This is a genomic window from Acidobacteriota bacterium, from assembly GCA_039683095.1.
GTDB lineage: Bacteria > Acidobacteriota > Aminicenantia > Aminicenantales > Saccharicenantaceae > RBG-16-66-30.
In genome coordinates, this window is sequence record JBDKSB010000001.1 from 382,672 (window position 1) to 440,050 (window position 57,379).

At 69.1% G+C, this 57,379-nt stretch carries 46 protein-coding genes (1 of these 46 cut by a window edge); 35 read left to right on the top strand and 11 right to left on the bottom strand.

Features of this window, described 5'->3' with window-relative positions:
- Positions 1 to 83: 83 nt before the first annotated feature.
- The 12 genes from ABFD52_01735 (at position 84) to ABFD52_01790 (ending at position 12,263) form a co-directional block, all read left to right on the top strand.
- Positions 84 to 1,478, top strand: a complete 1,395-nt coding sequence (locus ABFD52_01735) for an amino acid permease (GenBank protein MEN6559480.1) — start codon at positions 84 to 86, stop codon at positions 1,476 to 1,478.
- A gap of 125 nt (positions 1,479 to 1,603) precedes the next feature.
- Complete coding sequence (locus ABFD52_01740; protein MEN6559481.1) at positions 1,604 to 2,083, top strand: 4Fe-4S dicluster domain-containing protein; 480 nt, start codon at positions 1,604 to 1,606, stop codon at positions 2,081 to 2,083.
- A 1-nt stretch (position 2,084) separates the two neighbouring features.
- On the top strand, positions 2,085 to 3,887 hold the full coding sequence (locus tag ABFD52_01745; GenBank protein ID MEN6559482.1) for an aldehyde ferredoxin oxidoreductase family protein: 1,803 nt from the start codon (positions 2,085 to 2,087) through the stop codon (positions 3,885 to 3,887).
- Between the two features lie 14 nt (positions 3,888 to 3,901).
- On the top strand, positions 3,902 to 6,901 hold the full coding sequence (locus ABFD52_01750; GenBank protein MEN6559483.1) for a proton-conducting transporter membrane subunit: 3,000 nt from the start codon (positions 3,902 to 3,904) through the stop codon (positions 6,899 to 6,901).
- Between the two features lie 29 nt (positions 6,902 to 6,930).
- Positions 6,931 to 7,422 carry an NADH-quinone oxidoreductase subunit B gene (locus tag ABFD52_01755; protein ID MEN6559484.1) on the top strand — a complete coding sequence of 164 codons (492 nt, stop codon included), beginning with the start codon at positions 6,931 to 6,933 and terminating at the stop codon, positions 7,420 to 7,422.
- A complete protein-coding gene (locus tag ABFD52_01760; protein ID MEN6559485.1) occupies positions 7,419 to 8,342 on the top strand; it encodes a complex I subunit 1 family protein in 924 nt (307 codons plus the stop codon). The genes ABFD52_01755 and ABFD52_01760 overlap by 4 nt, the downstream gene beginning before the upstream one ends.
- Positions 8,339 to 8,884 carry a 4Fe-4S dicluster domain-containing protein gene (locus ABFD52_01765; protein ID MEN6559486.1) on the top strand — a complete coding sequence of 182 codons (546 nt, stop codon included), beginning with the start codon at positions 8,339 to 8,341 and terminating at the stop codon, positions 8,882 to 8,884. The genes ABFD52_01760 and ABFD52_01765 overlap by 4 nt, the downstream gene beginning before the upstream one ends.
- Positions 8,885 to 8,892: 8 nt before the next feature.
- Positions 8,893 to 9,327 carry an NADH-quinone oxidoreductase subunit C gene (locus ABFD52_01770; protein ID MEN6559487.1) on the top strand — a complete coding sequence of 145 codons (435 nt, stop codon included), beginning with the start codon at positions 8,893 to 8,895 and terminating at the stop codon, positions 9,325 to 9,327.
- The gene (locus ABFD52_01775) at positions 9,324 to 10,400 is read left to right on the top strand and encodes a nickel-dependent hydrogenase large subunit (protein MEN6559488.1); all 1,077 of its coding nucleotides are present in this window, start codon (positions 9,324 to 9,326) and stop codon (positions 10,398 to 10,400) included. Before ABFD52_01770 ends, ABFD52_01775 begins: the two co-directional genes overlap by 4 nt.
- A 13-nt stretch (positions 10,401 to 10,413) precedes the next feature.
- Positions 10,414 to 11,151, top strand: a complete 738-nt coding sequence (locus tag ABFD52_01780) for a HesA/MoeB/ThiF family protein (protein ID MEN6559489.1) — start codon at positions 10,414 to 10,416, stop codon at positions 11,149 to 11,151.
- Positions 11,148 to 11,423 carry a ubiquitin-like small modifier protein 1 gene (locus ABFD52_01785; GenBank protein ID MEN6559490.1) on the top strand — a complete coding sequence of 92 codons (276 nt, stop codon included), beginning with the start codon at positions 11,148 to 11,150 and terminating at the stop codon, positions 11,421 to 11,423. Before ABFD52_01780 ends, ABFD52_01785 begins: the two co-directional genes overlap by 4 nt.
- A gap of 15 nt (positions 11,424 to 11,438) precedes the next feature.
- Positions 11,439 to 12,263: a pyruvate, water dikinase regulatory protein gene (locus ABFD52_01790; GenBank protein MEN6559491.1), complete on the top strand. Its 825-nt coding sequence runs from the start codon at positions 11,439 to 11,441 to the stop codon at positions 12,261 to 12,263.
- 7 nt (positions 12,264 to 12,270) lie between these two features.
- Here ABFD52_01790 and ABFD52_01795 read toward each other — a convergent pair whose 3' ends face one another.
- Both ABFD52_01795 and ABFD52_01800 read right to left on the bottom strand, forming a co-directional pair.
- Positions 12,271 to 13,458: a hypothetical protein gene (locus ABFD52_01795; GenBank protein ID MEN6559492.1), complete on the bottom strand. Its 1,188-nt coding sequence runs from the start codon at positions 13,456 to 13,458 to the stop codon at positions 12,271 to 12,273.
- A 12-nt stretch (positions 13,459 to 13,470) separates the two neighbouring features.
- Positions 13,471 to 14,199, bottom strand: a complete 729-nt coding sequence (locus tag ABFD52_01800; GenBank protein MEN6559493.1) for a polyprenol monophosphomannose synthase — start codon at positions 14,197 to 14,199, stop codon at positions 13,471 to 13,473.
- A gap of 163 nt (positions 14,200 to 14,362) precedes the next feature.
- Between ABFD52_01800 and ABFD52_01805 the strand changes: the two genes are divergently transcribed.
- The 7 genes from ABFD52_01805 (at position 14,363) to ABFD52_01835 (ending at position 20,585) form a co-directional block, all read left to right on the top strand.
- Positions 14,363 to 15,703, top strand: a complete 1,341-nt coding sequence (locus ABFD52_01805) for a PAS domain-containing protein (GenBank protein ID MEN6559494.1) — start codon at positions 14,363 to 14,365, stop codon at positions 15,701 to 15,703.
- Between the two features lie 174 nt (positions 15,704 to 15,877).
- On the top strand, positions 15,878 to 16,219 hold the full coding sequence (locus ABFD52_01810; GenBank protein ID MEN6559495.1) for a helix-turn-helix transcriptional regulator: 342 nt from the start codon (positions 15,878 to 15,880) through the stop codon (positions 16,217 to 16,219).
- Entirely contained in the window at positions 16,216 to 16,719 is a 504-nt protein-coding gene (locus tag ABFD52_01815; GenBank protein ID MEN6559496.1) for a hypothetical protein, read from the top strand. The genes ABFD52_01810 and ABFD52_01815 overlap by 4 nt, the downstream gene beginning before the upstream one ends.
- The gene (locus tag ABFD52_01820) at positions 16,706 to 17,098 is read left to right on the top strand and encodes a hypothetical protein (GenBank protein ID MEN6559497.1); all 393 of its coding nucleotides are present in this window, start codon (positions 16,706 to 16,708) and stop codon (positions 17,096 to 17,098) included. Before ABFD52_01815 ends, ABFD52_01820 begins: the two co-directional genes overlap by 14 nt.
- A gap of 46 nt (positions 17,099 to 17,144) precedes the next feature.
- The gene (locus ABFD52_01825) at positions 17,145 to 18,836 is read left to right on the top strand and encodes a phosphatidylglycerol lysyltransferase domain-containing protein (protein ID MEN6559498.1); all 1,692 of its coding nucleotides are present in this window, start codon (positions 17,145 to 17,147) and stop codon (positions 18,834 to 18,836) included.
- Positions 18,829 to 19,836, top strand: coding sequence for a lysylphosphatidylglycerol synthase transmembrane domain-containing protein (locus tag ABFD52_01830; GenBank protein MEN6559499.1), 1,008 nt, complete (start codon positions 18,829 to 18,831; stop codon positions 19,834 to 19,836). Before ABFD52_01825 ends, ABFD52_01830 begins: the two co-directional genes overlap by 8 nt.
- Complete coding sequence (locus ABFD52_01835; GenBank protein MEN6559500.1) at positions 19,833 to 20,585, top strand: AcvB/VirJ family lysyl-phosphatidylglycerol hydrolase; 753 nt, start codon at positions 19,833 to 19,835, stop codon at positions 20,583 to 20,585. The genes ABFD52_01830 and ABFD52_01835 overlap by 4 nt, the downstream gene beginning before the upstream one ends.
- Before the next feature lie 7 nt (positions 20,586 to 20,592).
- Here the strand turns inward: ABFD52_01835 and ABFD52_01840 are convergent, their stop codons facing one another.
- Entirely contained in the window at positions 20,593 to 22,584 is a 1,992-nt protein-coding gene (locus ABFD52_01840; protein MEN6559501.1) for a sulfatase-like hydrolase/transferase, read from the bottom strand.
- Positions 22,585 to 22,690: 106 nt separating this feature from the next.
- Between ABFD52_01840 and menC the strand changes: the two genes are divergently transcribed.
- Positions 22,691 to 23,839 (top strand): o-succinylbenzoate synthase, encoded by a 1,149-nt coding sequence (gene menC, locus ABFD52_01845; protein MEN6559502.1) that lies wholly within the window; start codon positions 22,691 to 22,693, stop codon positions 23,837 to 23,839.
- Positions 23,840 to 23,842: 3 nt separating this feature from the next.
- On the opposite strand, the gene ABFD52_01850 is transcribed toward menC, so the two are convergent.
- Both ABFD52_01850 and ABFD52_01855 read right to left on the bottom strand, forming a co-directional pair.
- The gene (locus ABFD52_01850) at positions 23,843 to 25,189 is read right to left on the bottom strand and encodes an inositol-3-phosphate synthase (protein ID MEN6559503.1); all 1,347 of its coding nucleotides are present in this window, start codon (positions 25,187 to 25,189) and stop codon (positions 23,843 to 23,845) included.
- An 18-nt stretch (positions 25,190 to 25,207) separates the two neighbouring features.
- Entirely contained in the window at positions 25,208 to 25,903 is a 696-nt protein-coding gene (locus tag ABFD52_01855) for a CDP-alcohol phosphatidyltransferase family protein (GenBank protein MEN6559504.1), read from the bottom strand.
- A gap of 116 nt (positions 25,904 to 26,019) precedes the next feature.
- Here ABFD52_01855 and ABFD52_01860 point away from each other — a divergent pair, with 116 nt between their 5' ends.
- The 6 genes from ABFD52_01860 (at position 26,020) to ABFD52_01885 (ending at position 35,030) form a co-directional block, all read left to right on the top strand.
- Positions 26,020 to 27,828 carry a lysylphosphatidylglycerol synthase domain-containing protein gene (locus tag ABFD52_01860; GenBank protein MEN6559505.1) on the top strand — a complete coding sequence of 603 codons (1,809 nt, stop codon included), beginning with the start codon at positions 26,020 to 26,022 and terminating at the stop codon, positions 27,826 to 27,828.
- A gap of 86 nt (positions 27,829 to 27,914) precedes the next feature.
- Positions 27,915 to 29,165, top strand: coding sequence for a hypothetical protein (locus ABFD52_01865; protein MEN6559506.1), 1,251 nt, complete (start codon positions 27,915 to 27,917; stop codon positions 29,163 to 29,165).
- 102 nt (positions 29,166 to 29,267) lie between these two features.
- Complete coding sequence (locus ABFD52_01870) at positions 29,268 to 31,382, top strand: M20/M25/M40 family metallo-hydrolase (GenBank protein ID MEN6559507.1); 2,115 nt, start codon at positions 29,268 to 29,270, stop codon at positions 31,380 to 31,382.
- A 17-nt stretch (positions 31,383 to 31,399) separates the two neighbouring features.
- Positions 31,400 to 33,046 carry a M20/M25/M40 family metallo-hydrolase gene (locus ABFD52_01875; protein MEN6559508.1) on the top strand — a complete coding sequence of 549 codons (1,647 nt, stop codon included), beginning with the start codon at positions 31,400 to 31,402 and terminating at the stop codon, positions 33,044 to 33,046.
- A gap of 5 nt (positions 33,047 to 33,051) precedes the next feature.
- Positions 33,052 to 33,942: a nitroreductase family protein gene (locus tag ABFD52_01880; protein ID MEN6559509.1), complete on the top strand. Its 891-nt coding sequence runs from the start codon at positions 33,052 to 33,054 to the stop codon at positions 33,940 to 33,942.
- Positions 33,939 to 35,030, top strand: a complete 1,092-nt coding sequence (locus ABFD52_01885) for an oxidoreductase (protein ID MEN6559510.1) — start codon at positions 33,939 to 33,941, stop codon at positions 35,028 to 35,030. Before ABFD52_01880 ends, ABFD52_01885 begins: the two co-directional genes overlap by 4 nt.
- A gap of 19 nt (positions 35,031 to 35,049) precedes the next feature.
- On the opposite strand, the gene ABFD52_01890 is transcribed toward ABFD52_01885, so the two are convergent.
- Entirely contained in the window at positions 35,050 to 35,523 is a 474-nt protein-coding gene (locus ABFD52_01890; GenBank protein ID MEN6559511.1) for a TspO/MBR family protein, read from the bottom strand.
- A gap of 190 nt (positions 35,524 to 35,713) precedes the next feature.
- Between ABFD52_01890 and ABFD52_01895 the strand changes: the two genes are divergently transcribed.
- The 4 genes from ABFD52_01895 (at position 35,714) to ABFD52_01910 (ending at position 39,608) form a co-directional block, all read left to right on the top strand.
- Positions 35,714 to 36,685, top strand: a complete 972-nt coding sequence (locus tag ABFD52_01895) for an ATP-binding cassette domain-containing protein (protein MEN6559512.1) — start codon at positions 35,714 to 35,716, stop codon at positions 36,683 to 36,685.
- On the top strand, positions 36,682 to 37,449 hold the full coding sequence (locus ABFD52_01900; GenBank protein MEN6559513.1) for an ABC transporter permease: 768 nt from the start codon (positions 36,682 to 36,684) through the stop codon (positions 37,447 to 37,449). Before ABFD52_01895 ends, ABFD52_01900 begins: the two co-directional genes overlap by 4 nt.
- 81 nt (positions 37,450 to 37,530) lie before the next feature.
- Positions 37,531 to 37,884: a DUF3795 domain-containing protein gene (locus ABFD52_01905; GenBank protein MEN6559514.1), complete on the top strand. Its 354-nt coding sequence runs from the start codon at positions 37,531 to 37,533 to the stop codon at positions 37,882 to 37,884.
- A 98-nt stretch (positions 37,885 to 37,982) separates the two neighbouring features.
- The gene (locus ABFD52_01910) at positions 37,983 to 39,608 is read left to right on the top strand and encodes a serine hydrolase (GenBank protein MEN6559515.1); all 1,626 of its coding nucleotides are present in this window, start codon (positions 37,983 to 37,985) and stop codon (positions 39,606 to 39,608) included.
- Positions 39,609 to 39,651: 43 nt separating this feature from the next.
- On the opposite strand, the gene ABFD52_01915 is transcribed toward ABFD52_01910, so the two are convergent.
- Positions 39,652 to 40,311: a porin family protein gene (locus ABFD52_01915; GenBank protein MEN6559516.1), complete on the bottom strand. Its 660-nt coding sequence runs from the start codon at positions 40,309 to 40,311 to the stop codon at positions 39,652 to 39,654.
- 209 nt (positions 40,312 to 40,520) lie between these two features.
- On the opposite strand from ABFD52_01915, the gene ABFD52_01920 reads away from it, so the two are divergent.
- Positions 40,521 to 43,334 carry an SUMF1/EgtB/PvdO family nonheme iron enzyme gene (locus ABFD52_01920; GenBank protein ID MEN6559517.1) on the top strand — a complete coding sequence of 938 codons (2,814 nt, stop codon included), beginning with the start codon at positions 40,521 to 40,523 and terminating at the stop codon, positions 43,332 to 43,334.
- Here the strand turns inward: ABFD52_01920 and ABFD52_01925 are convergent.
- Positions 43,318 to 48,228 (bottom strand): excinuclease ABC subunit UvrA, encoded by a 4,911-nt coding sequence (locus ABFD52_01925; protein MEN6559518.1) that lies wholly within the window; start codon positions 48,226 to 48,228, stop codon positions 43,318 to 43,320. The two genes, ABFD52_01920 and ABFD52_01925, sit on opposite strands and share 17 nt — an antisense overlap.
- A 47-nt stretch (positions 48,229 to 48,275) precedes the next feature.
- Positions 48,276 to 49,124 (bottom strand): NlpC/P60 family protein, encoded by an 849-nt coding sequence (locus ABFD52_01930; GenBank protein ID MEN6559519.1) that lies wholly within the window; start codon positions 49,122 to 49,124, stop codon positions 48,276 to 48,278.
- A 152-nt stretch (positions 49,125 to 49,276) separates the two neighbouring features.
- On the opposite strand from ABFD52_01930, the gene ABFD52_01935 reads away from it, so the two are divergent.
- The gene (locus ABFD52_01935) at positions 49,277 to 50,419 is read left to right on the top strand and encodes a 6-bladed beta-propeller (protein MEN6559520.1); all 1,143 of its coding nucleotides are present in this window, start codon (positions 49,277 to 49,279) and stop codon (positions 50,417 to 50,419) included.
- Between the two features lie 80 nt (positions 50,420 to 50,499).
- On the opposite strand, the gene ABFD52_01940 is transcribed toward ABFD52_01935, so the two are convergent.
- Positions 50,500 to 52,545, bottom strand: a complete 2,046-nt coding sequence (locus tag ABFD52_01940; GenBank protein MEN6559521.1) for a S9 family peptidase — start codon at positions 52,543 to 52,545, stop codon at positions 50,500 to 50,502.
- Positions 52,546 to 52,955: 410 nt separating this feature from the next.
- Here ABFD52_01940 and ABFD52_01945 point away from each other — a divergent pair, with 410 nt between their 5' ends.
- From ABFD52_01945 to ABFD52_01955, 3 genes are read left to right on the top strand one after another with little or no spacing between them, the layout of a single operon-like run.
- Positions 52,956 to 53,885, top strand: coding sequence for an ABC transporter ATP-binding protein (locus tag ABFD52_01945; protein ID MEN6559522.1), 930 nt, complete (start codon positions 52,956 to 52,958; stop codon positions 53,883 to 53,885).
- Between the two features lie 8 nt (positions 53,886 to 53,893).
- Complete coding sequence (locus tag ABFD52_01950; protein MEN6559523.1) at positions 53,894 to 55,138, top strand: ABC transporter permease; 1,245 nt, start codon at positions 53,894 to 53,896, stop codon at positions 55,136 to 55,138.
- 2 nt (positions 55,139 to 55,140) lie between these two features.
- A complete protein-coding gene (locus ABFD52_01955; protein MEN6559524.1) occupies positions 55,141 to 56,274 on the top strand; it encodes an ABC transporter permease in 1,134 nt (377 codons plus the stop codon).
- Here the strand turns inward: ABFD52_01955 and ABFD52_01960 are convergent.
- Positions 56,264 to 57,379 carry the 3' portion of an ATP-binding protein gene (locus tag ABFD52_01960; GenBank protein MEN6559525.1) on the bottom strand. Its footprint extends 291 nt past the window's final position, so 1,116 of the gene's 1,407 nt are visible here — the last part of the coding sequence; its start codon lies off the right edge, out of view — the gene reads right to left on this strand; the stop codon is at positions 56,264 to 56,266. The genes ABFD52_01955 and ABFD52_01960 overlap by 11 nt on opposite strands.

Here is a 57,379-nt window from a genome sequence, read left to right on the forward strand (position 1 = left end):
CGCGGCGACGGAGATCTTCTTGGCCATTCGGGCTTCCCGCCGCCGGGGTTGCCTTAAGCGGCATGCCCGGATAAGATAGCCGCATGGCCAACCCCGAAACCTCGGCGTCCGACATCTCCCCTCAACCCGGCGATCATGCTCCCGTGTCGTTGCGCCGCGCCCTCGGCGTCGGCAGCGTCACCGCCATCGTCGTCGGCACCATGATCGGCTCGGGCATCTTCATCGTCCCGGCCACCGTGGCCGCCGAGGTCAAGTCGCCGGTCCTCATGCTGGCCGTCTGGATCGTCGGCGGCCTCATGAGCGTCTTCGGCGCCCTGTCGCTGGCCGAGCTGGCCTCGGCCTTCCCGGAGACCGGCGGCATCTATATCTATCTGCGCGAGGCCTACGGCCCGCCCGCCGGGTTCCTGTTCGGCTGGGCGCTCCTGCTGATCATCGACTCGGGCACCATCGCCACGCTGTCGCTGGCCTTCGCCACGAAGTACCTGCCGCACTTCATCCCCCTCGGCCCGGCCGGCCAAAAGGGAGCGGCCGTCCTGTTCATCCTGGCGCTCATCGGCATCAATTATATCGGGGTCCGGCAGGGCGCCTTCGTCCAGAACCTGCTGACCGTCCTCAAGTTCGCCGCCCTGGCCGGGATCGTGGCCTGCATCTTCCTTTTCGCCCGCGGCGATTGGGCCAACCTCACCCGGCCGTCCGCGTCCGCCCTCGGAGGGGACCTGGTCGGGCCCTTCGGGCTGGCCCTCGTGGCCGCGCTCTGGGCCTACAAGGGCTTCGAGGTGTCCACGTCCAACGCCGGCGAAACCAAGAACCCGTCCCGGACCATCCCCATCGGCCTCCTCGCCGGCTGCGGCCTGGTCACGCTCCTCTATATCCTGGCCAACGTCGCCTATCTCTACGCGGTGCCGGCGGCCGAGATGGCCGGGTCGGACCGGATCGCGGCCGCGGCCATGAAGGCCGCCGTCGGCCCGGCCGGGGCGTCCGTCGTCGCCTTCATCATCCTGTTCTCGATCATGGGGGCGGCCAACGGCCACATCATGACGGGCCCGCGCGTCTACTATGCCATGGCCAAGGACGGGCTCTTCTTCAAGAAGATGGCCGGGATCCACCCCAGGTTCCGGACGCCCCACAACGCCCTGCTGGCCGTCGGGGCCTGGAGCATCATCCTCAGCCTGATCCCCGGAGGCACCTTCGAGCAGCTCCTGAAGTACGCGGTCTTCGGCGCCTGGATCTTCCTCGGGCTGGCCGCGTTCGGCGTCATCGTCCTGCGGAAGAAGCGGCCGGACCTGCCCCGGCCGTACAAGACCCTGGGCTACCCGGTGACGCCGATCCTGTTCGTCCTGTCGGCGCTGTTCGTGATCGTCAACACGCTCATCCAGAGCTTCTGGAACGCGTTCGCCGGCCTGGCCCTCATTGCCCTCGGCATCCCGGCCTACCTTTACTGGAGCAGGAAGAGGAGCCGGACACCTGCCGGTCCTTGACACCCGGACCCCCCGCGCCTAATATGAGATTGACCGGGGGGTGAGGCGGTTCGACGCGTCCTGGCCGATTCCTTTTAGCGAATGACGGGGGTCGTCCCTCCGGTCGACGAAAGGAGGGGGCCGCCATGGCAAAAGTCCTGATGATCCATGCCGACAAGTGCACCGGCTGCCGGAATTGCGAGCTCTCCTGTTCGGCCTACCATGAAGGCCGGTTCCGGCCGCGCCTGTCGAGGGTCCATGCCTACGCCTGGGAGCGGGAAGGCCTGTCCGTTCCGATGATGTGCCAGCACTGCGATGACGCGCCGTGCATCGCCGTCTGCCCGACCGGCGCGATGCGCCGCAACAAGGCCGCGAACTCGGTCGATTGGAACAAGGACGCTTGCATCCGCTGCCGCATGTGCACCATCGCCTGCCCGTTCGGCAACGCCGTCTACGATTCCGAAAGCAACGCCATCGTCAAGTGCGACCTCTGCGCGGGCGACCCGGAATGCGTCAAGTTCTGCCCCAGCGAGGCCCTGACGTTCCTCGAGGGGACCATCGCCGTCCGGGCCCGGAAAAAAGCCTATGCCGCGAAGTTCAAGGAAGCCTTCAAGGAGGTGAGCTGACATGTTCGGCTGGACCGGGACCATCCTGAGGGTTGATCTGAGCAACGGGAAGATCGTCAAAGAAGCCCTGGATCCGGACCTCGCGAAGACGTACATCGGGGCGCGGGGCCTCGGGGCCAGGATCATCTCGAACGAGGTCGATCCGGCCGCCGACGCGCTGGGCCCGGCCAACAAGCTCATCTTCGCCGCCGGGCCCCTGACCGGCACGTACGCCCCGTCCTGCGGCCGCTACGACGTCGTCGCGAAGGGGCCGCTCAACGGGACGATCGCCGGCTCCAATTCCGGCGGCGCGTTCGGCCCCGAGTTGAAATACGCCGGCTACGACCTGGTCATTATCGAGGGGAAGGCGGCCAGGCCCTCCTACCTCTGGATCGACGACGCCAAGGTCGAGATCCGGGGCGCGGAGCACCTCTGGGGGAAGATCGTTCCCGACGTGACCGACGCGCTCCGGGCCGAGACCGACGAAGAGGCCAAGGTCGCCTGCATCGGTCCGGCCGGGGAGAACCAGGTCCTGTTCGCCTGCGTCATGAACGAGATGCACCGGGCGGCCGGGCGGACCGGCGTGGGCGCCGTGATGGGATCTAAGAACCTCAAGGCCGTCGTCGTTTCGGGCAGCGGCTCGGTCGCCGCGGCCGAGCCGGAGGCCTTCAAGCAGGCGGTGATGAAGGCCCGCAAGAAGATCCAGGACCATCCCGTCGGGGGGAAGGGCCTCAAGGCCTACGGCACGGAAGTCCTGGTCAACATCCTCAACGGCGTCGGCTGCCTGCCCACGCGGAACTTCCGCGAGGGGTTCTTCCCGACGGCCGACAAGGTCGGCGGGGAAACGCTGTCCGCGAACAATCTCGTCCGGCCCAAGGGCTGCTTCTCCTGCATCATCAGCTGCGGCCGGGTCACCCGCGTCACCGATCCGAAGTACGAGGGCTACGGGGAGGGCCCCGAGTACGAGACGGGCTGGTCGTTCGGGCCCGCCTGCGGCATCGACAACCTGGACGCCATCATCAAGGCCAACTTTCTCTGCAACGAGCTGGGCCTCGACACGATCACGATGGGCTCGACCATCGCCTGCGCCATGGACCTCTTCGAGCACGGCCTCCTGACCCCGAAGGACACGGGCGGCCTGAGCCTCCGGTTCGGGGACGCGGACGCCATCGTGGAGCTGACGAAGAAAACGGCCTTTAAGGAGGGGCTGGGGGCGAAGCTGGCCCTGGGCTCTTACCGCTTCGCCGAGAGCTTCGGCCACCCCGAATACTCGATGACCTGCAAGAAGCAGGAGATGCCGGCCTACGACCCGAGGGGCGTCATGGGGATCGGCCTGCACTACGCGACGGGCAACCGCGGCGGCGACCATGTCCGGGGATACACGATCGCCGTCGAGGTCCTGGGCAATCCGGTGAAGATGGACCAGTACGAGACGAAGGGCAAGGCCGAGCTGGTCAAGACCTTCCAGAACCTGACCGCCGCCCTCGATTCCTCCGGGGCCTGCCTCTTCTCGACCTTCGGCATCGGCGCCGACGAGCTGGCCGAGATGCTGAGCACCGCGACGGGCGTCCCGTACTCGACCGCCGAGTTCATGAAGGCCGGCGAGAGGATCTGGAACATGGAGCGCCTGTGGAACCTCAAGTCCGGCCTGTCGGCCAAGGACGACAGGCTCCCGGAACGGCTCCTCAAGGATCCCATCCCGGCAGGGCCCTCCAAGGGCAGGGTCAACCTGCTCGGCAGGATGCTCCCGGAATATTACGAGATCCGGGGCTGGGATAAGAACGGCGTGCCGACGGCGGCGAAGCTCAAGGAGCTGGGTCTTTAGCTTCCGCGGACGCCATGACCCTGCCGCCGTCGTTCCTGCTCGCCCCCGTGGGCGTCCTGCTGGCGGGGGTCCTCGTCATCGCCCTGTGCGGCCGCGTCCTCGGCGCAAAGGGCAAGGGCTGGGTCGCGTTCGGGTTCGGGACGGCCGCCCTGGCCTGCGTCCTTCTCCTGTTCCTGACGACGTCCCGGGGCGGGGTCCTGGACCTCAGGCTCGCGCCGTGGGACGGCCCGATCGTCCTGGCCTATCACGTGGACGGCCTGAGCCAGCTCTTCGCCCTGATGGCCGCCGGCATCGGCGCCGCCGTCCTCCTCTTTTCAGTGGGCTACATGGCCCGCGACCGCGCGGCCTCCCGGTTCTACATGCTCATGCTCGCGTTCATAGCCGGCCTCGTCCACCTGGTCTACGCGGCCGACCTGTTCCTGATGTACCTGAGCTGGGAGATCATCGGCCTCTGTTCGTTCCTGCTCGTCGGGTTCTGGTACCAGGATCGCGAGGCGGCCCGGGGGGCGCGGAAGGTCCTGGTGATGACCCACATCGCCGGATACGGCTTCCTGGCGGCTGTCCTCGTCATCCATGTCCGCGCCGGAACGACGCTGTGGACCGATCTGCGGACCGGCGCGGCCTTCTCGACGACCGTCTTCCTCCTGATGCTCGTCGCCGCCGTGGCCAAGTCGGTCCAGTTCCCCATCCATACCTGGATCCCCGATGCCATGGCCGCCCCCACGCCCGTCAGCTCCCTCCTCCACGCCGCGTGCTACGTCAAGGCCGGTGTCTACCTGGTGGCCCGGATGCACAGCCTCGTCCCCTGGCCGGACGCCTGGCAAAGCCTGGTCGTCTGGATCGGCACGGCCAGCCTGCTCGTCGGCGCGCTCTTCGCCATGGTCCAGTCCGACTTGAAGCGGCTGCTGGCCTTCAGCACCATCAGCCAGATCGGCTACATGATGCTCGGGCTCGGGCTGGGCACGCCGCTGGGCATCGCGGCCGGCCTGCTCCATTGCCTCAACCACGGGCTGTTCAAGGGCGGGCTGTTCCTTTGCGCCGGCAGCGTCCAGCACGCGACGGGGACGAAGGACATGGACCTGCTCGGCGGGGTGGGACGGCGGATGCCGGCCACGATGACCCTCTGGCTTATCGGCGCCGGGGCCATCGGGGGGGTCCCGCTCCTGAGCGGCTTCGTCAGCAAGTGGCTTATCTACAACGCCGCCCTGGAGGCCGGCCGCGTCGTGCCGGCCCTCGCGGCCTGGATCGGGAGCGTCCTGACGGTCTTCTATTTCCTCAAGGCGACGACCGGCGTCTTCCTCGGCGACGCGACGCCCGCCGCCGGCGCGGCCCGGGAGGCGCCGCGGACGATGCTGGCCGGCGGCATCCTCCTCGCGGCCGGCACGATCGTCCTGGGCCTGGCGCCGCAGCTGGCCGTGCGCTTCGTCATCAACCCCCTCCTGCCGGCCCTCGGCGTCCGGCCGGTCATCGGCGTCTCCTGGCTCGGACTGACGGCCGGGACGGGGACCTGGTTCTCCACGGCCGGCTTCGCGCTCGTCCTTCTGGCCGTCGTCGCCGGGCTGGCAATCTACGCGATGGCCCGGCCGGTTCGGGCGCGCGGGGAGGCCGGCCGAAGCTCCCCCCCGATCGCCGCCGCGCCGTTCATCGGCGGCGAGCCGATGGCCGCGCCATCGCGGCTGAGCGCGCGGGACTTTTCGCTCATCGTCCGAACGGCCCTCAGGCCGTTCTACCGGTGGGCGGACATGGACCTCTATTACGACGCCGTCCAGAAGGGCATCGACGCGGTTTGCCGGGCGGCCGCGCGGGCCGGGCGCTGGATCGAGGCGCGCGCCGTCCCGGCCCTCATCGTCCTGTCGGGCCTGGTCATCCTGGCCGTCGCGGCCGCGGTCCCGGGCGGCCGGGTCGCGGGGAGCGAGGCGGCTTTCCCGGAAAGGCCGCTGCTCATCGGGGCCGCCGCCGCCCTGGCCGCCCTTCTGTTGAGCGCGGCCGCGGCGCCCGGGCTGCGGCGCCGGCTTCCCCTGATGGCGGGCGCGGGGCTGGCCGCCGTCGCGGGACTGCTGCCCATCGCCGCCCCGGCCAGGATCGCCTTGCTGGAGATCGCGGCCTTCGCCGCCCTCTATATCGTCTGGAAGACGAGCCGGTCGGCCCCGGCCGGGAAGGCCTATCTTGCGGCCGTCGTCATCTCCGCCGCGGCGACGATCGCCGGGAACCTGCTCAAGGCGAACGGCCCGGTCTCCGTCGTCATGGCCCTGACAATGACGGGGGTCGCCGTCAAGCTGGCGCTCGTCCCCCTGTATGTCTGGCTTCCGCTCGTCGCCGAGTCCGTCCCCGCCGTCGTCGTCGGCTTCGTGACGGCCGTCGTGGACATCGCCGCGTTCGGCGAGCTCCTGGCCTTGAGGCAAAGCGCGCCCTGGCTTTTCGCGCCGCCCTGGCCCTGGCTGGCCCTGGCCCTGGTCTCGGCCCTGGCCGGGGCCGTCCTGATGCTGGGTCAGAAAGACCTCAAGCGCCTGCTGGCCTTCTCGACGATCGAGGACATGGGCTACCTCGTTCTCGGGGTGACGGCGGGAGGCGCGCTCGGGTTGACCGGGGCCGCCGCCGGGGCGGCCGTCCACGCCCTGGCCAAGGCCCTCCTTTTCGCCAGCCTGACGAAGCTCGAAACGGACGGCGCGCCTCTCGGCCTCCCCGCCGGGGGGATGGCCTCGCGCTATCCGGCGGCCGGCGCGGGCTTTCTCTTCGGGGCCCTGGCCATGCTCGGCATCCCCCCGACCGCAGGCTATCCGGCCCGATGGAGGCTGTATGAATGCGCCGGCCGGACCGGGCGGTACGCCCTGGCTGTCCTGCTCGCCGCCACGGCCCTGGCCGTGCTGGCTTACAGCCGGGCGATCGCCGAATACTGGTGGGGCCCGGGAGACCAGGGCCGGAAGCGGGAGCCGGCCGCGCTGACGGCCGCCTTCGCCGGCCTGGCGGCGCTGCTGCTCGTGTTCGGGCTCCTGCCACGGCTCCTGACAGGGTGAGGGCCGAGGGGAGAAGGAACGGTGGAGCTATGAGCGTCATCGACAAGCTGGTCGCGAGATCGCGGCGGCGGTCGCCCTGGCTCTTCCGGCTGAACGCGGGGGGATGCAACGGCTGCGACATCGAGTTCTCCGCCTGCCTCAGCCCGCGCTACGACGTGGAGCAGACCGGAGCCCTGCTCGTGGGCAGCGCCAGGCATGCCGACATCCTTTGCGTCACCGGGCCCGTCACCCGGGGCTCGCTGGCGGCGCTGGAGACCATCTTCGCCCAGATGGGGGACCCGAAGGCGGTCGTGGCCGTCGGGAACTGCCCGGCGACCTGCGACGTCTTCGCGGGCAGCCCCGTCATCGCCGGCCCCCTGGACGGCCTCGTCCCCGTGGACGTGTTCGTCCCCGGCTGTCCGCCGCGGCCGGGCGACATCATCGAAGGCATCGCCCGGGCCGTCGCGGCCCTGCCGGCGAAGGGAGCGCGGGGCGGGAAGAGGGACGCGAAAAGGAAGAGGGGAGCCGGGAAGAAGACATGAACGCCGGAAGGGCCCTGGTCGGATTGCTGGTGTTCCCGGGGCTTCTGTACGCCCTGCCCGCCGCCTGGCTCATGCTCTGGATCGAACGGAAAGCCCGGGCGAGGATGCAGGGCCGAATCGGCCCGCCGTTCTATCAGCCCTTCTTCGACTTCGTCAAGCTCATGGCCAAGAGGACGGTCCCCCTGGCCCCCTTTGACGCGATCCTGGCGGCCGGCCTGCCGATCCTGGCCGGGTCCTCGCTCCTGGTCGCCCTCGGCCTGCTGCCCGTCCTGTCGGGCCCGGGCGGTTTCGCCGGGGACGTGATCCTGCTGGTCGCCCTGCTCGAGGTCCCGGGCCTGGCGGCGGTCCTGGCCGGTTTCGCCTCGCGCTCGATCTTCGGCCAGCTGGGCGGCGCGCGCGAAGCCGTCCTGAGCGTCGTTTCGAGCGTGCCTTTTCTGGGCGCCGTCGTCGCCCTGGCCATCTCGGCCCGCAGCCTCCGTCTCGTCGAGGTCGCGTCCGGGCCCGCGGCGGCGGTCCGCTGGCCCGCCGTCATCGCCCTGGTCCTGTGCCTGCCCCTGAAGCTGAGGATCAATCCCTTTTCGCTGGTCAACGCCGAGCAGGAGATCTACGCGGGTCCGCTGACCGAATACGCCGGGCCGAAGCTCGCGCTCTGGGAGCTCGTTCACGGGATGGAGTGGGTCGCCTGGACGGGGCTCGCGGCCTGCTTCGGCCTGCCGCTGCGTTCGGGCCGTCCGGCCCGGGACATAGCGCTGATGATCGCCGGATCGTTCCTCCTGGTCGTCCTCCTGGCCGTCGCGGCCGCGGGGACGGCGCGTCTGAAGGTCCGGCAGGCCGGCCTGTTCTATTGGAGCTGGGGACTGGGGCTGACCCTGCTGGCCCTTGTCCTGGCCGTCATCCCGCGAGGGGGAGGCGGCGGATGAGCATCCTGGGCGTCATTTCCCGGAACCTGGGAAGGCGGAGGATAACGATCCGGCTTCCGGGCGAAGCCCCCCATCCCGACGGGTTCCGCGGCGCGGTGGCCATCGACGAGGGCAAGTGCGTCTGCTGCGCCATGTGCCGTTATGCCTGCGTTTCCGAGGCCATCGCCGTCAACTACCTCGCGGACCGGTTCACCTGGGATTATCGGGCCGGCCGCTGCACCTTCTGCGGCAAGTGCGTCGAGGTCTGCCCCGCGGCGGCGTTGTCCCAGAAGCCCGACAGCCTGCCTCCCTACGAGCGGCCGGCCGAGCTCGACAGCAGCCATACGATCCTCTATCCGCCCTGCGCCGAATGCGGCCGGCCGGCCCTGCCCATCACCGATGCCGTCCTCCTCAAGGCCTTCAAGGAGATCGGCGAGGACGTCGTGTCGTGGAGCCGGCTCTGCCTGAGATGCCGCCGCCGGAGGTCTTCGAGGGGCGCGGCGGCCGGACTGAAGGCGGCCCTCGGCCGGGAGACGGAGAAGGCGGATAAGCCGCGACCCTAGGAGCCGATATGGACATGGACGCGATCCCCGCCGCCATCGGAGCGGCGGACGGGTGGAGGAGGAAGCCGGACGGCTGGTGGCTCGACGCCCCCGGGGCCGATCCTTTGGCGATGGCCAGCGTCCTCTTCGAAGCCGGGGCCCGGCTCGTCACCATGACGGCCGCGGCCCGCCCGGGAGGGGAGTACCGGGTCGTCTATCATTGGGACCTGGAGGGACGGGTCCTGAACATCGCCGTCATGACGAAGGAGGCGGCCCTGCCCAGCATCGCCGCGGTCCTGCCGGCGGCCGATTGGATCGAACGGGAGATCCACGACTATTTCGCCGTCCGATTCGCCGGGCGCGACCTGCCGCCGATCTTCCTCGCCCCCGGGGAAGCCGCCGGCGTCCTGCGCTGGGACCTCAAGTGGGAAGGCCCGGAGAAAGGAGGCCGTGATCGGGGATGAGCTACACCGTTCCCCTCGGGCCCTATCATCCCGCCTTCGAGGAGCCATGCCGGATCGACGTGACCTGCGAGGGCGAGATCGTCAAGGACGCCGTGATCCGCCTCAAGTTCAACTTCCGCGGCGTCGAATGGCTGGCTGAACGGAGGAATTACCTCCAGGCCGTGGCCCTCATCGAGCGGGTCTGCGGCATCTGCTCGAACGTCCACGCGATGACCTTCTGCCGCGCCCTGGAGACCCTGGCCGGCCTGGAGGTCCCCGAGCGGGCCCGGGCCATCCGCGTCGTCGTCGCGGAGCTCGAGCGGGTGACGTCCCATCTTCTCTGGACGGGCCTGGCCGCGGAGATCATGGGGTTCCAGACGCTGTTCATGGCCTGCTTCGCCGTCCGCGAGAGGGCCATGGACCTGCTGGAGACGATCTCGGGGAACCGCGTGAACTACGGCATGAACCGCATCGGCGGCGTCACCCGGGACATCGCCGATCCCGGGGCGGCCCTGGCCGAGGTCCGGAAGCTCAGGGAGGAGACGGCGGGGAGGATCGCTCCCGTCTTTCTGAACGACCGGACGGTCAGGGCCCGCTGCGCCGGGATCGGCATCCTGCCCGGGGACCAGGCCAGGGCCTGGGGCGCGGTCGGCCCGACGGCCCGGGCCTCGGGTGTCCCCCAGGACATCCGCAAGGCCGCCCCTTACGAGGCCTACGGCCGCTACGAGTTCCGCGTCCCCGTCCAGGCCGAGGGCGATGTGAACGCCCGGGTCGTCGTCCGCCTGCTCGAGCTCATGGAGACGTACGGCATCCTCGAACAGGCGCTTGCGACGATGCCCGGGGGCCCCCTGGCCGGTCCGGAGTTCGTCGAGATCCCGGCGGGCGAAGCGACGGCGCGGTCCGAAGCGCCGCGCGGGGAATGCTTCTATTATGTCGCGGCGGGCGGCACGGACGCCCCGCTGCGGGTGAAGATCCGGACCCCGAGCTTCGTCAACCTGCCGCTCGTCCGGATCATGGTGCTCGGGGCGAACCTGGCGGACGTCCCGCTCATCAACGCTTCGATCGACCCGTGCTATTCCTGCACCTGCCGCTGAGAGGGAGCCGCGAATGATCACGCCGGAAGAGCTGGAGCGTTACGAACGCCAGATCAGGATCTTCGGCCGGGAGGGCCAGGAGCGGCTGAAGGCCGCCAGGGTTTTCGTCGCCGGGGCGGGCGGCCTCGGATCGGCCGTCTGCACCTACCTGGCGGCGGCCGGGATCGGGACGCTGAGGATCGTCGACGAGGGGTCGGTCGAGCGGAGCAACCTCAACCGGCAATTCCTGTTCGGCGACGCGGACATCGGGAAGGCGAAGGTCGAAGCCGCCGCCGCGCGCCTGGCCCAGGTCAACCCCCTCGTCCGGATCGAAGCCAGGCGCGGCTCCATCGAGGCTGGGACCGTCCTCGGGCTCCTGGGCGACTGCGCCATCATCATCGACGCCATGGACAACTATGCCGCCCGGTACGTCCTGAACGATGCCGCCTGGGCCAGGGGCATACCCTTCGTCCATGGGGCGATCGAGGGCTTCTACGGCCAGGTCACGACCTTCGTCCCGGGCCGGACGGCCTGCCTGAGGTGCCTCGTCCCGGTCCCGCCGCCGAGGCGGGCCGTTCCCGTCATCGGGACCTTCTGCGGCATCATCGGCGCGATCGAGGCCACCGAGGCCGTCAAGTTCTTCGTCGGCACGAGCCATCTGCTCGAGAACAAGCTCCTGATGCTGGACGGTCACCACGGCGTTGTCGAAGAGGTGGCCATCACCGGCGATCCGGCCTGCCGGGTCTGCGGGCGTCGAGGCCCGGGCCGATGAGGCTCAAGGTCCGCTTCTTCGCGACCATGCGGGAGGTCTTCCAGGCCCGCGAGATGGACGTCGAGATCGGGGCGGGGGCCACGGTCGCCGGCCTCCTGGACAGCCTTTGCACATCGGCCAGGAAAAGGGACGAGCTGTTCGAAGGCCGGGAGCTCAAGCCCTTCATCATCATCCTGAAGAACGGCCGTCACATCCAGCACCTGAACGGGCTGGCCACGGGCCTGGAGGACGGGGATGTCGTCTCCATCTTTCCCGCGGTGGCCGGGGGATAGCGGCCGGGCGGGACATTGAACACGATCTTCGTCGTTTCCGACGGAACGGGCCGCACGGCCGAGCGGGCCCTGAGCGCCGCGCTCGTCCAGTTCCCGGGCGCGCAGGTCGACATCGTCGTCCGGCCCAATGTCCGGACCGCCCGGAAGGCCCGCCGCGTCGTGACCGAGGCGGCCAGGGCCGGCGGGTTCATCGTCCACACGATCGTCACGGACGCTGTCCGGGAGGCCGTGGTCAACGCCGGCCGCGCCGGCAACGTGGAGACGATCGATCTCATGGGGCCGCTGATCGCCCGCCTGACCGCGACGCTGGCCGAGTCCCCGTCGGAGAAGCCGGGCCTGTTCAGCCAGCTGAACAAGTCCTATTTCCGGCGCATCGAGTCCGTGGACTTCGCCTTCCGTCACGACGACGGCCAGCGCATCGAGGACCTGCGCAAGGCCGAGCTCATCCTCCTCGGCGTCTCCCGGACGTTCAAGACCCCGCTCAGCGTCTATCTCGCCTTCAAAGGCTGGTTCGTGGCCAATGTCCCGTTCGTGATGCACCAGGAGCCGCCGGCCGTTCTGGCCAGGATCGCGGCGAACAAGGTCTTCTGCCTGGACACCAACGCCCGGCAGCTGGCCGAGCTTCGCCGGGTCAGGGACGAATACCTGAAGGGCGCGGCCAATGCCTACGCCGATCCGGAGCTCGTGCGCATCGAATTGATGCAGGCCCGCCAGTTCTACGCCCGGCATCCCGGCTGGGCGGTCGTCAACGTCACCAGCAAGCCGATCGAGGAGATCGCCGCCGAGATCCTGGCCATCCGCGGCCGGGCCGGGAAGGCCGGCCCGCACAACCAGCTCTAGCCCCGGCTTAGCCCTCTCCGGCCCCCGTTCCGGCGGCGCCGGCGGGAAGCGGCTCCTCCGTCGCCAGCCACCTCGAGGCGACGGCCAGATAGACGAGGATCGGCAGGTACTGCGGCTCCGGCGTCGGCGCGGCCAGCAGGAAGACGAAGCAGGCCGTCAGCATGGCTGAGACGAGGCGCAGCCGCGGAGCGGCCAGGACGGCCGCGACGACCGCGGCCGCGGCGGCGAAGGGATAGATCCCCTGGAGGCCGAGCGCGTTCAGCGGTCCCGACAGGACATTGGGGTAGAAGGTGGTCAGGGCGGCCCGCTCGTCGAGGTTGACGTTGAAGAGGATGGTGTTCCGGACGACGGCCATGATGCCGAACGGCGCCATGACGGCGGCCGCGGCCGCCGCCGCGATGGCCCCGCCGGCGGCGATGGGCCCGAGCGAGGCGGGCCGCTTCCGGTCGAACCGGTGCCAGTAGTACGCGGCCATGATGGGCATGATCAGGAACTTGGTCATCAGGCCGATCCCGAATACCACGGCGATCAGGACCGGCCGGACCTTGGCCGGCCTGGCGCGCTGACGGGCCATGAGCCAGATCAGGATCGCCGTGACGAGGAAGGTCATGGAAGGGTTGGTCTTGATCTCCCCGGCGAGGAAGATCGGAAAGAAGGCCGCCAGGCTCGCGGCCGGCACGCCCGGAAAGGCCGCCAGCAGGATCAGGCAGCAGGCGGCGTTGAGCGCCAGCATGATGCCGGTCAGGATGCCGCTGTCCCAGCGGCCGATGATCCGGTAAGCCAGGTAATAGGGGCCGATCTCGGCCGGCGGATAATTGAAGTTCCCGTAGGCGGGGAGGCCGCGCTCATCCCGGTGGAAGATCGTTCCGCAGGTGTACGGATTGCGGCCGCCGTCGAGGGCCTCGAAGACGGAGCGGTAGACGTCGACGATCTCGGCCCGGGGATCGATGCCCGCGACCTCGCGGACGCCCCAGCCGAGGCCGACGAGGAAGATCGCGGCCAGAACCACCTTGCGGCAGAGGAAACGGCGGGGGATCATGCAGAGCCCCCAGATCAGGATCAGGGCCAGCGACAGCTCGACGGCCAGGCCGTAACGATGGCCGTGCGGGACCGGCTTCAGGACCAACATGGCGATCGAAACCGCCAGGCAGAGCAGGAGGGCCGCCGGGACGAGGCCTTTCCTCGTGGCCTTCACGGGAACGGTCCTTCAGGCCGGCCGGAGCCGGCGGTGATGCCTGAGCCAGACGCTGGCGATGCCGGCGGCGGCCTGGACCTTGACCTTCAGGCTCATTTTAGACCGGCCGGCCCGGCGTTCGGAGAAACAGATGGGGACCTCGCCGATGGCCAGGCCCAGGCGCTCGCAGACATAGGTCATCTCGACCTGGAACAGATAGCCGTGGGAACGGATGCTCCCGAGATCGACGGCCTCGAGGGTCGATCGCTTCCAGGCCTTGAAACCGGCGGTGGCGTCGAGGGTCCTGAGCCCCAGGAGCGTCCGGGCATAGGCGTTGGCCGACCGGCTCAGCCTGGATCGGCCGGCGCTCCAATGGTCGTCCACGCGGCCGCCGGCGATGTAGCGGGAGCCGACCGCAACGTCGCAGTCGGCGAGCTTCGCCAGGAGGCGCGGCACGTCCGACGGGGAATGGGAGAAATCGGCGTCCATCTGCACGACGGCGTCGGCACCGTCGGCGAGGGCCTGGCGGAAGCCGTCGATATAGGCCAGGCCCAGGCCGCGCCCGCCCTGGCGGTGGAGGACCGACAGGCGGCCCGGTGATGCGGCAGCCAGCTTGTCCGCCAGGTCGCCCGTGCCGTCGGGCGAGCCGTCGTCGACGACGAGAAGACGCAGGCGCGGGACCGGCAGCGCGAGGAGGGCCGAGGTCAGGGCGGACAGGTTGCGGGCCTCATTGTATGTGGGGACTACGATGATCGTATTCATTGATGCCGCTCCCCCCGGGAATTATACAGGATTGTCCGGTCCGGGGCCATTCGCTTCGATCCCGGATGGCCGCCCGGCCGGGAGAGGCGCGGCGGCTCCCCCGGCCGTCATTGACAATAGGCCTCCCGAGGGCTATTCATCTAATACGAGGGGAAGGTGGTCCATGCTTGATCCGCACGGGGGGCGGCGACGTCCGGCCGAGCCGGCCAGCGTCCGGAAAGAGATCCACCGGCCGCAGAGCTTGGTGAAGACGGAGGGGGGCGAGATCCGGGACCTCAGCAAGGAAGCGGAGGCGGAGATCGCCCGGTTCAAGCAGTACGAGCAGTCGCTGCTCGAGGCCGCCGGGATCTGGTTCGAGGCCTACGACGGGAACGGCCGGCTGGTCGTCTGGAACTCGGCGGCCGAGGACATCTCGGGCTATGCGCGGGAGGAGGTCCTGGGGAGCCGCAGGAACCTGGACCTGCTCTATCCGGTTCCATCGCGCCGGAGGGCGATCGCGGACCTGATCTTCGGGAAGAGGACCGGGCGGGCGCCGGTCCGCTTCGAATCGGAGATCGCGGCCAAGGGCGGAGAGACCAAGGTCTTCAGCTGGTACGCCAGCCGCCTCTGCGGCGACTGGGGACAGCCGCTCGGCACGATCGTACTGGGCCTGGATATCAGCGAGCGGAGGCGGGCGGAAGCCCGCGCCAAGAAGACCCGGGAGATCGTCCAGGCGCTGTTCGACGCGATGGCCGAACTGATCTTCATCACGGATACGAAGGGCTTCATCCTGGCGAGCAACGCCGTCGCGGCCAGGCGCTTGAGGGCTCAGCGATTGGCGGGCCGGCGGATCTTCGATGCCCTGCCGGGCCACCCGCGTATCGGGGTGCTCCAGGCCCATTTCCGGAAAGCCCTGCGCACCGGCCGGCCCGTCCGCTTCGAGGACAGCTATCTCGGGCTGCGATTCGAGACCACGATCTACCCGATCAGGCCGGCCGACCGGGGGATCGAGCAGGTCGCGGTCTGCGCCGTCGACGTGACGGCGGAGAAGATCGCCGAGGCCAGGCTGAGCCAGCAGAAGGCCTTGCTCGAGGAGAAGAACGTCGCGCTACGCGAGATGATCCGCCAGGTCGAAGGGGAGAAATCGCGGATCGAAGAGCGGGTCGTCAAGAACGTCCACCGGCTCCTGCTGCCCCTGGTCGCCAAGCTGAAGGCCAAGGGCAGCAGGATCGACCGGACCTACGTAGGCCTGCTCGAAAAGGCCCTCCGGGAGCTGGCCGACGTGCGCAGCGAAATCCTCGGGGCGAGCGACCTGAGGCTGACCCAGAAGGAGATCGAGGTCGCGAACATGATCGAGAGCGGGCTGACGTCCAAGGAGATCGGACGGCTCCTCGACATCTCCCCCAGGACCGTCGAGATCCATCGGGGCAACCTCCGCCGGAAGCTTGGCCTGTCCGGCCGGCGGCAGAGCCTACCGGCGGCCCTGCGCCGGCTGCTGAAGAGCCCGCGGGCTAAATACGTATAAAGGCTACGTATTTCCTAGGCGTTCAATAGGGGTTGAGAAAACCGGCGGAGACGTCTACACTCCGCGATGTTCGTTATAAGGCGGACTTTCAGTCTTAAGTGTATTAATAGCCCGTCGCGGGCCCGTTCCGCTTGCTTTTTCGGAGAGGCCTGATTAATACAACGTGGAGTGACCATGGCCGAAGACAAAACGATCACCAGCGAAGCCTATCTCAAGGTGATCAGCCAGAACGTCCGGCGCCTGCGGGGCGCGATGAGCCAGGCGGAGTTCGCCCAAAAGGCGGGGATCTCGAGCTCGACCGTGCATCGGATCGAGAGCCGCAAGAACTTCAACGTCGACAGCCTGCTCAAGATCGCCGTCGCCTGCGGGCTCTATCCCTACGAGATCTGCATGAGCGAAGGCGACCGGCGGCGCATCCAAACCGACCCCGGCGTCCTGATGGGGTCTTTGAGAGAAAGCCTCAAGAAGGAGATCCTCGCGGAATTGAAAAGGGATTCACCTTCCGGGGCCAGATGAGCATCCCCGATTTCCTGGCCGCGGCCGCGGACCTTCATCTGTCCCTTTCGGCGTTGTGCGACACCCTGGCGGGATTGTCCCGAGACATGCCGGCGGCCGGGCCGCTCCGGGCTTTGTCGCGGGAGAAGGCCCGTCAGGCCAACGCTCTTCGCCGGGCCAACCGGGACCGCGGCACGCTGGCCTCCTTGATCACGGGGGTCCAGGTCGATGGCGACGCGGTCCGGCGCGGGATCGAGGGGGCCGAGACGCTCCGTCGAACGCTCCTCGGCGGCCGGGCCTCGCTCGCGGCCGGGCTCCGGGGGCTGTCCGCCCTTGAACGCGATCTGGCGGCGATCCTGGCGGCGGCGCCGGACTTCGCCGATATCTCCTTGAACAGGGCCATCCTCAACGTCCGGAAGAAGGGGCAAGCCCATATTGCGCTTCTGCAGGGGCTCGTCGACGGGCCGGGAGAAGGCGGCCCCGGAGCTGAGGCGCCGGGAGGACCGAATGAAGGATCTTGAGACGGAATACTGGCTCCATCATCAGATCTCCGAGTTCAAGGCCCGGGCCTGGAGGCAGGCGCTCGAACAGCTGAAGTTCTATCTGGACCTCCTGAGCATCCGGATCGTCGAACGCTCCGGCCCGGAGAGCGTCTGGATAGAGCTGTTCAAGCAGGCGCGGCCGTATTTCTCGCTCGAATTCCGGTTCGAAGTCTCCCGTCCCGGCGACGACGGCCGCTCCCCGCACGTCAGGCCGCGGGTCGCGTTTCACATGCAGAACATGGAAATGATCTCTCTCGAGAAGAGGTTCCCCGCCCTGGATCGGGAGCTGGCCCTGATCGAGAGCCGTGATATCTACGACGTCGTCGAAAGCCTCGTGCGGTTCTATCGCGAGGCCTGACCGTCCTGTCGTTGACTCCCTTTCGCCGGGCCACTATACTCGTGATATGAAGGCCGGGAGGGGGCTTCCGGATCTCTCCGGGCGCGGGACCCGCCGGCTCCTGGTCAGGATCGCCGGGCTCGTCACCCTGGGGAGCGGCGTTGTCAACATAGTCTCGGCGGCCGGAAAGAGCCTCCCGGCGCGCGTGGCCGTCCTGAAGGACGTCTTCCCCCTCGAGTTCCTGCACGTCGCCCGCTTCCTCTCCCTGCTCATCGGCATCTCCCTGGCCGTCTCGTCGCTGAACATCTTCAAGAGAAAGAAGCGGGCCTATATCCTGGTGATGGTCCTCTCGGCGCTGTCCATCATCTTCCACCTGACCAAGGGCCTGGATTACGAGGAGGCGATCGGCTCCCTCGCTCTCATGGCGATCCTCTTTCTGGCCCGGAGGAATTTCACGGTCAAGAGCGTCGTCCCGGACGTCCGGTCGACGGCGGCCCGGCTGGGGACCGCCCTGGCCGCGACCCTCCTCTACGGGACGGCCGGCTTCTGGCTCCTGGACAAGCGCGATTTCGGCGTCGACTTCAACGTCGCGGACGGCATCCGCCAAACCCTCGCCGCTCTTGTCTTCAACAAGGACCCGTCCCTGGTCCCGCGGACGCGCTTCGCGGCCTGGTTCCTGGATTCGCTCGATCTCATCGCCGTCGCGGCCGTCCTCTATGCCCTGTATTCCCTGTTCCGGCCCGTTTATTACCGGTTGAGGACCCTGCCCCAAGAGCGGAGCCGGGCGGCCGGGATCCTCGAGGCCCACGGCAAGTCCTCCCTCGATCCCTTCAAGCTGGCGGCCGACAAATCGTATTTCTTCTCCGCCTCCGGCCGGTCCTTCCTGGCCTACCGGATGGCCGGGACATTCGCCGTCGTCCTGGCCGATCCCGCCGGTCCCGACGACGAGATCGGGGAGATTATCCGCGCGTTCAGGGACCTTTGCGGGGAGAACGACTGGCGGCTGGCCTTCTACCAGGTCCTGCCGGACTTCCTGCCCCTCTACCGGGCCGCGGGCTTCAAGAAGATGAAGGTCGGCGACGACGCGATCGTCGAGCTGGCCGAGTTCAACCTGGAGGGCAAGCGGATGAAGCACATCCGCCACGCCGTGAACCAGCTCGACAAGACCGGGATCAGCGCGGTCCGCTACGATCCCCCCGTCGCCGACGGGGTCCTGGCGGGGATCCGGGAGGTCTCGGACGACTGGCTGGGCATCCCCGGACGGCGGGAACGCGGCTTCACGGTCGGCGTCTTCTCCGAGGAGGACATCCGCCGGACGCCCGTCTTCGCCGCGGTCCAACCGGACGGGCGCATCCTGGCCTTCATGAACATCATCCGCTCCTACGCCCCCGGCGAGACGACCATCGACCTGATGCGGCACCGCCGCGACGCCCCGGCCGGCGTCATGGACTTCCTGTTCGTCCGTCTCTTCGAGGCGCAGAAGGCCCGGGGCTTCACCCGGTTCAGCCTCGGCCTGGCCCCCATGTCGGGCTTCCGCGAAGGCGAGGACGCCGGGGCGGAGGAGCGGGCCGTCCAGTACTTCCTGCAGCGTTCGAATTTCCTGTTCAGCTACAGCGGCCTCCTGGAATACAAGGCCAAGTTCGCGACCCGGTGGGAGCCCCGCTACGCGATCTACCGCAACGTCCTCGAGCTGCCCCGCTTCGCGGTCGCGCTGATCGGGGTCTCGGGGCTGAAGGACGAGGGGGCCGGCGGTGATTAGCGCGAGAGTCTCCCGGGTCCTGCGCCAGGCGGCCGCCTACATCATCGCCGCGGCCTGCCTGGTCTGGGTCTTCCACGACGTCGACGCGTCCAGATTCCTGGCCAGCGTCACGGGGCTCGACTGGGGCTGGGTCGCCCTGGCCGTCGTCCTCGATACCGTGAGCTACGTCTGCCAGGGGATCCGCTGGCGGCTCCTGCTCGGGCCGCTAGGCCGGATCTCCTCCCTGCGGGCCACCGAGGCGGTCTATTCCGGCCTGTTCGTCAACGAGGTCCTGCCGTTCCATCTGGGGGAGGTCGCCCGGGCCTACCCGGTCTCGCGCTGGCTGAGCGCGCCGTTCGTCGCCGTCATACCCTCGATGGCCCTGGAGCGGCTCTTCGACGGCATCTGGCTGGCGGCCGGGATCGGGATCACGGCCGTCTTCGTCCCGCTCCCCCGCGATCTCGTCCGGGCCGGCGACATCTTCGGCCTGGCCATCCTGGCCCTGACCGCGCTCTTCCTCTTCCTGCTGTTCCGGAAAGCGCGCCAGGCTCGGGCCGGCGCACCGGACCGGGCCCGGCGCCCGGGGCCGGTCCGGTGGATCGCCGGGAACGTCCGGGCGATCGAGACCGGGCTCCGTTCGATCGGCCTCTCTCGGTCCTCGATCGCGGCCTTCTTCCTGTCCTTCCTCCTCGTGGCGCTTCAGGCCCTGTCCTTCTGGCTGATCATGGCGGCGGCCGGCTTCGGCCTGTCGTTCCTGATGGGCACGGCCGTCTTCCTCATCGTCCGGTTCGGGACCGTCCTGCCCGGCGCCCCCGGCAACCTTGGCCTCTACCAGGTGTTCTGCGTGCTCGGATTGGGCCTGTTCGGGGTGGACAAATCGGCCGCCGCGGGCTTTTCGGTCGTGGTCTTCGTCCTGCTTTCCGTCCCTCTGTGGGTGCTCGGGTTCTTGGCCCTGGGCCGCACGGGGATGACCTTCGCCGCGATCAGGTCCAAGATGGGCGAAGAGGAGGGGTCCGCATGAGCCGGAACCGATTCGCGGCCGCCGTTCTCCTGGCCGGCTGGATCATCATGCCCGGGCCTGTCGCGGCCGCCGGATCGAGCGGCCCGGCCGGACAGGCCCTGACAGCTCCCGCGGCCCAGCGCCTCGACGACCTGCCGCTCGTCGAGGTGCCGGCCCAGGGCGGCGGGCGCGGCCTCCTGGCGGTCATGCTCACGGGGGACGGCGGCTGGGCGGTCGCCGACAAGGGTCTGGCGAAGGATCTGGCGGCAGCCGGCATCCCGGTCGTCGGCTTCAACTCGCTCAAGTACTTCTGGAAGCAGCGGACGCCCGAGGAAGCCGCGGCGGACCTGCAGCGCGTCCTCGAGCGCTACCTGCCGGCCTGGGGCAAGAAACAGGCCATCCTGATCGGCTATTCCCTCGGCGCGGACGTCCTGCCCTTCATGATGAACAGGATGTCCGAGGACGTCCAGGCCGAGGTCCGAATGGTCGTCCTCATGAGCGCGAGCCGGAGCGCCGAGTTCGAGTTCCACGTCCTCGACTGGCTGGGCCGGTCGGGAGGGAAGCGGTCCCTGCCGACCATCCCCGAGATCGGGCGGATCAGGCCCGGCGTCGCGGTTCTCTGCGTCCACGGCGAGAAAGACAGCGGTGCGATCTGCGGCGAGCTCGATCCGGGCCGGGTCCGGTCGGCGGCCATCCCCGGCGGCCACCGCGTCGGCGGCGGCTACGGGCCGGTCGCAGCGGCCATCCTGGCCGCGCTCGACGAGCGCTGAGCGGCGGCTAGCGGGCCCGGGCCCTGGCCGCGTACTCCCGCGACCTGGCCTCGTCGCCGACCCGCCGGTAGAGCTCGGCCAGAAGGCCCCAGCCGAGCGCCCGGCCCTCCGGGTCGAGATCGAGGTCGAGAGCCTTGAGGGTCAGGCCGATGGCCTCGTCATAGCGCTCGCCGCGGACGAGGTCGATCCGGGCCGCGTAGAGGTAGGGCAGGGCGAACTTCGGATCGACCTCCAGGCACTTGGCGAGAGCCTGCCTGGCCTTCTCGAGCTCCCCGACCGTCTGATACACCCGGGCCAGGTTGTAGAAGGCCTTGATGTGCCCCGGCGTCGTCTCGGTCTCGCGGATATATTCGGCCTCCGCCTCGGCCGGCCGGCCCTGCTTCTCGGCGATCCAGCCGAGCTTGTAGTGGGCGTTCATCAGCGCCGGGTTGAGGTCGAGGGCCCGGCGCAGGCTTTCCCCGGCCCGGACGAGGTCGTTCCTGGCGATGTAGCAGGCCCCGAGGATGTCGTAGGCGGCGGAAGTCCCTTCGGGGTCCCGGGCGACGATCTCCCCGACGGCCCGGATCGCGCCGTCGGCGTCGCCGCCGGCCTCCATCTCCCTGGCCCGGGCCAGATCGTTGTAGACGCCGATCCTGTCCTTCGGGTCGGGCAGGGTCTTGCCCCTGAGCCCGGCCGGGTCGGCGAACGATCCGACGTAGCCGAGGGCGGCCAGCTTTTCCCGCGTCTCGGCGTCGACGCCGGCCGCGGCGGCGTCGATCGCGCCGCGGCTCGAGTCGCGGATGAGCGCCTCGGCCGCGGCCCGCAGCTCCGCCGCTTCGCCCGGCCGCGCGCCGGCCAAGTTCGTCCTCTCGCCCGGGTCGGCGTCGAGATCGTAGAGCTCGGGAACCGGCGCCAGGATGATCTTGCGTCGGCCGTCCAGGACCGTCCGCAGCTCCGACCAGCCGTAGTGGAAGCGGGGATAATAGGTCTCGCTGTAGACGGGCCGGGGCCGCGGCGCGGCCCGGCCGAGGAGCGCCGGCAAAAGGCTCGAGCCCTGCACTTCGGCCGGGACGCGGAGGCCGGCCAGCCCGGCGACCGTAGGCAGGACGTCGACCAGCCCGACCGCGCCGGGAACGATCCTGCCCCGGAACTCCGGGAAGGGCGCGGCGACGATGAGCGGGACGCGGATGGCCGCGTCGTAGACGAAGAAGCCGTGCGTCCGCTCCCCGTGTTCGCCCAGGCTCTCGCCGTGGTCGCCGGCGATCACGACGAGCGATCTCCCCAGCAGCCCGTTCGCCTCGAGCGTGCGCCAGAGCCGCCCGAGCTGGGCATCGACGAAGGCGATCGCGCCGAAATACAGCCGGCCGGCGTATTCGCGGTCATACGGCGGCGGGGGCTGGTAAGGCGCGTGCGGGTCGTAGATGTGGATCCAGGCGAAGAACTTCTTGCCCTTGCGAGACTCGATCCAGGGCAGGGCGGCGTCCAGGACCTCGTTGGCGGGACGCCGGACCGTGTCGAACGAGGCGGCCGCGAACCTGCTCAGCGCGAAATCGTCGAAGTAGGTCCCGAAGCCCTGGTTCAGGCCCCACTTCGAATCGAGCACCCAGGCTCCGAGAAAGGCCCCTGTCTCGTAGCCCTTCTCCCGGAAGAGCTCGGCCATCGTCGCCAGCTTCTGCGGCACGAGGAAGCTGCCGTTGTCGCGGACGCCGTGATAGAGCGGCAGCGTGCCGGTCATGAGCGTGACGTGGGAGGGGAGGGTCAGGGGCGTCTGGGCGTAGCATCGCTCGAACCGGGCGCCGCGGGCGGCGAACCGGTCGAGAACCGGGGTCCGGACATCCCGGCCCCCGTAGCAGGACAGGGTGTCGGCCCGGGTCGTGTCGAGGGTCACGAGGATGACGTTGAGATCGCGGGACGTTCCGGCGGGATCGAAGGCCGGCGGCCGGCGGAGGAGCAGGAGGGCGGCCCCGGCCGCGGCGATGACGCCGGCCGCGGCGACGATCGAACGAGCGTGGCCCTTCATTTTCCCGGGGAGATTCTACCATAAAATCACGGCTGGACGGCGTCCCGGGCGCCGCGCTATACTCGGACGGTCCGCGATCATGAAGTCAGGTCCTACGGAGGTGCCCATGCCCGAGACCGGATCGCCCGTCGCCGCCCTGGAGCGCCTGCCCGTTCCGAAGATCGATCACGCGGACCTGGTCACCGTCAAGCTGCCGTTCGTGGCCCCGTTCGGGACGAGCGTCTACACCTGGACGGCCAAGGAGGCGATGCTCCTGCGCCTCGAGGCGGACGGCTTCACCGCCTGGAGCGAATGCGTCTCCGATCCCGACCCGTACTACTTCTACGAGACGAACGGGACGGCCCGCCACATCATCCGGGATTTCCTCCTGCCGCTCGTCGAGCCGGGCCTGACGCTCGGCCAGCTTCAAGCAAAGTTCGGCCATGTCCGGGGCCACGGCATGGCCAAGGCCACGATCGAGAACGGGCTGCTCATCCTGATCGCCCTGCGGCAGGGGCTGCCGCTTCACGCCCTCCTGGGCCGGCCGGCCGCCAGGATCATGTCGGGCCTGAGCATCGGTCTCAAGGAAACGCCAGGCCAGCTCCTGGAGGCCGTCGAGCGGGCCGCGGCCAGGGGCTACCACCGGATCAAGATGAAGATCAGGAAGGGCCAGGACGTCGACTGGGTCCGGGCCGTGCGCCGGCGCTTCCCCGCGATCCGGCTGATGGCCGACGCCAACGGCGACTACACGCTGGCCGACACGGACCTGCTGCGGCGGCTCGACGAGTTCGGCCTGATGATGATCGAGCAGCCCCTGTCCTACAGCGATATCTACGAGCACTCGCTCCTGCAGAAGGAGCTGAAGACGGCCGTCTGCCTCGACGAGTCCATCCACTCCCTGGCCGACGCGGCCGCGGCCCTGGCCCTCGGCGCCTGCCGCGTCATCAACATCAAGCAGGGCCGGGTCGGCGGCCTGATGGAGTCGATGAGGATCGCGAGCTACTGCGCCGAGCGCGGCGTCCCGGTCTGGTCCGGCGGCATGGACGAGACGGGCGTCGGCCGGGCCGTCAACATCCACCTTCAGACGGCCGAGGGCTTCACCCTGCCGGGCGACACCTCGGAGACGAGCAACTACTTCGAACGCGACATCGCCGAGCCGCCGGTCGTCCTCGAGGCTGACGGGTTCATCGCCATCCCGCCCGGGCCGGGCCTGGGCGTCCGGGTCGTCCCCGAGCGCGTCCTCGAGCGGGCCGTCCGCTGGGAGCGGCTGCGCTGAACCCTACTTCCCGCCGTTCTTCTCGAGGTCGTAGTAGTAATCGAGCCCGGTGTGGTGGATGAGGTCCTCGCGCATGAGGTAGCGCAGGGTGTTCATCAGCTTGTCCCGCTGGACGAAGAGATCGTTCTCGGGATAGAGGCCTTCCGGGACGATCGGGCTCTTGAAGTAGAAGGACAGCCACTCCTGGATGCCGTACATCCCGGCCCGCGAGGCCAGGTCGGTGAACAGGATGAGGTCGAGGACGACGGGCGCGGCCAGGATGGAATCGCGGCAGAGGAAGTTGACCTTGATCTGCATCGGGTAGTCCATCCAGCCGAAGATGTCGATGTTGTCCCACGACTCCTTGTTGTCGCCGCGCGGCGGATAGTAGTTGATCCGGATCTTGTGGTAGAGGTCGCCGTAGAGCTCGGGGTAGAGGTCCGGCCGGATGATGGTGTCGAGGACGCCGAGCTTGGAGATCTCCTTGGAGCGGAACGACTCGGGATCGTCCAGGACCTCGCCGTCACGGTTGCCGAGGATGTTGGTCGAGAACCAGCCCGAGATGCCCAGACCCCGGGCCGCGAAGCCGGGCGCCAGGATGGTCTTCATCAGGGTCTGGCCCGTCTTGAAGTCCTTGCCGCAGATGGGCACGCGGTTCTCGGCGGCCAGCTCGAGGAGGGCCGGGCAGTCCGTGGTGACGTGGGGGGCGCCGTTGATGTAGGGGATCTTCATCTTCAGCGCGGCGTAGGCGTAGATCTGGCTGGGGCTGATGTCGGGGGAGCTGGCCTCGAGCCCGGCCTCGAAGGCCTTGACCGAGGCGTGGCAGGCCTGGGGCTCCCGGTAGGCCTCGGTCGAGGCCGTCCAGCACATGACCAGGCGGTCGGCCTTGCGGCTGGTCCGGAAATCGTCGATGTCCTTCATCAGCATCTCGGCCAGGGCCCGCTTCGACGCGGCTTTCTTGACGTGCTTGCCGTCCAGGTTGCGGACGTATCTCCGGTCGAACACGGCGGGCATCGGCCGGATGGCCTCGAGCTCGTCCCGGACCGCCTCGATATGCTCGGGCTTGAGGACCTTGGCCTTGCGGGCGGCCTCGTAGGCGGTATCGGGGAAGCAGTCCCAGCCGCCGAAGACCATGTCGGCCGGGGCGGCCAGGGGGATGAAGTCCTTGACCGGCACGACCCGTTTCTCGGTCCGCTTGCCCAGGCGGATCTTGCCCATCTGGGTCAGCGAGCCGATGGGCCGGGCCAGGCCCCGGCGGTGGGAGAACAGTCCGGTCATCAGCGTCGAGGACACGGCCCCGATGCCGGGAATCAGCACGCCGAGTGTGCCGCGGGCCGGAACGATATCCGAGCCTCTCAAGATCTCTGACATTTCGAGCTCCTTTCGCGGTCAGGCCGCGGGCGGAGGGGTCTCCTCCGGACGCTTGAAGATCCAGAAACGGATGAAGCGATATATCATGTTGGGGACGGGAACGCAGATCAGGATGGTGATGACCAGGTCCAGACGGTTGATGAGCGAAAAGACCAGTATGCCGAGGTAGACGAGGCCGCGGAAGTCGCCGCTGGCGCCCGACCCGGACCTGAGCCCCCGGAATTCCCGCTCGAGATAATATTGAAGGACCTGGAGCATGTAGGCGGCCAGCCCGAACAGGCTGACGATGAAGAAGCCGAGCCGGCCGGATTGCAGGTAGTAGCCCGTGGCCATGGCCCCCATGACGCAGAAATCGGTCAGGCGGTCGAGATAGAGGTCGAGATAGGCGCCGAAGCGCGTGCACATGTTGCGCGAGCGGGCCAGCATGCCGTCGGCGCCGTCGAGCAGGGTGCTGGCGTAGATGGCCAGGCCGGCGATGACGAAGCTGCGGCGGGTCCCTCCCAGGAAGAAGCCGGCCCCGGCCAGTCCCAGGATGAAGGCGGCCACCGTCAGTTGGTTGGGCCGGAGCTTCAGCCGCACGGCGGCCCGGACGATCAGGGAAGCTATGGGCCGGTTGATTAGCCGGTCGAGCTGGACGATCTTGGGGAAACGGGCGAGCAGGGGAGTCTTCAGCGAACCCTCGAAGTCGAAATCCTCGTTCACGGTATCGGGCATTGAAAAATTATAACACCCGCCCCGGGGAATATCAAACGGGCCGAGGGCCTTGCCGGCTCGGCGGGCCTGTCCTATAATGGACGCTCGATCCGGCCCGCAGCGGCCTGTATCGATCCATGAAAAACAAGAATATCAGTCATTTAGGGGCAGAAGCCGCTGGCCGGAAGGCGGACGCCGGGACGGCCGCGAGCTGCGTCATCATCGCCGCCGGCCGCGGCAGCCGGCTGGCCGGCCGGGCGCCGAGCAAGCCGCTGCTCGAGATCGCCGGAAAGGCCCTCATCGACCGGGCTATCGAGGCCGCCCGGACCGCGGGGATCAGCCGGTTCGTCGTCGTCACCGGCTACGCCGGCGACGACGTCGAGCGCCATCTCCGGGCCCGGGCGGAGGCGGAAGGCCTCTCGATCGCCACCGTCCGCAATGACGAGTGGGAAAAGGAGAACGGGCTCTCGGTCCTCAAGGCCAGGCCCCTGGCCGGGGACCGGTTCCTGCTGGTCATGGCCGACCACCTTTTCGACCCGGCCCTGCTCGAGGGGCTGCGGCGCCGGCCGATCGCCGGGGACGAGGTCATCCTGGCGGTGGACGCCCGGACCGGGGCGAATCCCTATGTCGACCTGGCGGACGTCACCCGGGTCCGGGTCGTCGACGGGCGCATCGCCGCCATCGGCAAGAACATCCCCGAGTACGACGTCTTCGATACGGGCGCCTTTCTCTGCACCCCGGCCCTGTTCGAGGCGCTCGAGACGAGCCAGGCCCGGGGCGATTATTCCCTGTCCGGCGGCATCCGCGTTCTGGCCGAGCGTGGCAAGGCCCTGGCCTGGGACACGGGCGGGCTCTTCTGGCTCGATGTCGATGACGAACCTGCCCTGGCCAAGGCCGAGCAGGCCATTGCCGCGGGGCTCGCCGGCCCGGCGGCCCGCCGCCCGGCCGGGTGGCTCCGGAAGCGGCTTCGCCCGCTGCTCAGCGGGGCCGGGCTGTTGCTGCTCGTCTTCCTGGTGATGAAGATCGGGGCCGGCGCGATCCTCCGGCAGATGACCCGCTTCGGGCCCTGGTTCCTGTTCATCACTGGCCTCGCTTTCCTGTGGATCTTCCTCCAGGCCTGCGCCTGGTCCATCATCCAGGCTTCCCATTTCCGGCGGGTCCCGCTCCTGCAGCTCTTCCGGACCAAGATCATCAGCGACTCCCTGAACACGCTGCTGCCTTCGGCCAACATCGGCGGCGACGCCGCGCGGGCCTTCCTGATCAAGTCGCACGCCCCGCTGAAGGAAGGCATCCCGGGCGTGCTGGTCGACAAGACGGTCGAAGCCTTCGCCGCGGCCCTCTTCCTGGCCACCGGGTTCCTCCTCGGCCTGACCGTGGTGCGGCTGCCGGCATGGATGGAGATCGTGGCCGCGATCTGCCTGGCCGGCACGGTGGCCGGCATCGCCCTGTTCATCGTCCTCCAGCTGAAGGGCGCGCTCTGGACCATCGACCGGGTGGCCCGGATCTTCCCCAGCGTCCGGCGGCTGGCGGCGGGCCGCGAGCACCATATCCGCGATCTTGACGAGAACATCGGCACTGTCTACAAGCACCTGGACTTCCGGACCGTGGCGGCGACGGCGCTCCATTACATCGCCCGGGCCCTGGGGGCGGTCGAGGTTTACACGATCATGAAGGTCCTGGGCGCCCCGCTATCGGCCGTCCAGGCCCTGTTCGCCTCGGCCGGCGTGACCATCATCAACACGGCCTTCTTCATCGTTCCCGGCCAGTTCGGGGTGCAGGAAAGCGCCCATATCCTGGTCGTCCGGATCCTGGGCTTCCCGGCGGCGCTGGGCCTGAGCCTCGGCGTCATCCGCCGCATCCGCAAGCTGGCCACGTCCGCCGTGGGGCTCGTCCTCTACGCGACGCACCCGAAGCCGCCGGCGCCCCCGAACGGCCGGCCGGGCTGACCTTCGGCCGCCGGCCCCGGGCCGCCCTCAGGCGTTGACAGGGCCGCCGGCCCGAAATATCATCGGCGGGAGGAGATCCCGAAACCATGACCAATACCCGTTCCCTCGCCTTGAAAGCCGGGCTGATCGCGGCTGCGATAGCGCTGCTGGCCCCGTCCTCCGCGCCCTGCACGCTGGCCCTCGTCTCCGGCCGGGCCACGGCCAACGGCCGCCCGCTGATGTGGAAGAACCGCGACACGTCTGCCACGAACAACAAGCTGGCCTTCTTCAAGGGGCCGAAGTACGGCTTCATCGCCGTCGTCAACGCCGAGGACGCCGCTCCGGCGGCCGAGGTCTGGGGCGGCCAGAACGCCGCGGGCTTCGCCATCATGAACTCCCAGGCCGACGACCTCGGCGACGCCGCGAAGAAGGTCGACGGCGGGGGGAACGGCGCTTTCATGAAGCTGGCCCTGGGCGAGTGCGCCACGATCGGCGACTTCGAATCCCTGCTCGTCCGGGAGAAGGGGAAGTGGAACGTGGCCGCGAACTTCGGGGTCATCGACGCCGAGGGCGGCGCCTGCTTCTTCGAAACGGGGCGGGATTCGTTCGTCAAGTTCGACGCCCGCGACCCCAGGGTCGCCCCCTTCGGGACCATCGTCCGGACGAACTTCGCCTTCACCGCACCCGATCTGATGCGGGGCGGCGGCTTCGACCGCTTCGAGCGCATAGGCCATCTCGTCGAGGCGGCCCGGGCCCAGGGTCGCCTCGACGCCCGCTTCATCCTGCGCCAGGCCGCGCGCGACCTCGTCCACGAAAAGCTCCATTCGAACCCCCTGTCCCGGCCGCTGCCGGACGACCCGGCCGCGCCGCTCTATGTCCACACCAACGACACCATCAACCGCAACACCAGCGTTTCGGCCATGGTCTTCGAGGGCGCCCCGTCGCGCGACCGGGCCGACCTGGCGACCATGTGGGTGCTCCTCGGCCAGCCCGTGACCGGCGTCGCGGTGCCCGTCTGGCCGGCCTCGGGCGGCGTCCCGTCCGTGACGGCCGGCCCGGGGACGGCGCCCCTGAACGACGCCGCCCTGGCCATCGCCGCCTACCTCTACCCCGACCGGCGCGGCCGGATGTTCCAGTATCTTGACGTCACCCGGCTGCGGACCTACGGTGGCGACGGCGTCCTGCCCAAGCTCTTCCGGATCGAGGACCGGGCCCTGGAGCGGACGGCCGCGAAATGGGCCGAATGGGCGGCCAAGAAGCCGGCGCCCGCGGCCATGGCGGAATTCCAGGAAGCGCTGGCCTCCGAAGCGTACGAGTCGATGAAAAAGGAATTCGCCGATATCGTCCCGCGGCGGTAATAGGCCGCCGGCGGCCCGGCGAGCCCGGGGCCGCGGGGGCTTTCCTTGACAGGCTTTCCCCGGCGAGACTATCATTCCGCTCTTATCAATGGAGGAGGCCACATGAACAGACGCGCCATTCGATCGGCCCTCGCCGCCGCCCTGCTGATCCTGGTCGCGGCCTCGATCGCCGCGGCCGGCCCGGTGAAAGCCAAGCCCGCCGTCGATCCCGTCGTCCAGAAGATCATCGAGCTCGGCACGACCGACAACCGGGTCATGCTCTGGAACGACTACGCCAGCAACCGCTTCGGCGGCCGCGAGACGGGCACGAACGCCTACAACGACGCGGCCGAATGGGCGGTCTGGCAATTCCGCCAGTGGGGCCTCCAGGCCGAGCTCGAGCCGGCCGGCGAGGTGCCGGTCGGCTTCAATCGCGGTCCCTGGTTCGGCAAGATGATCGCGCCCGTCGAGAAAGGCCTCTATTTCGGGACCCCCAGCTTCACGGCGGGGACCAGGGGCGTCGAGCGCGGACCGGTCGTCATCCTGAAGGCCGATCCGTTCTCGATACCCGGGCGGAACGCCAAGCCCGAGGACGTCGAGAAGAAGCGGGCGGCCGTCGAGGCCGGCATCGCCGAGGTCCGGGCCAACGCGGCCGCGTTCAAGGGCGCCTGGGTCCTCATCCCGGGAGAGAACAGCGGCTTCGCCCGCGACGGCCGCAAGGGCACGCCCGAATACGCCGACTCCCAGCTCATCCCGAAGCTCACGTCCGCTCTCGTCGAGGCGGGGGCCCGCGGCACCATCCAGTCGTCGAAGACCGACCCGTTCCGGATGCTCGACGGCCATGTCGACTCCTGGGACAAGCTGCCGGTCCTGCCCGACATCAAGCTGGCCGAGGGCCAGTACAACGAGATCAAGGGCCTGGTCGAGAAGGGCGGGAAGGTCGAGCTCCAGTTCGACATCCGGAACTGGTTCAAGATGGGCCCGGTCAAGTTCCACAACGTCGTCGCGACCCTGCGGGGCTCCGAATCCCCCGACGAATGCGTCGTTCTGGGCGGGCATTTCGATTGCTTCAGCTCCGCGACCGGGGCCGTCGACGACGGCTCGGGCTTCGCCCCGGCCATGGAGGCCGTCCGGCTGATCGCCGCGGCTGGCGGGCGGCCCAAGCGCTCGATCGCCGTCATCCTCTTCGCCGCCGAGGAGCAGGGCCTGGTCGGCTCCCAGGCCTGGCTGAAGAGCCATCCCGGCGTTGCCTCCAAGATCATGATGATGATCAACCGGGACGGCAGCCCCAGCGCCATCACCGGGGCTTCCGTGCCCGAGACCTGGTTCGCCGACTTCCAGAAGATCAGCGCGCCTCTCGCCGGGCTCGATCCGAGGTGGCCCTTCAAGCTCGAGCGCGGCGTGCCGCGCGCCCACGCCACCAGCCCGGGCGGGACGGACTCCTCCGCGTTCGAGATGGAGAGCGTCCCGACGCTCCGCTTCCTGACGCAGTCGGACTACAATTACAACCACGCCTGGCACACCCTGGACGACCTGTACGGCGAGCTGGTGCCGTACACGGACCAGCAGCGTCACTCCGCGCTGGTCACCGCCGTCGTGGCCTACGGCGCGGCCAACCTGGACCGGCCGCTGCCGGCGGCGGGCGTCTATCTGGCCGACGGCCTGTACGCCGATATCGCCATCGGCGCGGCGGAAGCGCCCGTCCACATCATGGTCAGCCTCGATTTCGCCAGCGCCCCGCTCCAGACGGCCGGCTTCGTCCGCGTCGTCGAAAGCAAGGGCGGAGCCCAGCGCGGTCCTGGCGGCGGATTCGGGCCTGGGCCCGGGCCGGGCCCGCGGCCCGGCGGCCCCATGGGCCCCGGCCAGCGTCCGGAGATGCCGCCGATCGGCAAGGTCGATGTCCGCGACGGCGTCATCGCCGGGATCATCGACTCCGACCCCCAAAAGCCGGCGGCGGTCCCGGCGCCGCCCCTGACGCCGAACGCCTCGATCAGGAACGACGCGGCGGGCGTGCTCGACGTCACCGGCCCGAACGCGTTCTGCCTGACGCTGAGGAAGAAGGCCGGCCTGGACCGGACGGCCACGGCCATCGGCCGGACGGTCGCCGGGCTCGATCTTCTCAAGACCGTGAAGAAGGGCGACGCTATACGGAGCATCCGCATCGTCCGGGTCGGTCCGGCCGCCCGCGATTTCAAGACGGACGACGAGGCGTTCAAGAAACTCCTCGAATCCCATTGAGAAAGGAAACTCGACCCATGAATCGGTTCCGGTTCGGCTATCCCGTCGTCCTTGCTTTATTACTGGTTTCGCTGGCCGCCCATGGCCAGGTCCGTCCTGCCGACGCCGGGGATCCGGCCACGCTCAACCGCATCTGGCTCGAGGGGACCAACAACTCCCGGATCATGGAAGATATGAGCTGGCTCACGGACGTCTTCGGCCCGCGGATCCCCGGTTCGCCGGCCTACGACAAGGCCGCCGCCTGGGCGGTCCAGAGGTTCAAGGACATGGGCCTCGGCAACGCGGCCATCGAGCCGGCCGGGGAGCTCGGCCTGGGCTGGTCGTACGAGTACGTCTCGGCCCACATGACCGCCCCTTCCTACATGCCGATCGTGGCCTACCCACGCCCTTGGACAGGGAGCACCAATGGGAAGATCACGGGGAGCCCGATCCTCGCGCCCATTTTGTCCAAAGCCGACATGGAGAAATACCAGGGCAAGCTCAGGGGGGCGATCGTCCTGCTCAAGGATCCGCGGCCGGTCCATCCCAATTTCAGCGCCCCGGCCTCGCGGCTGGACGACAAGGGCCTCAAGGAGCTCGAGGAAACGCCTATACCCGTCAAGCCGGCCAAGCCGGGCGTGCCCGAAGCCGATGGCCTGAAATGGGAAGAGCTCGAGGAGTTCTTCAAGGCCGAGCAGGTCGGCTGTCTGGTCGAACCTTCGAGCGGCAGCCGGGCCGATTTCGGCACCGTCAAGGTCGATGCTTACGGCGGCAACGGCAAGGACTACCTGCTGCGCGGCCAGAGCCCCCGGATCATCGTCGAGACGGAACAATACAACCGGATCTGCCGCATCCTGGACCTCAAGGTCCCGGTGACGCTCGAGATCGAGGTCCGGACATCGATCCAGGACAAGGACACGCAGGGATATAACGTCACGGCCGAAATCCCCGGCACGGACAAGAAGGACGAGCTGGTCATGCTTGGCGGCCACCTCGACTCCTGGACGGGCGGGACGGGGGCCGTGGACGATGCTTCCGGCTGCGCCGTGGCCATGGAAGCGATGCGCATCCTCAAGGCCCTGGGGGTCAAACCCCGCCGGACCATCCGGGCGGCCTTCTGGACAGGGGAGGAGGAAGGCTTTTACGGCTCGCGCGGCTATGTCGCCCGCCACTTCGGGGACACCGATAAACAGAGCCTTGGCAAGATGAACTTCGACGAGCTCGAAAAGAACTGGCGTAATCCTCTCGGCGATTCAACCAAGCTCCTTGCCAAGCCCGATTACGCCAAGATCTCGGGCTACTTCAACTACGACAATGGCTCGGGCCGGATCCGAGGCGTCTACCTCCAGGAGAATTTTGCCGTCCGGCCGATCTTCGAGGAATGGATGAAGCCGCTCAAGGACCTAGGCGTGACGGCCATCGCCCTGCAGAACACCGAGGGCACGGACCACCTGCCGTTCGACTATATCGGCATCCCCGGCTTCCAGTTCATCCAGGACCCGCTCGACTACTTTCCCGGCCTCCATCACACGAACCAGGACGTCTACGACCATGCCGTCGCCGAGGACCTTATCCAGTCGGCCGTGGTCATGGCCTACTTCGTCTACCAGACGGCCATGCGGGACGAGATGCTGCCTCGCAAGCCCCTCCCGATCCCGGTGGAGATGACGGGAAGAACCAGATAGCTCGCATGGACAAGCCGCCTCTCGAGGTCATGCGGGCCCGCTATTCGTGCCGGGCCTATCTTCCAAAGCCCCTGGATGACTGGACCCAGGCCGGGCTCCGGGCGCGGCTGGAGGGCCTGCGGGCCGGCCCTTTCGGCGGCCGGGTCCGCTTCCTCCTGGCCGCTGCCGCGGCCGGCGACGAGCGGGAGATCAAGGGGCTGGGCACCTACGGCAATATCCGCAACCCCCAGGCCTTCATCATCGGCGCCGTCGGGTCGGGAACCGGGGACCTGGAGGATTTCGGCTATCTCATGGAGAAGGCGGTCCTGGCGGCCGTCGATCTGGGGCTGGCCACGTGCTGGCTCGGCGGCGGCTTCCGGCAGAGCCGCTTCGCCGCGAAGATCGGGGTGGCCGGGAACGAGACGGTTCCGGCGGTCGTGTCGGTCGGGTATCCAGCGGACGCCAGCCATCCGGGAGGGCTGCAGGGCTTCTTTTCCGGGCGGACGTCCCGGTTGGCGCCCGACAAGCTTTTCTTCTCGCCGGATTTCGGCCGGCCCCTCGGACCCGGCGAAGGCGGCCCGCTCGGCCCGGCGCTCGAGGCCGTGCGCTGGGGCCCGTCGGCTTCGAACAAGCAGCCCTGGCGCATCGTCCGCGCCGGCCGGCTGTGGCACTTCTATCTCCAGAGGACCAAGGGCTACGGCAACGGGCTGCTGAACAGGATCATGGGAACGGCCGACCTGCAGCGGGTCGACCTGGGGATCGCGATGAGCCACTTCGAGCTGGCCGCCCGCGAGCTGGGCGCGGTCGGGACATGGCTTTCCGCCGATCCCGGCCTGGCGCTGCCCGACGATCTGACCGGCTACACGGCGACGTGGCGCGAAGCCGTCCCGGCCGGCCCGGAAAGCGAGGGGCGATGAAGATCCGCCCGGGACGCGTCCGGATGCCGCGGGCCCTGGTCGCGGCGGGGATCCTGTCGGTGACGGCCATGGCCTGCGCCAAGCCGCCCGCGCCGGGCCCCCGCGCGGATCAAGCGGTTTCCTGGGTCGTCCAGGCGAGCGGCGCCGCGGCGAACCTGCGCGGCGTTTCGGCCGTGGACGACCGGACGGCCTGGGCCAGCGGTTCGAACGGCACGGTCCTCCGGACGCTCGACGGAGGGGCGACTTGGGCCCTCATCCCGGTCCCGGGCGCGGAGAAGACGGATTTCCGCGACATCGAGGCCTTCGGGCCCGACGAGGCGGTCGTCATGGGCGTCGACCGCCCGGCCCGGATATACAGGACGACGGACGGGGGCGGGACCTGGGCCTTGGCTTATTTCGACGACACGCCCGGGATCTTCCTGGACGGCCTGGCCTTCTTTGACGAGAGGAACGGCCTGGCCGTCGGCGATCCGATGGACGGGCGCTTTTTCATCATCACGACGGCGGACGGCGGGGCCGCCTGGACGCCCCTGCCGGCGGATTCGCGGCCGGCCGCCCGCGAGGGAGAAGCCGCCTTCGCCGCTTCAGGGACGAGCCTGGCTGTTTGGGGCCGGGACCGGATCTGGCTCGGCACCGGAGGGTCCGCCGCCCGCGTCTGGCGGTCGGAGGACGCGGGGCTCCATTGGGAAGCCGTCCCCTCGGGCCTTCTCGAAGGCGGCGCGTCGGCCGGAAGCTTTTCCGTCGCTTTCCTCGACGGCCGGTCGGGCATCGCCGTCGGCGGCGATTATCGGGCCGAGACCGCGGCCTCCGGGAACGCGGCGACCTCCGCCGACGGCGGCCGGACATGGGTCCCGCTCTGGGAGGGGCGGCCCGGCGGCTTCCGCGAAGCCGCGGCCTTCGTCCCCGGCGCGAGGCCGCCCGTCGCGGTCGCGGTCGGGCCTTCCGGCTCGGATCTCTCGCGCGACCTGGGGCGGACGTGGACGCCGATCGACGGCCCCGCGGGGTTCCACTCCCTCTCCTTCGCCAAGAAAGGGCGGGCCGGCTGGGCGGTCGGCCGGAACGGCCTGATCGCCAAGCTGAGATCCTGACCGGCGGCGGCCGCGGGGCTCAGCGGTTGAGGACGTAGATCGCGGCGTTCAAGACCGCGGCGAAGCCGACCCACAGGAAGTAGGGCACGAGGAGATAGCCGGCGGCCCTAGAGATCCTATGAAAGCGCGGGATCAGGCCCAGGATCACGACGAGCAGCGCCACGATGATGATGAAGGCCCCCAGGATGCGGCGGGCGCCGAAGAACATGACCGACCAGAGGACGTTGAGGCCGAGCTGGGCGGCGAAGGCGAAGAGCGCCTGTCTGACCTCGGGCCGCTCGGTTCCCCTGACGTAGACGAGCCACGCGGCGATCCCCATCAGGGCATAGAGCGCGATCCAGACCGGCCCGAAGATCCAGTTGGGTGGATTGAACGACGGCTTGGCCAGCCCGGCGTACCAGCCGGGGATGGCCGGCCTCGTGAACAGCGAGCCGGCGACTCCCGCCAGCTCGCAGATGACGACGAACACTGCGATCCCGACGATCCTTCTCATCCGGCCCTCCTGCCAGGGGACAAGAACTGAGGCCGCGCGGCTTCGAGCCGTCGGACCCGCCCTCAAGTGAATGTATCCCAAGGCGGAAAAGGCTGTCAACGGCCGGCCCGCCAAGCCGGGCCGGCCCAAAAATGGTATCATAGGCTTTTAAAGGAGCATCGCCCTGGACGCCATCCGCGCCGAAGATCTGGTGAAAACGTTTGACGGCTTCACTGCCGTGGACCACGTCTCTTTCACTGTCGCGGACGGCGAGCTTTTCGGCCTTCTAGGCCCCAACGGCGCGGGAAAGACGACGACCATCAATATGCTCTCGACCCTGCTCCGGCCGACCGCCGGCGCCGCCCTGGTGGCCGGCTTTGACGTGGCCCGCGACCGCGACGCCGTGCGCCGGGCGATCGGCGTCGTCTTTCAGGAGCCGGCCCTGGACGGCCGCCTGACCGGGCGGGAGAACCTGGAATTCCACGCGATGATGTACGGCCTGGGCAAGGCCGAGCGGAAGCGCCGGATCGATGACGTCCTGGCGCTGGTAGAGCTCACCGACCGGGCCGCGACCCTCGTCGACAAGTACTCGGGCGGCATGAAGCGGCGCCTCGAGATCGCCCGGGGCCTGACCCATCGGCCCAAGGTCCTGTTCCTGGACGAGCCGACCCTGGGCCTCGACGCCCAGACGCGGCGCCACATCTGGGATTATGTCCGCAAGCTCAATAAAGAGGCGGGCGTGACCATCATCCTGACCACCCATTACATGGAGGAGGCCGACTTCCTCTGCGACCGGGTGGCCATCATGGACCACGGCCGGTTCGTCGCCCTCGACGCGCCGGCCCGGCTCAAGGATATCCTGGGCGGCGACGTCGTCTCGCTCGAGATCGAGGGGGACGCGGCCCCCTTCCTCGAGGCCCTGGCCCGCGAGCCCTGGATCACGCGGACCCGGGTCCACGATCACGTCCTGTCCCTGACCATGGACAAGGGCGAGCGGCGCATCCCGGAGCTTGTCATGATGGCCCGGGAGCACGGGGTCGCGGTCGCCTGCGTCAGCCTCCGCAAGCCCAGCCTGGAGGACGTCTTCCTGCATTTCGCCGGCCGGACGATCCGCGAGCGCGAGGCCGATCAGGGCGAGCGCCTGCGGGCGGCGATGAGACGGCACGGCCCGGTGCGCCGATGAAGATCCAGCGGACCGCGATCTACGTCCTGTGGCGGCGGGAGATGATCCGCTTCGGCCGGGCCAAGTCCCGGGTCGTCGGCTCCCTGGCCATGCCCGTCTTCTTCCTGGCCTTCCTCGGCCTCGGCTTCCGGCGCATGCCGGTGCCCGGCATGGGCGGCGGCTCGGGCTATATCGGCTTCCTGGCCCCGGGCATCATCGGCATGACCCTGCTCTTCTCCTCGTCCATGCAGGGCATGTCGGTCCTCTGGGACCGGGAATTCGGCTTTCTCAAGGAGATCATGGTCGCCCCGGTCAGCCGGCTGTCGCTCGTCCTCGGCCGCATCGCCGGGGGCGCGACGACCTCGATGCTGCAGGGGATCCTCATCTTCGGGGCCTCGCTCCTCCTGGGCTTTCGCTTCCGCGGCCCGGCGGCCTTCCTCTTCGGCCTTGTCTTCATGCTGCTCATCGCCTTCACCTTCATCGGCCTGGGGCTCGTGTTCGCCTCGCGGATGAAGGACATGCAGGGCTTCGGCATCATCATGAACTTCGTCATCTTCCCGTTCTTCTTCCTCTCCGGCGCGCTCACCCCGCTCGAGAACTTTCCCTGGATCATCCGGGCCCTGTCCTACGCCGATCCCCTGACCTACGGGGTGGACGGCCTGCGCGGGGTCCTGATCGGCGCGTCGTCGCTGCCCGTCCTTGTCGATCTGGCCGCCATGGCCGGATTCGCCGTGGTCATGCTCTTCCTGGGCGCCTATTCCTTCGAGACCAGCGAAGGGGTCTAGCGGCGCCGGCGCCTTGACCGCGTCTCCCGACCCGGCTATCATGGGCGCTACGGAAATACGCCGGCAGGGAGGACGACATCGATGGGCAAGATCCTGTCCTATTGCGGGCTCGATTGCGGGGAATGCGAGGCTTACATCGCGACCCAAAAGAACGATCGGGCCGGCCTCGAGGCCGTGGCCAAGGATTGGTCCCGCCGCTACGGCGGCCAGAACCTGGGCGCCGAGGCCTGCGTTTGCGACGGCTGCTCGACCGGCAAGAGGATCAGCACGGCCCACGCCGCGACTTGCGGCATCCGCCTCTGCGCCTCGAAGCGCGGCGTCGTCACCTGCGCCCACTGCTCCGCCTACGGCTGCGAAACGCTGCAGCAGTTCTTCGCCTTTGCCCCCGTGCTCAAGGACAAGCTCGAGGCGATCCGCAAAACGCTCGGCAAGTAGCCGCTCCGCCGCCCCCGGCCGGGCGGCGGGCGCCGGGAATTGACCCGGGCGAGCCGGCGGCGATATGATGGCGGCGCCCGTGCCATAGGAGGTTTCCGATGCCCGCATCCCGCCGCCTCTCCCGAGCCGCCGTCGCGTCCGTCTTCGCCGTCCTGACCCTGGGATCAGCCGGACCTGCCGCCCGGAAGGCCCCGGCCGCGCCGCAGGCTAAAAAGGCCGTCGCCGCCGTGCCGCCCGGCCTCGACGCCGCGGTAGCCCGGATCATGAAGGCCTTCGAGGTCCCCGGCCTGGCCCTGGCCGTCGTCAAGGACGGGAAGGTCGCCCTGGCCAAGGGCTACGGCGTCCGGAAGCTGGGCGATCCCGCGCCGGTCGATGCCGGGACGCTTTTCGGCATCGCCTCGAACACCAAGGTCTTCACCGCGACGGCGCTCGGCCTGCTGGTCGAAGAGGGCCGGATCGCCTGGGATGCGCCCGTCGTCGACTATCTCCCCTGGTTCATGATGTACGATCCGTACGTGACGCGGGAGATCACGGTCCGGGACCTGCTCGTCCACCGCAGCGGCCTGGGCCTCGGGGCGGGCGACCTGCTCTGGTGGCCGGCCTCGACGTATGACCGGCCGGAGATCGCCCGGCGGCTGCGGTACATCAAGCCGGCCGCGTCGTTCCGGAGCGCTTATGCCTACGACAACGTGCTCTATACCGTCGCCGGCGAGGTCATCAAGGCGGTGAGCGGCCAGAGCTGGGAAGATTTTGTGGCCTCGCGCATCCTGAAAAAGGCCGGCCTGAGCGCGAGCAACGTGCGCCATTCGGCCGCGGCAGAGGGCGGGAACGTCGCCGCGCCGCACGCCCGGGTCGAGGGCGCCGTCCGGCCGATCGCGCCGTTCACGAGCGACAATACGAACCCGGCCGGCGGCATCAACTCCAGCGCCGCGGACATGGCCAAGTGGCTGCTCGTGCGGCTCAACCGGGGCAGGCTGGCCGACGGGACGGCGCTCTATTCGGAGCGGACCGCCCGGCAGATCGAGACCCCGGTGACCATCATTCCGAACCCCGCCCCGCCCGCCGAGCTGGCTCCCCTGAGGTCCAACTTCTCTGCCTACGCGCTGGGGGTCGGGGTCCGCGAATACCGCGGCCAGCGCGTCCTGACCCACACGGGCGGGCTGCCGGGCTATGTCTCGATGGTGACGCTCCTGCCGGAGCGGAACCTGGGGATCGCCGTCCTGACCAACGCCGAATCGACCGAGGCCTTCTCGGCCCTGACCTGGCTCGTCGTCGATCACGACCTCGGCGCGCCGGCGACCGACTGGACGGCCGCCTACCTCAGGCTCAAGACCAGGGAGGACGTGGAGACCGCCGCGGCTCTCGGCAGGTCGTCTTTGGCCCGCGACGCGTCGTCCCGGCCGTCGCTGCCTCCGGCGAAATACGCGGGGACCTACACGGACGCCTGGTACGGCGACGTCGTCCTCGCGGAGCAGAACGGGCGCCTGGTCCTGCGCTTCACCCGGACGCCGGCGCTTGTCGGCGACCTGGAGCACTGGCAGCACGACACCTTCGTCGTCCGCTGGCGCGACCGGGAGCTGCGGGCCGACGCTTACATCACCTTCGCCCTCAACCCGGACGGGTCGGTCGAGCGGGCCAGGATGGAGGCGGTGTCGCCGGAGACGGATTTCAGCTACGATTTCCAGGACCTGGAGCTGAGGCCGTCAAGGAAGGAGATGCGCTGAGCCGCCGGCCCGAAGGCCGGCGGCCCCGCGCTCAGGATCGGGATCAGAAGCCGATGCCGACGAGGACGGAGAAACCCTTGTTCTTGAGGGAGGAGACTTCCGGATTCTCGGGTTCGTCGTAGATGTTGCTCAGGCCGAGGTGATAACGGCCCTCGAGCGACAGAATGACCTTGGGGAGCTTGATGTCGACGCCCGCGCCGAAGACGCCGGCAAGCTCGGTCTTCTTGTAGGAGTCGGTGGTGTCGTAATAATAGTTCATGTCGGGTTCGTCGCTGGTGAGATAGTCGATATCATAGCCCGAACGGCCCTTGAGCAGGTACGAGAAGGAAGGACCGGCATACAGGAAGGGCTTGGCCGGCCCGCTGAGGAAGCTGTACTTGACCAGGACAGGCACCTCGACGTAATCGACCAGCATCAGGCTGGTGACTTTGATCTCCTCGTTCGTCTCTTGGTCGTAGGACAGGCCGCGGCGCGAGTACAGGACCTCGGGCTGGATCGAGACGGGCCCGAGCTTGAAGTTCACGAAGATCCCGCCGGTGAGACCGGTGTTGTTCTTGAACTCCGGCATGTCGGTGTACGTCGTCTTGATCGTCATGCTGGTGAAGTTCAGGCCGCCCTTGAGGCCGATGGTCGCGGCTCCGGCCTGCGGGGCGAGGCAGACCGCCGTGAGAGCGATGAGCAGGATTGCGGGCAACTTTTTCAACTTTTCCTCCAGATGAAATTTATTTTGGGAACGAAGCGCCATTTTAAGCGGCCCGGCCCGGGCGACAATCGTCGCGGGAGGTGATACGCGGGGTGATTTGCCCGGCTCGCCGGGATGAGGCCGACCGGGGGAGCGCACGGCATCCTTGACTCGCCGGCCTGACCGCCGATATCATCGCGACGGGAGAAAGATCCCGAAGGAGGCCGAGGATGAGCCCGAAGCGCCGGAAGCCGCGGCGGTCGTTCCCGATATCGCTTGTTTTCGCCCTGGCCGTCCTGACGGCAGCGGCCCGGCCGGCCGAGCGGGCCGGGGGGGCCGGGCTCAGGTCCGTCCGGCTGTCGGGTCCGGCGGGCGCGGAGACGAGGATCTCCGGATTGTCGCTGGCGGACGGCCTCAAGATCGACCTGGAGTCGCCGCAGCCGCTTTTTTCGCTTCTGGTCGACGGCAAGCTCGCGACCGCGCCGGCCCTGCCGGCCGGGCTGTCTTTCGCCGTGAGCCCCGAGGCCGGCTTCGCGCCGGGGGCGAAGCTGGCGCTCGTCTTCCGCAACGAGGGAACGGCCCGGATCACCCTCGAGAACCTCGTCCCGCTCGGCCAGGGCGCCGACCGGGTCTATATCACGGCCGGCCTGCCGAACCGGCCGCCTCATGCGCTGGACCGGAGCCAGCTCTTCCGGCCCGGCCTGGCCCCGGTCGGCGTCCTCCTTCCCGATAACGCCTGGCATCTGGGCTTCTGCTCGGTCGCGGCCGGGTCCGGGCTGACGCTGACCGCCGCCGCCCGCCGGATCAAGACCGACAAGGCCGAGCGCACCCGCTGGGCCTCGACCCTCGAGCCGGGCGGCTCGGTCGAATATGCCCTCTATTTCGAGGCCCATGACGGTGACTGGCGCCGCGGCCTCGAGATCATGTTCCGCGAGCGCTTCCTCTACGACCTCGCGCAATTCGATAACGCGCTGTTCGAGCGGCCCGACTTGGCCTGGGTCCGGCGGGCCTACCTCATGGTCCTCCGGTTCGCCTGGGACAAGGCCTATTACGACGGCGGGCCGGGCGGCCAAGCCTTCGACCGGTCTCTCACGGCCTGGGACAAGCTGCTCGGGCCGGTCGACATCTTCACCATCTGGCCGACCTGGCCCCGCCTGGGCCTCGACGGCCGCAACCAATGGGACATGTACCGCGACCTGCCCGGCGGCCTGACCGAGTTGCGACGCCAGGCGGACCTCGCCCACAAGCTCGGCAAGAAGTATTTCATCTCCTACAATCCCTGGGACGAGAGCACCCGGCCCGAGGACCACATCGCCGGCATGGAGGAGATGCTCCGGGCGCTCGACGCCGACGGCGTCGTCCTGGACACGCGCGGCGAGTCCAGCCGCGAGTTCCAGGCGGCGGCCGACCGGGTCAAGCCCGGGATCATCATGTACAGCGAGGGCATGGCCGTGCCCCGGGACATGCCCGGCATCGTCTCCGGCCGCGTGCATGACGCCCTCTACATGCCGCCGCCCCTCAACCTGAACAAATTCATGAAGCCGGACTTCGCCATCTTCCGCGTCCTCCAGCTGGCCGAGGGCCCGCTCCACCGGGAGTCGGCCGTGGCCTTCTTCAACGGCTGCGGCTCGGAGATCAACACCATGAGGCCGGGTCGGCCCGGCTGGATCGAGGAGGAGCTCCGCTATCTCGGACGGACGACGAAGATCCTGCGCGAGAATTCGTCGGCCTTCCTCGACCAGTCCTGGGCGCCGCTCGTCCCGACGCTCGCGGACGGGCTGTGGGCCAACCGCTGGCGCGACGGGGCCAAGACGGTCTGGACGGTCTTCAGCCTGAGGCCGGAGGGCTTCAATGGCCCGCTCGTTGAGATCGACATCCCGAAGGGCGCCCACCTCGTCAGCCTCTGGAACCATGAGGAGCTCCAACCGGCCCTCAGCGGCGGCAAGACCTATGCGCCGGTCGACGCCGCCGCGTTCGACGCCGCCCGGCTGGGGACGCGCCTCGAAGGGAACGTCGACTGCGTCGCCGTCCTGCCCGGGCTCCTGCGCGTCGAGGCCGACGGCGAGCTCCTGACCTTCGAGGCGCCGGCCGCTCCCGCCGGCGGCCGCATCGATATCTCGGCCGGGGATCCCTCCTGCGCCGAAGCGCCGGCCTCGTTCGGGACCGGGCGGAGGACGATCGCCCTCCACGACCACTTCGGCTTCCGCGAGGACAAGTTCGTCGTCCAGCTCTTCGACGCCCGGGGCGAGCTCCTGGACGAGCGCGTCGTCTGCCTGCCGCTGGCCTTGCCCCGGCTCGTCACCAGGATCGAAAGGACCGCCACGGCCGCGTCCGCTCCCAAGGGCATGGTCGAGATCCCGGCGGGCCGGTTCGTCTTCAAGGCCGTGAGCGACCCGGACGACGCCAACCCGATCATCCCGTATCCCGGCCCGGCGGCGCCGCGGACCCTCGAGATGCGCCGGTTCTACATGGACCGCACGCCGGTCACCAACGCGGCCTTCGCCGAGTTCCTGGCCGCGACCGGCTACGCTCCCGCCGACCGGTCGAACTTCCTGAAGCACTGGGCCGGCGGGAAGCCTCCCGCCGGGCTGGCCGGCCACCCGGTCGTCTGGGTCTCGCTCGATGACGCCAGGGCATATGCCAAATGGGCGGGCAAGCGCCTGCCCACGGAGGCCGAATGGCAGTACTCCGCCCAGGGCCCGGACGGCCGGACCTACCCCTGGGGCCGGGCCATGGAGCCCGGCCGCTGCAACGACAAGCTCGGCCGGACGACCGCGGTCACGGCTTTCCCCGCAGGCGCCAGCCCCTTCGGCGTCCTGGACCTGGTCGGCAACGTCTGGCAGATCATGAGCGACGTTTACGACGACGGCGTCTATCGCTTCGGCATCATCCGCGGCGGCAGCTTCTACGCGCCGGGCAAGAGCGTCTGGTACGTCAAGAGCGGGCCGCTCCCGGTCGACCGGACCCAGATGCTGCTGCTCATCGCTCCCGGCCTCGACCGCGCGGCCACGGTCGGCTTCCGCTGCGTCAAGGACGCCGACTGAGCCCGCGGCCGCCGTGAGCGAGGAGGGCGTCTCCGGTGAATGACACCGGGCAGGCCATGACCGTCTCCGGCGGGCCCTGGACGACAAGCGCTCCGCCGCGGTCGCCGCCCTCCGGCCCGAGATCGACGACGTATCCGGCCCGCGAGATCAGATCGAGGTCGTGCTCCACGGCCACGATGGTGTGCCCGGCCTTGAGGAGCCGGCCGAAGAGGCCGAGCAGCCGGTCGATGTCCGAGGGATGGAGGCCCGACGTCGGCTCGTCGAAGAGGTAGAGGACCCGGCCCGGCGGCGGATCCATCAATTCCGCAGCCAGCTTGAGCCGCTGCCGTTCGCCGCCGGAGAGCGTGTCGAGCGGCTGGCCCAGGCGCAGGTAATCGAGGCCGATCTCGGCCAGGAGCGCCAGACCGGCGGCCGCCCTCGGCAGCCCGGCGAAGGCCCGCGCGCCCTCGGCCGCGGTCAGGTCGAGGACATCGGCGATCGTCCGGCCGCAGGCGCGGACCGCGAGGACGTCCGGGTTGTAGCGCGCGCCGCCGCAGGCCTCGCAGGGCGACGAGACGTCCGCGAGGTAGTCGAGGCTGACGGTGGTCCGGCCGGTCCCGCCGCAGCTCTCGCAGCGGCCCTCGGGCGTCAGGAACGAGAAATGGGCCTTTTTGAAGCCCCTGGCCCGGGCCTCGTCCGAGGCCGCGAAGAGGCCGCGGACAGCGTCGAAAAGCCCGAGATAGGTCAGGGGGATGCTCGATGCGCTCTCGGCCGGGGCCTCGATCCCGGCCGAGACGACCTTGGCGAAGCGATCCAGCCCGCGGAGCGCGCCGCAGGCGACGGGCCGCCCGGCCTGGGCCGAAGCGAGGAGGACGTCGAAGACGAGGCTGGTCTTGCCGCTCCCGGAGACGCCGGTCACGGCCGTCAGGACGCCCGAGGGGATGGCCACGTCGAGCCCGCGGAGGTTGTTGGCCCGGGCCCCGGCGATCTCGATCCCGGGTCCGGGCGAGCCGGGGAGAGGGCCGGGGCGCGCGGCCCGGCCGGCCAGGTACGGGCCGGTCACCGAGCCGGCCGTCCGCTCGATCCCGGCGGGCGGGCCCTCGGCGACGATCCGTCCGCCGGCGCCGCCCGCGCCCGGGCCGAGGTCGAGGACGTAGTCGGCCGCCCGGACGACATCGAGATCGTGCTCGACGGCCACCACCGTGTTGCCCTCGGCCGTGAGACCGCGGATGAGCTCGACGAGACGGCCGGTATCGCGGGGATGGAGGCCGAGCGTCGGCTCGTCGAGGACGAAGGTGACGCCGGTCAGCTTGACCCCGAGGAGCCCGGCCAGGCGGAGCCGCTGGGCTTCTCCTCCCGAGAGCGTGGCCGAGGCCCGGTCAAGGCTCAGGTAGCCCAGGCCGACGTCCCGGACGAGGCCGAGGCGGCGCACGATCTCGCCGCGGACGGCCTCCGTCACGGCCGCCGTCCGAGCGTCGGCCGGCGGAGCGCCGCTGCCCTCGAAGAAGGCCAGGCTCCGGTCCACGCTCAGCGCCTCGAGGCCGGCGATATTGAGGCCGCGGTAAGTTACGACCAGAGAGCCGGCCTTGAGCCGCCGGCCGCCGCAAACGGGGCAGGGGTCGTCCCTCATCAGGACCCGCATCGCCTCGCCCCGATGGTCGGCGTGCTTGCGTTCGTATTCCTCGGCGACGAGGGCGGCGAAGCCCTTCCACGGCCCCCGGAACTTGAAGTCCCCGGCCAGGCGCCCCCGCCTGTAGGACCAGACTATGTCGTAGACGCGGTCGCCCGTTCCGCGGAGGGCCAGGTCCCGCCCGGCCGCCGTCAGGTCCCGCCAGGGCTTGGAGAGGTCCAGGCCGGCGGCGTCGCCGGCCGCCTTCAGCGCGGCCGCGAACTGGCCGTGGGGGTCGCCGTAGAAGCGCCCGGTTTTTGTCCCGTCCATCGCCCCAGCCAGCAGGGACTTGGCCGGGTCGGTGATCAGCCGCTCCGGATCGGTCACGGTCACCGTGCCCAGGCCCTTGCAGCCGGGGCAGGCGCCCTGCTCGTGGTTGAAGGAGAACATCGAGGCCGTGAGCGGCCGGCCCCGCAGCTCCGGCGGCGCGGAGCCGGCCCGGGAATAGAGCAGGCGGTAGTAGTCGTGGATCTCGGTCATCGTGCCGACCGTAGACCGCGGGTTCGGCGCGGCGGCCGACCGGGCCACGGCGACCGGCGGGGTCAGGCCCCGGGCGGCGGCCAGGTCGGCCCGGCCGCCCTTGTCGATGAGGGCCCGGACGTAGGCGGAGAAGCTCTCGATATATCTCTGCCGCGACGCGGCGAACAGGGTGTCGAAGACGAGCGACGACTTCCCGCCGCCCGAAGGGCCGCAGACGGCCGTGAACTTGCGGAAGGGGATGCGGGCATCGACGTTCTTGAGATTGTGCGTCGTGACGCCCTCGAGGACAATGGGCCCTTCGGCCTCGGCCTGGACCGCTTCCGGCGCCCGGACCGGTCCGGCCGCCGCGTGCTCGCCCCGCAGGGCCCGGCCGGTCAGCGAATCGGCGCAGGCCGCGATCTCGTCGGGCCGGCCGCAGGCGACGAGCCGGCCGCCGTCCTCGCCGCTCCCCGGGCCGAGGTCGATCACCCGGTCGGCGGCCCGGATGACGTCGGCATGGTGCTCGATGGCGACGATGGTCCGGCCCAGGTCGACGAGCCCCTGTAACGCCGCGAGGAGGTTCTCGATATCGGCCCGGTGGAGCCCCGTCGTCGGCTCGTCGAGGATATAGAGGACCGGGCCGGCCGTTCCCTTGCGCATCTCGGAGGCCAGCTTGACGCGCTGGGCCTCGCCGCCAGACAGCGTCGTCGAGCTCTGTCCGAGCTTGAGATAGCCCAGGCCCAGCCGTTTCAGGACTTCCAGGTCGGCCGCCAGGCGCGGCACGCCGGCGTAGAACTCCGCCGCTTCGTCGACGCTCATCTCCAGGACGTCGTGGATCGACCGGCCCCGGTCCCGGACGGCCAGCGTCTCCTCGTTGAAGCGGCGGCCCTCGCAATCGGGGCAGACGACGTCGACGTCGCCGAGGAAATGCATGCCGATCTGGAGCAACCCGGCGCCCTGGCATGTCTCGCAGCGGCCGCCGGCTACGTTGAAGGAGAACCGCCCCTTGCCGAAGCCCTTCTCTTTCGCCTCGGGAAGCGCCGCGAAGAGATCGCGGATCCGGTCGGAGATGCCGGTGTAGGTCGCCGGGTTGGACCGCGGCGTGCGGCCGATGGGCGATTGATCGACCTCGACGACCCGGCCTGCGGCGCCCTCGACGGCCAGGCCGTCCGCGTCCGGCCCGGGGCCGAGCCGCCCGGCCCGAAGGCGCTCGGCCAGGATGTGCCGGACCAGGGTCGATTTGCCCGCGCCCGAGACGCCCGTGACGACGTTCAAAGCGCCGAGGCGGAACTCGACGTCGATCGACTTGAGGTTGTGAAGGCGGGCGCCGCGGACGAGCAGGCGCCCTGTTCCGGCCCGGCCCCGCGAGCCGACCGCGGGGAGCCGCTCGCCCGTCAGGAAATCCCGCGTCGGGCTGGCCCCCCGGGGCAGCGCCTCGAGGCCGGCCTCCGGGCCCTGATAGAGGACGCGGCCGCCCGCCTGGCCCGGGCCCGGCCCGAGGTCGATCAGGTGGTCGGCGGCCCGCATGATGTCCTCGTCGTGCTCGACGACGAGGACGGTGTTGCCGTGGTCGCGCAGCTCGCCGAGGAGGCCGAGCAGGCGGTCCGTGTCGGCCGGGTGCAGCCCGGCCGTCGGCTCGTCGAGAACATAAAGGATGCCGCGCAGCCGGCTCCCGGCCTGCGAGGCCAGCCGGATGCGCTGGATCTCCCCGCCGGCCAGGGTGTCTGCGGCCCGGTCGAGACGGAGATAGCCGAGCCCGAGGCGCTCGAGCAGCTCGGCCTTTTCGAGGACGGATGCCCGGACCGCCTCGCCGGCGGCCCGGTCCGGCGGATCGAAGGCCAGGCGGCGGAACTCCCCGGCCAGGCCGCTGACGCTCATCCCGCCGAAGCCGGCGATGCCGCGGCCGGCCACGGTCACCCGGAGGGACTCGGGCCGGAGCCGGAGCCCGCCGCAGGCGCGGCAGGGCAGGGTCCGGGCGAAGCGGAGGATGTTGTCGTTCCTCTTCGTTTCGAGGATGGCCTGCATCACCGGCAGGATGCCCTTGTAATAGCCTTCCTCGCGCGGCTTGGCCACGATGCCCTTCCAGCGCAGCCGCGATTCGAGCGGGTGCTTGCCGTAGCGGATGAGGATGCGGTCGCTGCCGTTGAGGACGACGTCGCGCTGGGCCTCGGTCAGGTCGCACCAGGGGATGTCGACGGAGAAGCCATGGGCCCGGCAGACCTCGTCCAGGACCTCCATGGTCACCTGGGAGTAGATGATGTAGCCGTTCGGCGTGGTCAGGGCCAGGGCGCCCTGCCGCAGCGTCCTGGACGAGTCGGCGACCAGGAGCTCGGGGTCGATGCGGTCCTCGACCCCCAATCCCCGGCATTCCGGGCAGGCTCCTTCGGGGGTGTTGAAGGAGAACATCCGCCGCGACAGGCGCAAGCCGTCGGGCGACCGGCCGAGCCGGGCGAAGAGCAGCCGGAGATCGTCGTGGAGCTCCGTCAGCGTCCCGACCGTCGAACGGGGCCCCGCGGCCGATGTCCGCTGGCCGACGGCCACGGCGGGGGACAGGCCGGTTATATGGGCGACCTCCGGCCGCCGGAGCTTGCCCATGAACTGGCGGGCGTAGGACGAGAAGGTCTCGAGGTAGCGCCGCTGGGCTTCCCGGTAAACGACGTCGAAGACGAGCGAGGATTTCCCCGAGCCCGACACGCCGGTGACGACGGTCAACCGGCCGTGGGGGATGTCGACGTCGACGTTCCGGAGGTTGTTCTCCGCGGCGTGACGGATGGCCAGGACGTCCATGGGGGCCTATTATCCCCGCCGGCGCGGGCCCGGTCAAACGGCCGGCCCTATTTCAGATAGACCCGGCCACCCGCGAAATGGGCCTTGAAGTAGGCGCCGCCGAGGGAGTCGCGGCGGACCTGCTTCCCCCTGCCCGGGGCGTGGATGAAGACCCCGTCGCCGATGTAGATCCCGACGTGGGTCAGGCCGCCGCCGGCCGAAGCCGAGAAGAAGACGAGGTCGCCCTTTTCCAGCCGGTCCCCGGCGACCGGCGCCCCGGCCCGGAACTGGTCGCGGACGGACCGGGGCATGGCCAGGCCGTTCAGCTGATAGACCGCCAGGACCAGGCCGCTGCAGTCGAAGCCGGAGCGGGTCGTCGTCCCGCCCCAGGCGTAATCCACCCCGATGAAGCTCTCGGCCGTGGCCCCCAGCCGGTCCCGGATGTCCGCGCCGGGAGGAAGGGGCCTTCCGGCGGCCGGCCCCGAAGGACCGGGCCGGAACACGGCGTAGTCGGCCGGTCCGACGATGAAATAGCCGCGGATGCGCCCATCCGCCTCGAGCTTCCTAGCCTCGGCCAGGGCGGCGTCCCGAGTGGGAAAGTTCCCGAAGCGGACCTTGAAAAGCCCGGAGGCCGTTGGGAAATAGAAGGCGTCCAACCCGGCGGCGGCCAGGCTCGCAGCCAGGGCGCGGGCGTTGTCCAGGAGGGCGAAGGCGCCTACCTGAACGGTGTAGCCCATGCGGGCCAGGCCGGCCTCGGGCGCTTCGGGCCGGACCGCGGGCTCGGGGGCTGCGGGGGACGGGACGGTCTGGGCGGGCGGCGCGGCCGGGACGGTCCGGGCGCCCGTCCGGCAACCGGCCAGCAGGGCCGAAGTGAGCCCGAAAACGATGATGGCGGCCTTCTTGCGGAACGGATCCATGGCCTATCCTACCTGAGTTTGGTCGGTCGAGGGGCCGGAAATCGGAACCGCGCCGGGTCCGGGGGCCCTTTCGGCCGCCGCCCCGACCTGTCCCTTGACGGACCGACCGCCCGGAACTAACATGATCGCGGCGCGGAAGGGAGGTCGACCCGATGATCCTTCAATCTCGCGGTTCCGGCAGGCGCTGGCTTGTTGCCTTTTCCCTGGGCTCGCTGCTGAGCGGCTCGGCGGCTTCGCAATCGTTCCAGGTCGAGCGGAAGGACGGGCTGACCTTGGTCAGGAACGGGGCCGAGCCGGCCTCGGTCCCGGGAGCGCCCAAGAGGGTGCGCCTGGTCCACGAGTTGACAATCGGCGGCGAGAACGACCCCGACGAGATGATGATCTTCGCGATCCGGACCGTCCAAGTCGGCGATGGAGGCGAGATCTTCGTTCTCGACGATAAGATCCACCAAGTCAAGGTCTACGGGCCCGACGGCCGTTACCTCAGGACCATCGGCAAGACGGGCCAGGGCCCCGGCGAGCTTCGGTCTCCGACGCAGATGAAGATGCTCGCGGACGGCAACCTGTGCCTTTTCGATGTCGGCAACAGCAGGGTTTCCGTCTACTCGCCCGGGGGGGCGTGCCTGAAGGAGATCCCCCTCGCGGGCTGGCGGCCCGTGCGCTACCTCCCGGACTCGCGGGGCTTCGGCTATGGCGATCTCCTCGATTTCCAGGGCGGGGTCAAGGACGTCCTCCTGAAGTTCGATCCCAAGCTCAACAGGATCGCCACGATCGCGACCCTCGTCATGGTGGACCATCCAAGCGAGAAGATGATCCCGGTGGAAATGTTCCGCCTGGTCTATCAGGTCGACCGGCAGGACCGCATTGTCTGGGCCTCGACCGGCGCCTACGAGCTCAACGTCGTCGGCGCCGACGGCACGCCGGTCCGGAAGATCCTCCGCGAATACGAAAAGAGGCCTTTCAGCCGGGCCGAAAGGGACCAGCGCATCAAGGAGTCCTTCGCCGGGCAGGCCCCTCCGCCCGACGTCGAGCCGGTCTTCTCTCCGCATAAGCCCGTCCTCTATTATTTCCTTTTCGACGACGAGGGCCGCACTTATGTCAGGACTTTTGAAAAGGACGATCGGGGAAGCTTCTTCTACGACGTCTTCGACGGGGAAGGCCGGTTCTTTGCCCGGCTCGCTCTCCCGGAATCCGAGCTGCTCTGGGTGGTCAAGAAGGGGAAAGCCTATACCTACATCGAGGAGAACGAGGCCGGCATCCCCCAGGTCAGGCGCTATGCCCTGGCCTGGGAGTAGCCGGCCCGGGTTCCCTATCCGATCCTTTTCAGGATCTCGAGCTTCGGAGGAAATCCCTCCCGCTGGCGCCGAGCGTCCGGCTACTTGAGCCACCTGTCGAGCCAGCCGAGGACCGTGTCGTGCCAGAGGATCGAATTAGCCGGCTTGAGCACCCAGTGGTTCTCGTCGGGGAAGTAGAGGAGCCGGCTCGGGACGCCGCGCCGCTGCAGGACGTTGAACGTTCCGATACCCTGCGCGTCGACGATCCGGAAGTCCTGCCCGCCGTGGACGACGAGCATGGGCGTCTTCCAGTTCTTGATGAAGTTGGCCGGGTTGTGTTTCTCGTAGCTCTGGGGGTTGTCCCAGGGCGTGCCCAGGTGGTCCCACTCGGGGAACCAAAGCTCCTCGGTCTCGAAGTAGGCCGCCCGCTCATCGAGGTTGCCGTCGTGGGCGACCAGGCATTTGAACCGGTCGGGCCAGTTGCCGGCGATCCAGTTGATCATATAGGCGCCGTACGAGGCGCCGAGCGCGCCGACCCGGGCGCCGTCCATCCAGGGGTACTTCGCGAGGGCGGCGGCCAGGCCCTTCTTCAGGTCCTCGAGCGGCTTGCCGCCCCAGTCGCCGCGGATGGCGTCGCAGAAGGCTTGCCCGTAGCCGGTCGAGCCGTGGAAGTCGACCATGACCACGGCGTAGCCGGCCCCGGCGTAGGCCTGGGGGTTCCAGCGGTAGTGGAAGTCGTTGCCGAACGAGCCCTGCGGCCCGCCGTGGATCAGGAAGGCGACCGGGTACTTCTTGGCCGGGTCGAAATCGGCCGGCTTGACGACGTAGCCGTAGACCGTCTCGTTGTTCCAGCCCCTGAAGCTGAACTGCTCGGGCTCGCCCATCCGGACGGCCGCGAGCTTAGCCGCGTTGATCGACGTGATCGCCTTCTCGCCGGCGCCGGGGGCGATGACATATATCTCGGTCGGCGACTTCAGGTCGTTGCGCTCGAAAACTACGCCCGGGCCCGCGGCCGCGAAGCCGGCCACGGTGCCCAGGCCTGCCAGGGCCTCGGCCTTGCCGCTGGCGGCATCGATGGCGAACAGGGAGGTCTGGCCCTTGTTGGGGGCCGTGGCCAGGAGTTTCGTCCCGTCCGCGGACCAGCCGAGGGACGCCGCCGAGAAGTCCCAGCTTTCGGTCAGGACGCGCGCCTGGCCGTCGGGCCAGGGCCGGAGCACGATGCGGTAGCGGTCGGCCTCGTAGCCGGGACGGGACATGGCCAGGTAGGCCAGGGTCTTTCCGTCCGGCGAGAAGGCGGGCATGGTGTCCATGGCCCGGTTGGCCTCGGTCAGGAGCCGCGGCGCGGCCGAGCCGTCGGCCGGCACATAATAGAGGTCGGAGTCCGTGGACCAGGCCTCTTCGCGGCCGACGTCCTTGGCCGCGAAGACGAGGCCCTTGCCGTCGGGCGTGAAGGCGATCTCCTCCGGCCCGCCGAACGGCTTGTTGGGCGTGTCGGCGTCCATGTCCGGCATGAGGTCTTTCGCTTCGCCGCCGCCGTGCATCGGCACGACGAAGAGGTGGGAGCGGCGGCCGTCGCTCCAGGTGTCCCAATGGCGGACGAAGAGCTTCTCGTAGATCCGGCCCGTGGCCTGCCGCTTGCCGATCTCCTCGAGCTTCGCCGCGGTCGCTTCGGGGGTCATCCCGGGGAAGACCTCCATGGTGAAGGCCAGAACGCCCTTGGCCACGACCAGGTTGCCGACATCGAGCGGCAGGCGGGTGACCTGCTCGGCTTCGCCGCCGTCGACCTTGATCCGCCAGACCTGCGACGAGCCGGATCGGGTCGACAGGAAGAAGACCCACTGGCCGCAGGGGGTCCAGCGGCCGTTGAAATCCGCGGCCGGGTGGCTCGTCAGGCGGCGCAGGCCCTTTCCGTCCGTCCCGACAAGCCAGATGTCCGTCCGGCCGCGGTTGGCCGCGAGATCGGTCTCGCGCACGTTGAAGGCGACCCATTTACCGTCCGGCGAGACCTGGGAGTCCGAGATCCGGTCCATGGCCAGCATGTCGTGGACGGTCAGAGGATGGGCCTTTGCCGGCGCCTGGGCCGGCGCCAGGGAGGCCAAGCCGAGAAGGAGGACCGACGAAAGAAGGACGATCGGGACGCGACGCATGGGTCACCTCGTTAGCGCGATGGAAGCTCGGGCCCTCTGGCGGGGGCCCAGCTCATGCTATAGCACACCGCTCCCGAGGCCGTCAAACGCCGGCGCCGCCCGGGCCCGGCCGGGGGCTACTCGATCCGGACGATCCGGACCGGGCCGAGGAGCCCCGACGGCAGGAGCGGAGGTCGGCGGCGCCTGGGACGTCGCCTTCCAACCGGGGGGTTCGATCAGCCCGGTCTTGGCATGCCAGAGATCGGGCGTCCGCCCGGCGATCCGGAAGCTCGCTTCCACCGTCTCCGGCCGGCCGCTGTCAACGGTCGTCGACCCGCCCCGGGCGATCCGAGATGGGAGGACCGGTCCTCAACCTTTCCTGATATCCGGCCGTAGTTATGGTAAAATCCCGCGCAAGGGGTATGCCGAACATGCTCGAGATCAAGAACCTGACCAAGTCCTACGGGGACGTCCTGGCCCTCGACCGCTTCTCGCTGGACCTGAAGAAAGGCGAGGTCCTGGGCCTGCTCGGGCCCAACGGCGCGGGCAAGACGACGCTCATCGCCATCCTCTCGGGAACGCTCGGCGACTTCACCGGGACCGTCAACTTCGAGGGCCGGGACCTCTTCGCCGACCGCGAGCTGAAGAACCGCCTGGGGATCGTGCCCCAGGACATGGCCTTCTACGACGAGCTCAGCGCCATGGACAACATGCTCTTCTGGGGCGGGCTCTACGACACGCCGCGGGCCGACCTGAAGAAGCGGGCGGCCGAGCTCCTGGGGCTGGTCGAGCTCTCCGCCCGGGCCAGGGAGCCGGTCAAGACCTACTCCGGCGGCATGAAGCGCCGCCTCAACACGGCCATCGGCCTGCTCCACAAGCCCGACCTGCTCCTCCTCGACGAGCCGACCGTCGGCATCGACGTCCAGGCCAAGGTCAGCATCCTCGACATCATCCGCGACGCCGGCGCGGCCGGCACCGCGGTCATCTTCACCACCCATCAGCTGGCCGAGGTCGAGACGACCTGTTCCCGCATCGCCATCATGGACCACGGCCGCATCCTGGCCCAGGGCACGCTCGAGGAGCTCGTCCGCATCGTCGGCGAGCGCGACATCGTCGAGATCACCGGCGAGTTCGCCGCGGCGGCGTTCTCCGAGGCCGTCCAGGACCTGGCCGGCGAGCGGGTCGAGCTCCTGTCCGCCGCCGACGGCCTGGCCTCGCTGGCCGTCCGGGACACGGCCGAGATCCCGAGGATCATGGACCGGCTGTTCCAGCGCCGGCTGGCCGTCACCGACATGAAGATCAAGTCGCCCAGCCTGGAGACGGTCTTCCTGAAGCTGACCGGCCGGAGCCTGAGGGACTAGGACCGGGCATGAGAAGGCTGCTCCTGGTCCTGGCCGCCGACGTGCGGCGGCACCTCAAGTCGCCCGTGGCCATACTCGTCTTCATGGCCATCCCCATGGTCATGACCGCTCTCATCGGCATCATCTTCGCTCCCCGGACCGAGGAGAGCACGCTGCCGCCCATCCCGGTCGTCCTCGTCGACCACGACAAGAGCATCGCCTCGAGGATCATCCTGGGGGCCTTCGACGCCGACGAGATGAAGAAGATGTTCCAGGTGACTGTGGCCGACGAGGCCGAGGGCCGGAAGCGGATGGAGAAGGGCAGGGCCTCGGCCATGGTCATCATCCCCGAGAAGTTCACCGTCGACCTTCTCGACGCCGGGACGGCGACCCTGACCGTGGTCAAGAACCCGGCCGAGCAGTTCCTGCCCGACGTGGTCGAGGAGTTCATGAACACGATGGCCGTCATGCTCTCGGGCGCCGTCCAGGCCTTCGCCCCGGAGGCCCGCGGCATCCGGGCCATGATCGACGCCCCGGTCGAGGCCGTCCCCTGGGACAGGCTCGGGCCGGTGCTCGGCCAGGCCCAAAAGAAGGTCATCGCCGCCCGGAAATACCTCGATCCGCTGCTCGTCGGGATCAAGGCCGAGAAGACCAAGGCCGCCGGGGCCAAGACGCAGATCACCCGGCGGGACCTGTTCTCGATCATGCTGCCGGGCATGGCCATCATGTTCCTGCTGTTCATCGTCCAGACGCTGATGCGGGACATCGTCTCCGAGCGCGAGGACGGCAAGCTCCGGCGCATGATGACGACCCCGCTCCGGCCGCTCGAACTCGTCGGGGCCCGCCTCTTCGGCGGCTGGGTCATGGGCCTGGCCGTGCTCCTGGTCATGGTCGCCCTCGGCACCCTGATCTTCCGGGCCTATTGGGGGAATTTCGCCTGGTTCCTGATGCTCGGTGCCGCGGCGTCATTCTGGACGGCCGCCTTCTTCGGCTTCTTCAGCGCCATGGTCCGGAACCGCAACCAGGCCGGCGTGCTCGGCGCGCCGATCATCCTGGCCTTCAGCCTGTTCGGCGGCTCGATGATGAACCCCGAGGCCATGCCCAAGGCTTTCAAGGCCATCGGCGTCATGACGCCCAACCGCTGGTTCATCGACGGCGCGGCCCAGGTCCGGGCCGGGGATTTCCCGCTGTTGCCGCTCGCCGTCCTGGTCGGGAGCGGGATCGTCCTGACAGCCCTGGCCGTCCCGGCCCTGCGCCGCAAGACATCGGTGTGACCATGAAGAAGCTCCGCCGCATCCTCCACGTCGCCTGGAACGACCTGCGGATCATGGCCGGCGACAAGGTGTTCTTCTTCTGGTCGCTCGTCTTCCCGATGCTGTTCATCGTCCTCTTCGGCCTGGTCTTCAAGGCCTCCGACAGCGCGCCCGCCGTCGCCGAGCTGACCGTCGTCAACCTCGATGAGGGCCGGTGGGGCGCCTATTTCCTGGACAAGATCAAGTCCCCGGCGATCGACCTGAAGATCGTCCGGAGCGAGCCGGCCGAGTACAACCGGCTGATCATCCTGCCGGCCGATTTCTCGGCCAGGATCGAGTCCCGGCTGGCCCAGAAGCTGGCCTTCAAGAAGCGCGAGGACGCCTCGACCAAGGCGGCCGCCCGGGTCGAGACGCGGCTCTACCAGGCCATCGCCCGGATGCTCAGCGAGCTCGTCCTCTACGGCGGCGGGGACCTTTCGAAGTTCCTCGATAACCATGCCGAGTTCCGCGACATCGTCCTGGTCAGGACGAGGTTCCCGGAGAAGACGGTGACCGTCGTCCCCAGCGGCTTCGACCACTCCATCCCCGGCACGACCATCCAGTTCATCATGATGATGGTCATCATCTACGGCGGCATCACGGTCATGGAGGACCGCAAGAAGGGGACCCTGGCCCGGATGCTCTTCTCGCCGCTCTCGAAGGGCGAGGTCTTTCAGGCCAAGCTGCTGGGCCGGTGGGGCATGGGTCTGCTGCAGGCGCTCATCCTCATCGTCGTCGGCCGGATCTTCTTCAAGCTCAACCTGGGGGACTTCCCCCTGTCCCTGCTCGTCATCGCCGCCTTCGCCCTGGCCATGGCCGCGCTCAGCGTCTTCATCGGATCGCTCTGCACGAAAGAGGACATGATCATCGGCCTGGCCGTGCTCCTGGCCAACATCTTCGCCGCCCTCGGCGGCTGCTGGTGGCCGAACGAGATCGTGCCTCCCGGCGTCCGCCGCGTCGCCATGATCTCGCCCGCCTATTGGGCCATGGACGCCCTGCACAAGCTGAGGTTCTTCCAGGGGGGCTTCGGGGACATCCTGCCGCACCTGGGCGTTCTGCTGGCGCTGGCGGCCGTACTGAGCGCCGTCGCCGCCCGGGCCTTCCGGGTCAGGGAGTAGGCAGCTCGGTCGTCGGCGGCTTCTGGGGCGGGCCGGCCAGCGGCAGCCGGATGCGGAAGATCGTGCCCTGGCCGACCCGGCTCTCGACCTCGATCGACCCGCCGTGCATCCGGGCGATGGACGTGGCGATCGCCAGTCCGAGCCCGGTCCCGCCTTCGCCGTCGGTGCGGACCTTGTCCACCCGGTAGAACCGGTCGAAGATGAACGGCAGCTGGTCCTCCGGGATTCCGACGCCCGTGTCCCCGATGGCAATGACGGCCTGTTCGTCCTCGCGCGCGGCGGCGACGGTGACCTGGCCGCCCGCCGGGGTGTAGCGGATGGCGTTGTCCAGGATGTTCATGAACAGCTGCCGGAGCTTGATCCGGTCGCCCCGCACCGTCAGGCCGTCCAGCGGGCCGAGGCCGAGGCGCAGGCCCTTCTCCTGGGCCAGGGCCTCGAGGTCCTGGCCGAGCTCGGCGAGGAGGCCGGCCACGTCGACGTCCTGAACGTTTATCGGTTCCGAGCCGGCGTCGCTGCGGGCCAGGACGAGCAGCTTGCCGACGATCTCGGACATATAGTCCACTTCCTGGGAGACGAGCTCGAGCGACCTCCGGTATTCCTCCGGATCCCTCGTCTTCTCCAGCGCCAGCGAGGACTCGGCCTGGAGGACGGCCAGGGGCGTCCGCAGCTCGTGCGAGGCGTCGGCCACGAACTGACGCTGCTTGACGAAGGCCTGTTCGAGTCGGGCGATCATGCCGTTCAGGGTCTTGGCCAGGCGGCCCAGCTCGTCGTCGCTCGCGACGTCGATGCGGCGGCTCAGGTCGCTCTCGCCGATGCCTTTGGCGATGTCGGTGATGCGCTCGACCGGCTTGAGGGTCCGGCCGGCCAGGAACCAGCCGCCCACGCCGGCCAGGAGCACGGCCAGTATGGAGGAGTTCAGCATGACCATGCGGTAGGCGGCCAGCACGCTCAGGATGTCGTTCGTCACCCGGCCGACGACGAGGGCGACCCGGGTCTGGGAGTCGACGTTGAGCGGCGTCGCGTACATCCGGACGTTGGGCCCGTTCTCGGTCTCGGCCGAAACGAAGGACGGGGTCCCGAACAGCGCCTGCTTGACGGCGACCTG

Coding starts and splice junctions, on each gene's coding strand:
- ABFD52_01735 (MEN6559480.1), top strand. CDS start 84: ATGGCCAACCCCGAAACCTCGGCGTCCGACATCTCCCCTCAACCCGGC.
- ABFD52_01740 (MEN6559481.1), top strand. CDS start 1,604: ATGGCAAAAGTCCTGATGATCCATGCCGACAAGTGCACCGGCTGCCGG.
- ABFD52_01745 (MEN6559482.1), top strand. CDS start 2,085: ATGTTCGGCTGGACCGGGACCATCCTGAGGGTTGATCTGAGCAACGGG.
- ABFD52_01750 (MEN6559483.1), top strand. CDS start 3,902: ATGACCCTGCCGCCGTCGTTCCTGCTCGCCCCCGTGGGCGTCCTGCTG.
- ABFD52_01755 (MEN6559484.1), top strand. CDS start 6,931: ATGAGCGTCATCGACAAGCTGGTCGCGAGATCGCGGCGGCGGTCGCCC.
- ABFD52_01760 (MEN6559485.1), top strand. CDS start 7,419: ATGAACGCCGGAAGGGCCCTGGTCGGATTGCTGGTGTTCCCGGGGCTT.
- ABFD52_01765 (MEN6559486.1), top strand. CDS start 8,339: ATGAGCATCCTGGGCGTCATTTCCCGGAACCTGGGAAGGCGGAGGATA.
- ABFD52_01770 (MEN6559487.1), top strand. CDS start 8,893: ATGGACATGGACGCGATCCCCGCCGCCATCGGAGCGGCGGACGGGTGG.
- ABFD52_01775 (MEN6559488.1), top strand. CDS start 9,324: ATGAGCTACACCGTTCCCCTCGGGCCCTATCATCCCGCCTTCGAGGAG.
- ABFD52_01780 (MEN6559489.1), top strand. CDS start 10,414: ATGATCACGCCGGAAGAGCTGGAGCGTTACGAACGCCAGATCAGGATC.
- ABFD52_01785 (MEN6559490.1), top strand. CDS start 11,148: ATGAGGCTCAAGGTCCGCTTCTTCGCGACCATGCGGGAGGTCTTCCAG.
- ABFD52_01800 (MEN6559493.1), bottom strand. CDS start 14,199: ATGAATACGATCATCGTAGTCCCCACATACAATGAGGCCCGCAACCTG.
- ABFD52_01805 (MEN6559494.1), top strand. CDS start 14,363: ATGCTTGATCCGCACGGGGGGCGGCGACGTCCGGCCGAGCCGGCCAGC.
- ABFD52_01810 (MEN6559495.1), top strand. CDS start 15,878: ATGGCCGAAGACAAAACGATCACCAGCGAAGCCTATCTCAAGGTGATC.
- ABFD52_01815 (MEN6559496.1), top strand. CDS start 16,216: ATGAGCATCCCCGATTTCCTGGCCGCGGCCGCGGACCTTCATCTGTCC.
- ABFD52_01820 (MEN6559497.1), top strand. CDS start 16,706: ATGAAGGATCTTGAGACGGAATACTGGCTCCATCATCAGATCTCCGAG.
- ABFD52_01825 (MEN6559498.1), top strand. CDS start 17,145: ATGAAGGCCGGGAGGGGGCTTCCGGATCTCTCCGGGCGCGGGACCCGC.
- ABFD52_01835 (MEN6559500.1), top strand. CDS start 19,833: ATGAGCCGGAACCGATTCGCGGCCGCCGTTCTCCTGGCCGGCTGGATC.
- ABFD52_01840 (MEN6559501.1), bottom strand. CDS start 22,584: ATGAAGGGCCACGCTCGTTCGATCGTCGCCGCGGCCGGCGTCATCGCC.
- menC (MEN6559502.1), top strand. CDS start 22,691: ATGCCCGAGACCGGATCGCCCGTCGCCGCCCTGGAGCGCCTGCCCGTT.
- ABFD52_01850 (MEN6559503.1), bottom strand. CDS start 25,189: ATGTCAGAGATCTTGAGAGGCTCGGATATCGTTCCGGCCCGCGGCACA.
- ABFD52_01855 (MEN6559504.1), bottom strand. CDS start 25,903: ATGCCCGATACCGTGAACGAGGATTTCGACTTCGAGGGTTCGCTGAAG.
- ABFD52_01860 (MEN6559505.1), top strand. CDS start 26,020: ATGAAAAACAAGAATATCAGTCATTTAGGGGCAGAAGCCGCTGGCCGG.
- ABFD52_01865 (MEN6559506.1), top strand. CDS start 27,915: ATGACCAATACCCGTTCCCTCGCCTTGAAAGCCGGGCTGATCGCGGCT.
- ABFD52_01870 (MEN6559507.1), top strand. CDS start 29,268: ATGAACAGACGCGCCATTCGATCGGCCCTCGCCGCCGCCCTGCTGATC.
- ABFD52_01875 (MEN6559508.1), top strand. CDS start 31,400: ATGAATCGGTTCCGGTTCGGCTATCCCGTCGTCCTTGCTTTATTACTG.
- ABFD52_01880 (MEN6559509.1), top strand. CDS start 33,052: ATGGACAAGCCGCCTCTCGAGGTCATGCGGGCCCGCTATTCGTGCCGG.
- ABFD52_01885 (MEN6559510.1), top strand. CDS start 33,939: ATGAAGATCCGCCCGGGACGCGTCCGGATGCCGCGGGCCCTGGTCGCG.
- ABFD52_01890 (MEN6559511.1), bottom strand. CDS start 35,523: ATGAGAAGGATCGTCGGGATCGCAGTGTTCGTCGTCATCTGCGAGCTG.
- ABFD52_01900 (MEN6559513.1), top strand. CDS start 36,682: ATGAAGATCCAGCGGACCGCGATCTACGTCCTGTGGCGGCGGGAGATG.
- ABFD52_01905 (MEN6559514.1), top strand. CDS start 37,531: ATGGGCAAGATCCTGTCCTATTGCGGGCTCGATTGCGGGGAATGCGAG.
- ABFD52_01910 (MEN6559515.1), top strand. CDS start 37,983: ATGCCCGCATCCCGCCGCCTCTCCCGAGCCGCCGTCGCGTCCGTCTTC.
- ABFD52_01920 (MEN6559517.1), top strand. CDS start 40,521: ATGAGCCCGAAGCGCCGGAAGCCGCGGCGGTCGTTCCCGATATCGCTT.
- ABFD52_01925 (MEN6559518.1), bottom strand. CDS start 48,228: ATGGACGTCCTGGCCATCCGTCACGCCGCGGAGAACAACCTCCGGAAC.
- ABFD52_01930 (MEN6559519.1), bottom strand. CDS start 49,124: ATGGATCCGTTCCGCAAGAAGGCCGCCATCATCGTTTTCGGGCTCACT.
- ABFD52_01935 (MEN6559520.1), top strand. CDS start 49,277: ATGATCCTTCAATCTCGCGGTTCCGGCAGGCGCTGGCTTGTTGCCTTT.
- ABFD52_01940 (MEN6559521.1), bottom strand. CDS start 52,545: ATGCGTCGCGTCCCGATCGTCCTTCTTTCGTCGGTCCTCCTTCTCGGC.
- ABFD52_01945 (MEN6559522.1), top strand. CDS start 52,956: ATGCTCGAGATCAAGAACCTGACCAAGTCCTACGGGGACGTCCTGGCC.
- ABFD52_01950 (MEN6559523.1), top strand. CDS start 53,894: ATGAGAAGGCTGCTCCTGGTCCTGGCCGCCGACGTGCGGCGGCACCTC.
- ABFD52_01955 (MEN6559524.1), top strand. CDS start 55,141: ATGAAGAAGCTCCGCCGCATCCTCCACGTCGCCTGGAACGACCTGCGG.